26 protein-coding genes and 1 pseudogene (1 of these 27 running past the window's edge) are annotated in these 57,671 nt (G+C 43.9%); 21 read left to right on the forward strand and 6 right to left on the reverse strand.

The genetic code is table 11. The features are described 5' to 3' along the window. The 4 genes and pseudogenes from AAG747_RS27265 to AAG747_RS27280 all read left to right on the forward strand — a co-directional run. Positions 1 to 142 (forward strand): annotated as a pseudogene (locus AAG747_RS27265) (IS630 family transposase); the annotation flags it as partial. 184 nt (positions 143 to 326) lie between these two features. Further along, positions 327 to 1,118 (forward strand): AraC family transcriptional regulator, encoded by a 792-nt coding sequence (locus tag AAG747_RS27270; protein ID WP_346824428.1) that lies wholly within the window; start codon positions 327 to 329, stop codon positions 1,116 to 1,118. Positions 1,119 to 1,185: 67 nt separating this feature from the next. After that, the gene (locus tag AAG747_RS27275; RefSeq protein WP_346824429.1) at positions 1,186 to 1,587 is read left to right on the forward strand and encodes a DoxX family protein; all 402 of its coding nucleotides are present in this window, start codon (positions 1,186 to 1,188) and stop codon (positions 1,585 to 1,587) included. Then, complete coding sequence (locus AAG747_RS27280) at positions 1,584 to 2,117, forward strand: dihydrofolate reductase family protein (protein ID WP_346824430.1); 534 nt, start codon at positions 1,584 to 1,586, stop codon at positions 2,115 to 2,117. The genes AAG747_RS27275 and AAG747_RS27280 overlap by 4 nt, the downstream gene beginning before the upstream one ends. A gap of 117 nt (positions 2,118 to 2,234) precedes the next feature. On the opposite strand, the gene AAG747_RS27285 is transcribed toward AAG747_RS27280, so the two are convergent. Further along, positions 2,235 to 2,474 (reverse strand): metallophosphoesterase, encoded by a 240-nt coding sequence (locus tag AAG747_RS27285; protein WP_346824431.1) that lies wholly within the window; start codon positions 2,472 to 2,474, stop codon positions 2,235 to 2,237. A gap of 255 nt (positions 2,475 to 2,729) precedes the next feature. Continuing rightward, positions 2,730 to 3,233 (reverse strand): DUF2938 domain-containing protein, encoded by a 504-nt coding sequence (locus tag AAG747_RS27290; RefSeq protein WP_346824432.1) that lies wholly within the window; start codon positions 3,231 to 3,233, stop codon positions 2,730 to 2,732. 95 nt (positions 3,234 to 3,328) lie between these two features. On the opposite strand from AAG747_RS27290, the gene AAG747_RS27295 reads away from it, so the two are divergent. Further along, complete coding sequence (locus AAG747_RS27295; RefSeq protein ID WP_346824433.1) at positions 3,329 to 3,709, forward strand: Fur family transcriptional regulator; 381 nt, start codon at positions 3,329 to 3,331, stop codon at positions 3,707 to 3,709. An 80-nt stretch (positions 3,710 to 3,789) separates the two neighbouring features. On the opposite strand, the gene AAG747_RS27300 is transcribed toward AAG747_RS27295, so the two are convergent. From AAG747_RS27300 to AAG747_RS27310, 3 genes are all read right to left on the reverse strand, one after another. Beyond that, positions 3,790 to 4,236 carry a DUF1569 domain-containing protein gene (locus AAG747_RS27300; RefSeq protein ID WP_346824434.1) on the reverse strand — a complete coding sequence of 149 codons (447 nt, stop codon included), beginning with the start codon at positions 4,234 to 4,236 and terminating at the stop codon, positions 3,790 to 3,792. Between the two features lies 1 nt (position 4,237). After that, a complete protein-coding gene (locus AAG747_RS27305) occupies positions 4,238 to 4,648 on the reverse strand; it encodes a VOC family protein (protein WP_346824435.1) in 411 nt (136 codons plus the stop codon). 72 nt (positions 4,649 to 4,720) lie between these two features. Beyond that, entirely contained in the window at positions 4,721 to 5,152 is a 432-nt protein-coding gene (locus tag AAG747_RS27310) for a helix-turn-helix domain-containing protein (protein ID WP_346824436.1), read from the reverse strand. Positions 5,153 to 6,462: 1,310 nt separating this feature from the next. Between AAG747_RS27310 and AAG747_RS27315 the strand changes: the two genes are divergently transcribed. The 16 genes from AAG747_RS27315 (at position 6,463) to AAG747_RS27390 (ending at position 57,151) form a co-directional block, all read left to right on the forward strand. Then, on the forward strand, positions 6,463 to 8,748 hold the full coding sequence (locus tag AAG747_RS27315; RefSeq protein ID WP_346824437.1) for a TonB-dependent receptor: 2,286 nt from the start codon (positions 6,463 to 6,465) through the stop codon (positions 8,746 to 8,748). A 52-nt stretch (positions 8,749 to 8,800) separates the two neighbouring features. Beyond that, the gene (locus tag AAG747_RS27320; protein ID WP_346824438.1) at positions 8,801 to 15,061 is read left to right on the forward strand and encodes an amino acid adenylation domain-containing protein; all 6,261 of its coding nucleotides are present in this window, start codon (positions 8,801 to 8,803) and stop codon (positions 15,059 to 15,061) included. Positions 15,062 to 15,067: 6 nt separating this feature from the next. Further along, positions 15,068 to 17,416 carry a penicillin acylase family protein gene (locus AAG747_RS27325; RefSeq protein ID WP_346824439.1) on the forward strand — a complete coding sequence of 783 codons (2,349 nt, stop codon included), beginning with the start codon at positions 15,068 to 15,070 and terminating at the stop codon, positions 17,414 to 17,416. Positions 17,417 to 17,419: 3 nt separating this feature from the next. After that, positions 17,420 to 17,833 carry a hypothetical protein gene (locus AAG747_RS27330; protein ID WP_346824440.1) on the forward strand — a complete coding sequence of 138 codons (414 nt, stop codon included), beginning with the start codon at positions 17,420 to 17,422 and terminating at the stop codon, positions 17,831 to 17,833. A gap of 19 nt (positions 17,834 to 17,852) precedes the next feature. Next, positions 17,853 to 25,661 carry an amino acid adenylation domain-containing protein gene (locus tag AAG747_RS27335; RefSeq protein ID WP_346824441.1) on the forward strand — a complete coding sequence of 2,603 codons (7,809 nt, stop codon included), beginning with the start codon at positions 17,853 to 17,855 and terminating at the stop codon, positions 25,659 to 25,661. A 72-nt stretch (positions 25,662 to 25,733) separates the two neighbouring features. Continuing rightward, a complete protein-coding gene (locus tag AAG747_RS27340) occupies positions 25,734 to 29,021 on the forward strand; it encodes a condensation domain-containing protein (RefSeq protein WP_346824442.1) in 3,288 nt (1,095 codons plus the stop codon). A 37-nt stretch (positions 29,022 to 29,058) separates the two neighbouring features. Continuing rightward, positions 29,059 to 36,645 (forward strand): amino acid adenylation domain-containing protein, encoded by a 7,587-nt coding sequence (locus AAG747_RS27345; protein WP_346824443.1) that lies wholly within the window; start codon positions 29,059 to 29,061, stop codon positions 36,643 to 36,645. 34 nt (positions 36,646 to 36,679) lie between these two features. Further along, a complete protein-coding gene (locus AAG747_RS27350; protein WP_346824444.1) occupies positions 36,680 to 37,744 on the forward strand; it encodes a TauD/TfdA family dioxygenase in 1,065 nt (354 codons plus the stop codon). Between the two features lie 45 nt (positions 37,745 to 37,789). Beyond that, complete coding sequence (locus AAG747_RS27355; RefSeq protein ID WP_346824445.1) at positions 37,790 to 42,271, forward strand: amino acid adenylation domain-containing protein; 4,482 nt, start codon at positions 37,790 to 37,792, stop codon at positions 42,269 to 42,271. A 98-nt stretch (positions 42,272 to 42,369) separates the two neighbouring features. Further along, on the forward strand, positions 42,370 to 44,286 hold the full coding sequence (gene asnB / locus AAG747_RS27360) for an asparagine synthase (glutamine-hydrolyzing) (RefSeq protein ID WP_346824446.1): 1,917 nt from the start codon (positions 42,370 to 42,372) through the stop codon (positions 44,284 to 44,286). After that, positions 44,283 to 45,008, forward strand: coding sequence for an aspartate/glutamate racemase family protein (locus AAG747_RS27365; protein WP_346824447.1), 726 nt, complete (start codon positions 44,283 to 44,285; stop codon positions 45,006 to 45,008). Before asnB ends, AAG747_RS27365 begins: the two co-directional genes overlap by 4 nt. 108 nt (positions 45,009 to 45,116) lie before the next feature. Continuing rightward, positions 45,117 to 52,670 (forward strand): amino acid adenylation domain-containing protein, encoded by a 7,554-nt coding sequence (locus tag AAG747_RS27370; RefSeq protein ID WP_346824448.1) that lies wholly within the window; start codon positions 45,117 to 45,119, stop codon positions 52,668 to 52,670. A 47-nt stretch (positions 52,671 to 52,717) separates the two neighbouring features. Next, entirely contained in the window at positions 52,718 to 54,364 is a 1,647-nt protein-coding gene (locus tag AAG747_RS27375) for a cyclic peptide export ABC transporter (RefSeq protein WP_346824449.1), read from the forward strand. A gap of 156 nt (positions 54,365 to 54,520) precedes the next feature. Beyond that, a complete protein-coding gene (locus AAG747_RS27380) occupies positions 54,521 to 55,600 on the forward strand; it encodes a serine hydrolase domain-containing protein (RefSeq protein WP_346824450.1) in 1,080 nt (359 codons plus the stop codon). 163 nt (positions 55,601 to 55,763) lie between these two features. Further along, a complete protein-coding gene (locus tag AAG747_RS27385) occupies positions 55,764 to 56,480 on the forward strand; it encodes a thioesterase II family protein (protein WP_346824451.1) in 717 nt (238 codons plus the stop codon). A gap of 14 nt (positions 56,481 to 56,494) precedes the next feature. Continuing rightward, entirely contained in the window at positions 56,495 to 57,151 is a 657-nt protein-coding gene (locus AAG747_RS27390; protein WP_346824452.1) for a 4'-phosphopantetheinyl transferase family protein, read from the forward strand. A 70-nt stretch (positions 57,152 to 57,221) separates the two neighbouring features. Here AAG747_RS27390 and AAG747_RS27395 read toward each other — a convergent pair whose 3' ends face one another. Next, positions 57,222 to 57,671 carry the 3' portion of a hypothetical protein gene (locus tag AAG747_RS27395; RefSeq protein ID WP_346824453.1) on the reverse strand. 1,059 nt of this gene lie beyond the right edge of the window, so the window shows 450 of its 1,509 coding nt (coding positions 1,060-1,509); its start codon lies off the right edge, out of view; it ends in the stop codon at positions 57,222 to 57,224.

Genomic DNA, 57,671 nt, shown 5'->3' on the forward strand with positions numbered 1-57,671 from the left:
GGGAGACCAAGAGACTGTCGCCAGAGAGGTGAATGCTTGGCAAAATGACCGCAACAACAAAGAAAGTCGGATAAACTGGCAGTTTACCACCAAGGAATCTAGAGTGAAACTAAAAAGACTTTATCCGTCATTTAATGATTAACATAACACTAGTGGAACAGGTATTCTCATGAATGATTTACCGTAGCATTATTTAATTCTTTGGATACTTATCTGGCTTATTACTCATAGAAAAGCTCCGTAACTTTGCTAGGAAAGTTACCTATAGATGATCAGAAAATATACCATCTCCAGTTCAAAAAAGTCGAAACACCTTATCCCCCAACATGCGTTTTCATTTCCATATCCCTCAATCCACTTTGCGGCATGCAGTAGATTATCTGTATTTCAATCAGGCAAAAAGCTTTGAAATGAAGCGTACTGCCTTGCCTGTTTTTCATCAGGAATTGGTTTTCAATTTGGGAGAGGGGTTTGAAGTTTGCGACTTCCATGAAACTTACAACACCGGAAACTATCACTCATGGTTGATGGGCTTACATACACGCCCTGTGAAAACCTCCGTCAAAGGCAAACATTTATCCATCGGGATTCTATTCAAACCTTGGGGCTTGTATCAACTTTTTGGCATCCATCCCAGTGAACTCTCCAACAATGTTTTGGACAGTCGTTTACTGTTAAACAGTTCGTTGGAAACCTTTGTAAAGGAACAATACGATAATTCCTCCCCCGGTCAATTCTTGCATTTGTTAGAAGAATTTCTGGTGAAAAATTTTCCTCAACAAGCCCTCAGAACGGAAGTCATCCGGTCCATTGATGCCATTGAAGGTAGCCATCTGCAAAGAGGAAGTATCCAAAAGCTCTCCCGGGAATTGAATCTCAGCCCAAAATCGTTTATTCAAATCTTTAACAAAACCATCGGTTTAAGCCCTTTGCAATACTTACATTTGAAAAGGGTCCATACCGCCATTGGGCACCTCACCCAATGCCCGGAGAAGTCCCTGACATCATTGGCCTACGAACTCGGCTTTTACGACCAGGCTCACTTTACCAAAATGTTCAAAAATTTCTGCGGAGAAACACCCAAAGCCTTTCGTAAACGCCAATTTCAACAAGGGTAAATTTTATACAATTTTAAATTTCAACACTTTCAAATCTTTGCAGCCGGAAACTAATCATTCCCTGCAAATGAAAAACGTATTGAGAAAACTTGTCCCCGATACCACCGCATTGCTGTTAAGACTTCTTTTAGGTGGAATATTTGTATATCATGGAAGCAACAAATTAGTAACTTTCCAAGAACAGCTCCCCTATTTCCCCGACCTAATAGGCATTGGCGCAAAAACTTCGTTCGTGTTGGTCATCTTTGCCGAGTTGGTTTGCGGGGCACTTGTAGCTCTTGGACTTTTCACCCGTTTGTCAGTCATTCCTATTGTTTTCACCATGGCAATTGCCTTTTTTATCGCGCATGCCAACGATCCGTTTGCCCAAAAAGAACTGGCTTTCATCTTTCTGCTACTCTCTATAGTAGTTTTCGCATCGGGTAGCGGTAAATATTCTATAGATCAATTCATCTTCAAAAAATCATGAGAAAAACCACTTTATACATCGCCATGAGCCTGGATGGTTATATTGCACAGCCCAATGATGATTTACGTTTTTTGTCCATCGTACAAAAGGAAGGAGAAGACTATGGTTATGCCAAGTTTAACAGTACTGTGGACACAGTCATTATGGGGCGCAAAACGTACGATTGGGTCATGAAAAATGCTACTGAATTCCCGCACACGGATAAACAAGCCTTCATCATTACCCGTACCCCCAAAGCTGCTATCGGCAATACAAGCTTTTACTCCGGAAGTTTAAAAACGTTAGTTCTCAAACTAAAGCAAGAAAAAGGAAAAACAATTTTCATTGATGGCGGAGCGGAAGTTGCCAATTCTTTGATGAAAGAACAACTTATTGACGAACTGATCATTTCCATCATTCCGGTTTGCATAGGAGAAGGCATACGCCTCTTCAAAGACGGTCGCCCATGGACCCACTTACAACTACTGGAAAGTAGAACATTTGAAAGTGGCCTGGTGCAATTGCATTACCAATGTATGAAAAAGGATTGAAGGACTGAAGGATAGAGGGACTGGGGGATTGAAGGGTTGCAGAATGGGTGGTATGATTTTACCTGTTTTGTAACTTTGGCCATTTAAAGCATTCAAGCTTGTAAACTTGAATGCTTTTTATAATTTAGCTTTTCTAGTAACTGATAAAGTTGTTCTACGTTCATGGTTGCCCATTAAAACAATGGCATTTTTTCTTTCCCTGAAATAACGGTATAGCTCCAATGATTTATTCCCTCTATCCACAATATCCCCCAGAGAGATGATTAAATCTTCATCCCTTACCCCGATTTGTTCAAGGAGTTGTCTGAATTCATCATAACAACCGTGAATGTCTCCGATGACAATTGTTCGTCTCATCTCAGTGTTCTTTTGGCTTACCATTTATCCAGAAGTATCTATAAGAAACGGCTTGGAAAAACTTCCAAACCGTTCTTAAAGGTATACAATAGAAATTGATTTGTCTATGAAGTGATTTAAACTTATAGTTTTTGACCGAATCGGCTCATCAAGGCACTTTTTGGAGAGAATAGCCAAAGCTATTGTTGAAAAAAGTAACACAGAGGAGGCGTTTTTGAAACATTTTTTAGCAAAAAGAAAAAGGTTAATTCACTTCTATATTCCTTTCACTGCTTTCCAAGCTGAGTTTAACAGAATGGCTGATAAAAACAGCCCCAAGCCAAAAATAGTATGTGTGATCAGACTCTTTAACCGTGCAATGTTCGGATCGGGCAGATTGGAAGCGGCCACACCGACCCCTAAGCCCGGTTGCATAATGAAAAAGGGAGCTGCAACGGTAAGAATCCCAATGAGTAAAGCCGGTACAAGTGTAGGCTTTTGTAACCAACTCTCTCCAAAAACCCCCACCAACAACAAGGCAAAAGAAATTCCGATGAAGTAATGAGCCATCCAACCGATGGTTAATTCATACATCACCGGCTCAGCCTTGGCTATACTTTCATGAAAAAACTTGCCTTTGGGGAAATGCCCGATCCAACGTCCTACAAAACGGTAATCAAGCGATTTGATATTAAAGAGGAATTTCAGGATAATTGCCCAAAGATCCATGGTGAGGGTGGCACCAATTCCGATAGTTATTGTTTTAATTAGTGTTTCCATATGCTGATTGATTTATAGATTTGTTCATATTGCTTAATGATGAGGCAAAACTATCAATAATTCTTATTAATGCAATCAAGTCGCAATAATAAATTATGAAAAGAAGAAACACGCAATCAAAACAGGAGATATTAAACGTACTAAAAGAATCGGGAAAAGCCTTAAGCCATGATATGATCCAGTCGGAAATTCCTTCCAAAACGGACAGGGCCACCATCTACCGCGTTCTCAACCGCTTTTGTGACGATGGAATTACTCACCGGATTGTGGGAGATGACGGAAAACAGTACTTTGCCCTTTGCTTGGATTGTTCCCAAAAAAAACACAAACACAATCACTTTCATTTCCGCTGTATAGAATGTGGGAAAGTGGAATGTTTGGAAAATGAGATTACCGTTCCTTTGCCGGAAGGATATGTTTCTCAAAGCTTCAACGGGTTAATTTCCGGTCTTTGCAAGGATTGTTCAAAGCTATAGAACTAAAAAAGGCTCGTACCAATGACGTTGCGGGCCCCTATCTCCTCTTTTTCTCTTACTTCCTGAGCTTACCCCGTTCCCTAATTATTGAATTGACGAAGATGGTGATCGGCATGTTTATACGCTAAATACCCGACTTGTTCCGGGGTCAACTTCCCGAAAAAGGGATGTACAATACTTGGGATAGAATAGTTTTCGTATTCTCCGATCAATTCCAGCCATTTTTGTTTTGTACCGACAATGTCTCCTTCCGGCTCTTTGACGATAAAACCCCGGCTGGTCGGAACATTCTTCTTAATGGGTTGGTCGTCCCGGATAAAATCTTTCAAAGCCACTTTCCCAAACAGACGACCCAGCAATGATCGTCTGAAAGTTTTCTTTGCCAAGGCCATTTCGTCCCAAAGGATACAATGCTTCATCATCTGGTAAAGATTCATTTTGCCCCATTGCGCCTTGTCCGTTTCGTCAAGTGCGTGAATTCTTCGAATCAAATCCTCCCGAAGTGCTGTGTCAAATATCGTTTTCATCTTATTGTTTTTGTTGTAATGAAAACCAGTTTCCCGAGTCATCTTTGAAAAAAGCTTCCGTGCCGTAAAACTCTTCTTTGGGGGCTTTGATAAATTCCACACCCTTGGCTTTTAGCTCCTCGTACGTTGCATAAATATCGTGACATTGAAATACCCCGGTACCAAACGTTCCCTTCTTGATCAGTTCCTTCATCGTTTTCACCGTTTCCTCTGAAAACATGTTTCCTGCAGAAATCGGAAATAATACGATTTCAAAATCCGGCTGCTCGGGAGGGGCTACCGTAAGCCAACGGGCATCTTTCCCCATCGGAACATCGGAAATTACTTTAAAACCAAGTTTATTGGTATAAAAGTCATAGGCACTGTTTTGGTCAAGCACATAGACGGTGACATGATTCATTCTTGCTATCATGAAATTCTATTTTTAGGTTGAACGATAAGGCAAAGGTCTGAAACGGGGAAAAAAATCACTTCTCCAAAATTGCTATTCTTCCAGCCAACCATTTTGATAGGCAAAGCAACCGGGTACAAATTTCAAAGGCGTTTGTGAAATTTGTTTTTTGCGTTGCTGCTGTTCCCTTAAATAAGCGGAAGGAGCTTTGCCCACGATCCGTTTAAAAAGTCCGCTAAAGGAACTCAAGCTTTCAAACCCTACCAAATAACAAACTTCCGACACCGGTTTATTGGCCTGTAGCAATTCCATGGCTTTTTCAATTCGCACGGAAGTTAAATATTGGTGCGGGGTCTTTCCATAAATTTTTTTGAAAAGCCGGATGAAATGAAATTTTGAAAAATAGGCTTCGTCTGCAATATTATCCACCTCTATACTGCCCGCATAGTGCTTGTCAATAAAAAGTTTTGCCTGCACGATTCTCCGGTATAAATATACATTTTGATATTCTTCTTCTTCGGGCATTTTTCTTTGTTGAGTATTAAAATTACGTTAGGTAAAAAAATCACTGATTATAAGGAAAAATACAAGACATTCAGGAGTTTTAAAAGTTATTTTGCGCTAAAAGTTTTACGATAGTTTATTCCGGAATAGCACATGTTTAATATTCGTTGTGGGGCCGCTCCGCAGGAGGTGCTCCTTTTAGGGTAAAATTAAGACTTGACCTAAGTGAGATTGAATACAAAATGCATAAAAAATATTGATTGAAAATATAAACATATCTATAATACAAATCGTCAGAAGGCCTTCAGGCATCGGCTCTACGTTCTGATTTGCCACTCTTTTCAAAGATATTTGCCTGTTTTTTCAAGAAAAAACTCCCTAAAAGAAAACGTTTATACAACTAATAATCAATCACTTACCCGCAAAAAATACAGCATATTGCAAATAGCATTTATTCATTACCATCAAAAAGGTATTTTTATTTTTTGCATTTTAAAAAGTAAGTATGTAATATTGGGTACAAACAAATTAAAAACGACCAGAAAGAACCACCTATGAATATACTTTTCCCAATCAGGGAAAGTGAATGATCGGCACCTATTTCTTAAAATCCAATGTGGTAATAAGCAAAATTTGCCTTGGGGTAAAATAAAGGCTTGAAGTGCCTATGCTGTCATTTGGCAGGAAAACAAATTGCTGATGCCAGTTATAGTCATTTGAATTTCAAATATCTATAAGTAAAAAACCCTTCAACATTACCTAACTTACCAAGTTCAAATATGTATTCTGATACTAACAGAATAACAAAGTGGCCGGAGCTGAATAACTACAGACGAATTTCATGATGCAAAAAAGCCTTAGATAAGGTTGGTTTTTAGGTGTATTGAATCCTTGGGTTGAGAGGCCCGGATGCCAACATCCTTTCACCTTCATACCTTAGAAGTGCTCAGAAATTACCTGTGATGCATAAAGCTCGATGGGCTGGAACCCGTATAGGTAGCGTAGCAATTCACAAAAGTCATATAGACTTTACCGTTATTTGATAACATCGTGCATCAGCACATCGGTATAGTGTAATGACGCTTTTGACTATAACACAATTTACAACTTACTTGAAAGCAATACTCATTTATCGTTTAATGCATAATTAACCACAACTAAACACTAACAGAATACCTTACCAAATCACAGTACTGATTACAAGACATACCAGCAGTATTTCTTAATCTGCCAACAATAGGCAGCAACACAATAAAGAAAGGGTTTAAAGATGCTAACGCTTTAAATTGCTTTGACCAATAAAATAAACAACTTAAAATTACCTAAAAAGTATGCTCCACCGATTTCTGATGTCTATTCTAGGGACATTTACTTACTATGCATTTTTTACCTTAGCATCTTATGCGCAAAGTCCACTCGCAAAACTAGAAGGGAAGGTTCTTTATTTCAAAGAGCCCATAGAGTTTGCACATGTGGCTCTTTATGCACTTGATAATGACAGTTTGCCGCTAACTTTGACGACCACCGATCCTTCGGGATTTTATACCTTATCGGTCAATGAAGGAGGGGAATACCTGTTAAAGGTAAGCTTTATTGGCTATCAACCGCACACCAAAAATGTTCAGTTACAAGCAGGTACAACAACCACTGAAAACATCGCATTGGAAACCGATTCCGAGTTTCTGGAATCGGTAGAAGTAGTGGGGGAAAAAGCAAGTGTCACCTATTTGCTGGACAAAAAAGTCGTTACGTTCGATGAAAAAATACTTGCCGGCACCTCTTCAGCCGCAGATGCCTTAGTCAAGGTCCCGGAAATCAATATTGATGCAAAAGGTAATGTCAAGATACGGGGCAATAGTGGCGTCACGGTTCTGATCAACGGAAAACCCAGTATGCTCTCTCCTGCCGACCTGATTGGCAACATGTCATCGGCCAGTATTTCTCAAGTCGAAATCATCACAACTCCCTCGGCCAAATACGACCCTGACGGTGCTGGGGGCATTATCAATATTATAACCCAACAACAACAGGATGTAAACATTAGTGGAAAGGCTACCGTGGGAGCCGGCTTGGATGAAAAGTACAATGCCAGCTTGAAGCTGGACTTAACCAAGGGGCGTTGGCATCACTTCTTTACAGCAAGTTTACGGCATGAAGATAATCCTGCGACCAAACAACGTGACTTTCTCAAAAAGGGAGAAACAGACTACACTACGTTCTCGGAGGAAGAAGAGCTGGCAAAGTTTGGAATGGTCCAACTGGGCACCGAATTTAAGATGGACAGTAGCAATTTGGTCTACTTAAGTTATCAGCATTCCAATTTGGACGAAAATACACCGGTCCGGTTCAGGAATATCGATGCGGAGGCAGCCTTGTCCGAAACGGGTAAGGGAGACCTTGATTTTGGTATGCTTGAAAATAAATTCCAGGCAGGGTATGTTTTTTCAGGTAAGAACAGTCACCTGAGTGCCGATGTCCTCTATTCGCTGGGGAAACTCCGGGTAAACTCTGAAAGTGAAAGCCGTAAAGAGGGGAACCATAACAATGCCTATTACACTTCCTCTCTAAAAAACGAGTCGGACTTTTATTTCTTTGATTATACGATTGATTACAGTTTAACTTTGGGAAAGTCCCTAAAAATGGAATTGGGACATGCCGGTGAGTATGTCAACACAGAGAACAACTATTCGGCAATTTTTCAAGAAACTCATTCCGGTATAAAGTATGATTACAAAGAAAGCATTCAAGCTCTTTTCACATTATTCACTTTCAAAAAAGGGAACTACACCTTTCAAGGAGGGCTTCGTTTTGAAAATGTGCTTCAGGAAGTTTCCACCATGCCGGCCGACCCCTATCAAAATTTATACCCCAGCTTGGGCATAGAGTATAAGCTCAGCGGCCAAAAATCCCTTTCGTTTAACTATAGCCGGAGAATTTCCCGGCCTGATCCTTTCCAATTTATCCCGCTTGAACGCCAAGTCAATAGCCGAGAAACAGAGTACGGGAACCCGGAACTGCAACCGGCCTATTCCAATAATTTGGAATTGGGCTACAAGCTATTCAATGATAAGATCGGGGTTAAAAGTACGGTCTATTTTATACTCATCAATGATTTAATCAACCGGGTTCTCCTTCAAGAAGAAAACCTGTCCAAAGTGACCTTCGAGAACATCGACCAAGCTGCTACCTTTGGAGTCAGCCTTTCGGCAGAAACCGAGCTGAACCAATGGTATAGCTTAGACGGAAGTATAGAAGTGCTCAATTACCGCTTGAAAGACGATACGTTTACAGAGTTGAATGATGATTACACATATGCCATTCTCAAGCTCAACCAGGTAGTTAGCTTTGGCCATGGCTTGAATTTACAGTTGAACGGAAGCTATACAAGCAATCATTATGAAGCACTTCGAGAGCTACGCTCCAGCTATCAACTGGGTGCTACGGTCGAAAAATCATTGTTTAACAAACATGCCAACCTTTCATTCAGTGTCAGACGGTTTGTGTATAGTGGGGAAAGAAGTACCCGCTATTCCGGACTCTACCAAATCAAAGAAGAGTATATTCCTCAAAATCCCATTTTCAGATTATCCTTTACCTATTCGTTTTCAAAAAATTAAATAGAATAACGTTCTTCTGAAATATACAGAATACCGTACACTTCTCTTAGTTATGCAGACCTATCACCCGACGATTTCACAGAATCTTATTCTGATGGACCAGATGGTTTCGCCCTCCTCTGCTAAATACAACATCGGTGGGTACGCCATTCTAAAAGGTTCTTTGAATATTCCGCTTTTTAAAAAAGCATTACATCACTACATCGAACATCAGGAAGGCTTCTCCACAATTTTTAACAATCCCTCTTTGAAAGGGCATACCGCTATGGTCAGAGGGCAAATCAGCCAGGGCTTTGTACTTGAGGAGCTCGATTTTACGCCCTCGAAACATCCTGAAACAGACGCGGAATGCTTCATGAAGGAGGCATTTTCCCAACCCTTCGATCTTAATGAAAAGCCCTTATTCCGGTTTTGCTTACTCAAGCTGAGAAAAGACCTTCACTATTGGTTTGCCTGTGTACATCACCTGATTGCTGACGGTTGGTCTTTTATGCTTTTACTAAACGGGGTTGCCGAAAATTACAGTAGTCTAAGCTCGGGCAAAAAACTACAAGAGGAACATTTGTACTATAGCCACTATGCCGAAGAGGATAAACTTTACTATGCCTCACCAAGCAGTCAAGATGACCGGGCATACTGGATGAAAGAGTTTAACCAAGCGTCTCAATCTCTTTTTACGCCTCAATCTGAATCCAAAAAAACGCATAAGGCCCAATCCGAGGTAGTATACCTCAACGAAGAGCAAGTTAAACACCTGCAAAATATCGCTCATCACCACAAGGTATCCTTGTACCAATTGGTATTATCTGTCTTGTTACTCTATTTTGGGAGATGTTCAGGGCATGAGGATCTCACCATCGGAATGCCTGTATTGAACCGTTCCCGCAAAGTGTACCGCAAGGTTTTCGGGGTATTCATGAATTTGCTAGCCGTCAAGTTTCCCTTAGCACCGGAGATGCGATTTGATCATTTCCTACAAAAGGTGAAAGGCAAAATGCGGGAAGTGCTCAGGCATCAGCGGTACCAGTATGGTAACCTGATCAAAGACCTTCAAGCAGCACAAGGCAGAAAACGGCTGTACGATATTCGCTTCAGCTATGAGAATTTTGAGTTTACTTCCGAAATGGCGGGTTTGGAAACTACAGCTTGCGCCATGTCAAACCTCTCCGAAGAAGACCCGCTATCCATCTATATGAGAGAATACCATGGCAATGGGTTCGATATCCGGCTGGTCTATAATACCCGCTATTTGAGCCAACAACATTTACAAGCTATTAAAAAACATCTTTACTACGTATTGACCCACCTTTCGGCTAATTGCTCTCAAAGTATCGGATCTTTCCCCATCATGCCCGAACAAGAAGTACAAGCGATTTTGGCGAAAGGGACCGGACAATCCCGGGTACGGACCGCTGGCACGTTCTTCCAACATTGGCAACAAGTATTACGGCAATTTGGTGATCATGTGGCAGTAGTCACCCCTCAACGAGTCATTGCTTATAAAACTCTTCATCAAAAAGCCTTGCAATTAGCCGGGGCTTTACAGCAAAAAGGCTTGCAACCCGGTGACAGGGTTGGAATCATGCCTTCCAGAAACGAGGATATTGTCATCGGTATGTGGGCTTGTCTCTTTGCCGGATATCCGTACGTACCTCTGGATCCTGAGTACCCTGCCAAGCGGCTTGCCTATATGTGGGAAGACAGCGCTTGCCAACTTTTACTGCATTCAGGCAATTGCAGATGGGAACAAGCGGCAAACCTTCCTTCAATGAGCATTCAACAACCCGAAACCTCCGCTAGTCATTTTACTATACCAAATATCCGTACAGACCATCCGGCCTATGTCATCTATACCTCCGGTACCACCGGTAAACCCAAAGGGGTACTGATCTCCTATGCATCTTTATTGGATTATACTTGGACCTTCGGAGAGTATTTCCATTTAACAGAGCAAGATAAGGTAGTTCAACAAGCGGCCATAAGTTTTGATACTTCGGTGGAAGAAATTTACCCGATTCTCTTTCATGGCGGTGAACTCCATATACTACCCGACCGTCATAATCTGGATGCACTCAACGACATGTTAAAAACGGCCGGTATTACCTTGTTAAGCACCAACCCTCAGACGGTTAATTATCTCAATGGAAAGGATATGGGGGTAAGTTTGCGTGTTTTGATCAGTGGTGGGGATGTATTAAAACCCGAATACATAAATCATTACCCCTCTTCGCTAAAGATCTACAACACATATGGCCCTACGGAAAGTACGGTATGTGCCAGCTTTCAACAAGTAAGCCCTGGACAAACGTCCATTCCTATTGGCAAAGCAATTACCAACCGGGAATTACTTATCCTCGACAAACAGAAACAAGCCTTGCCTTTCAATACTCCCGGTGAGCTGTATATCGGAGGAAAAGGCTTGGCTCTCAACTATCTCAACCAACCGGATAGTGCTCAAGAAAAATTGATAGAGCACCCCTGGAAACCCGGACAAAGGCTCTACCGCACAGGAGACAGGGCTCTTATGCATAGCGATGGAACCGTTGAGTTTCTTGGACGCATTGATGCACAAATCAGCCTGAGGGGTTACCGGATTGAGGCCAAAGAAGTAGAATTGGCCATAATGAGTACCGGTTTGGTAGAGGATGTAGTAGTCGATGTCAGAGAGCAGGCAGGCTATCCGGTGCTCACTTGTTGGTATTTGAATAAAGAAAATGCACCTTCCCACCCCAAAGCCTGGAAAGAAGTGCTGGCAGATACATTACCTGAGTACATGATTCCTAAAGAATATGTGGAAGTAACAGAGTTTCCTACACTTCCTAACGGAAAAGTAAACCGCAAGGCACTTTGCATTCCAAAAGGTATTCAACGTAAACCAGCTCCTCATACCCAAACACCTTTCACCCCGGGAGAAAAAAGAATAGCACTTTTGTGGGAAGAAGTTCTTCAAAAACCCTTTACGGATACGAATATTTCCTTCTTTGATCTGGGGGGACATAGCCTGACAGCTCTTCAGTTGTTGAGTAAACTGAGAAATCAATTCGAAGTCAACATAGAATTTAAAGACCTTTTTGAGCATCCCACCATCCGGGAACAAGCATTATTTATTGACCATGCGGCAAAAGGGAGTGCGGTCAATATTCCCACGGCACCGGATAACGTTGACTACCCTCTTAGTAGTCCTCAACACCGTTTATGGGTGTTGAGCCAGCTTGGAGAAGCTTCGGAAGCTTATCATATCTCCGGGGCACTCAGGCTGCAAGGGAAGTTACAGGAATCTCAAATGAGCCGGGCAGTCGAGCAACTCCTTGTTCGTCATGAATCCCTTCGCACCGTATTTATAGAACAAGAAGAGGGTACTCCCCGGCAGTTGGTCAAAAATGCACAGACATTCATTTCAAAAGTTTTCTTTACAGAAGATTTTACCAAGGCAGTAAATCAGGAAGAAGCACTAACGCTTTTCATCAAACAACTCCTTTCCCAACCCTTTGATTTAGAAAACGGACCTTTGTTACGGGTGTGGCTCCTCCGCAAGTCCCCTCAAGAGCATTTGTTAGTATATGTGATGCACCATATCATTAGTGACGGTTGGTCACTTGAAGTCCTTCTCAGAGAGTTTACACAAATTTATTTGTCTCTGGTACAAAAGGAGAATATTCCACTTCCCGTCCTACCGGTGCAATTCAAGGACTATGTTGTCTGGCAGGAAGGAAACGCAACACATACGCTCAAAAAAGCCGGAGAGTTTTGGAAAAACAGGTTTGCCGATAAGATCCCCGTATTGGAATTACCTTTACAAAAACCCCGGCCCTCTGTGAAAGGGTATCAAGGAAAAGAACTTAAACACTTTCTGCCTAATGCTTCCGTCACTCAGTTAAAAACTATTTGCCAGGAAGAAGGTGCTACCTTATTTATGGGTCTCTTTGCCTGTCTCAATGCCCTGCTGTTCAGATACACCGGCCAAGAAAGTACCGTCATAGGCACACCCGTAGCAAACCGGGACCAGACTGAGCTACAAGGGTTGGTAGGACTTTTCCTCAACATCTTACCTATAAGGACGGATATCCCTGAAAACACCAACTTTCGCCAACTGTTACAGACTCAGAAATCAGAGTTATTAGCTTCCTTTCAAAACGGCCACTACCCCTTGGAACAGTTGGTAACAGCATTGGACTACAAGGTAGATCCCAGCCGTTCTCCGTTATTTGATGTAATGATCGTTCTGCACAACCAAGCCGAAATGGCCCCAGAAAGTTGGACAAACCACACCAAAGAGCTAAAAATCACTCCTTATACACAATTGCCTAAGGAAACCAGCCAATTTGATTTGGTATTTTCTTTTCTTCAGGAACACAACGGAATGAGCCTTAGTGTGGAATACTCCACGGACATTTTTGAAGAGTGGTTTGTAGAACAACTGATGCATCACTTTGTGCAAATCACGGATGCCCTGACACACAAACCGGAAGAACCGATCCGTCAGATAAACTTCTTCCTCTCTCAAGAATATCAGTCAATGTCTACGGGAGGGTATTGTGAATTAGCAACTGACTCACAAAAAACGGCCCTTGACTTTATGTTGGAAACGGCCCGGAATTCCCCTCAGCAAACCGCTGTCGAATACGGGCAATACCGTTTAAACTATCAAGAACTTCACAATCGTGCAGCGCAAGCTTGTACTTATCTGCAATCTATTGGCATACAACCGGGAGACACGGTAGGTATTCGTATCACGGCAAGTCATCATTTGCCGGCGCTGATCTACGGGTTATGGATGGCAGGAGCGATCTATGTTCCCATAAATCCCAAGTACCCTGAGTTACGCCAACAAACTATTGCGGAGGATGCTACTTGCAAACGAGTCATAACGGATGAGCATCTTCCTACCATGCTTAACTATAAGCAAAAGGCGTTTGGCCCCGGCACTACTCCGGAAGCAACTGCTTATATTCTATATACAAGTGGTACTAGCGGAAAACCAAAAGGTGTATCGATTAGCCATGCAGCGCTAAGTGATAAGCTGCAAGTAGAATTAGACTTGCTCAAACTCCAAAAACCTTGCAATACCTGCCTTCTGACCAACTACTGTTTTGATGTAAGTTTGTTAGAACTGTTTCTTCCGGCTTACACAGGAGGCACCTTACTGATTCCCGATACTGAGATGCTGCTACAATATGATGACTTGGTATTAGCACTGGCGAATGGCAAAGTCAATCTTTTGCAAGGAACCCCCACCTTTTTGGAATCATTTTTTCGTTACCTGACTCCAGACACATTACAGCCATTGGCAAAGTATCTTGAAGTTATCTGCTCCGGTGGAGAATCGCTTCATCAAACCTTGGTCACGTGGATCGAAGAAAAATTACCGGATGTACGATTGAACAATCATTATGGTCCTACGGAAAGTACCATTGATGCACTGGTATATCAAGATGTTCAAGATATGCAACAAAACCGCATCGGTAAACCCTTGGCCAATACTTCAGCTTATATATTGGATAAAACCGGGCAACTTGTACCCTATGGAGTAAACGGAGAATTGTATATAGGAGGTAAAAGTTTGGCAAAGGGCTATCTGAACAAACCCCAACAAACTACACAACAATTTATTCCGCACCCTTTCAAGCAAGAGGAAAAACTGTACAAAACCGGGGATCTGGCTTCACAATTGCCTGATGGTACTATTCTTTTTAGGGGCAGGGTTGATGAGCAAATGAAAGTCAGAGGCATGCGCATAGAGCCGGAAGAAATTTGCAGGCAGATTGAAAAATTAAAAGGCGTGGAACAAGCCGTGGTGGTGTATCATGCTCCTCTCCTATTGAGCTTTATCAGTACAGATCTCAGTGAGAAGGAGGACCTATCAGTAAAAGTCAAAAAACAACTACAGGACACTCTGCCAGACTATATGGTTCCGAATCAAGTAATCGCTCTTGAGGAAATACCTTTGAATGCCAATGGAAAAGTAAACAAAGCAAGATTGATTGAGTGGCTAAATGACAATCCGGCACCAAAGGAAGTTCAGCAAGCGAGTACAGAGACAGAACACAAACTCATGCATATTTGGGAAAAACTATTACCCACGCATAGCATCAGTGCCAGCGACCATTTCTTCGACTTGGGAGGCAACAGCCTATTGTTGGTACGCTTGCGGGCAGAAATTAAAAAGAATTTTGGGCTAAACCTGGAGATCAAAGAGCTTTTTCGCACAACGATTCTCCGGGAACAGGCAGAAATGCTTGACGAACTACTCTGGTTGCAACAGCCGGAAGAACAAGCACCTGATCATCCGATGACAGACGAAATAATACTCTGAAAACTTATGAAACGAATTGCCAAATCCATTGTGCTAATTTCCATTTTAGCCGGCTGGTTATATTGCATCACTGCATCCCACAGTGGTTTGAATGCCCTTGTCAATATTGCCAGTTACCATAACGGCTTACTCTCGTTGAAACCCTTAACCACTGAAGGTATAAAAGATTTCAACGATACCCCGGCTAAGGCTTCCGTCTACATCGACAGTCTGGGAATCCCTCATATTTTTGCAGAGGATAACCATTCCTTAGGGTATTCACTGGGATATATGCATGCCCGGGAACGTTATTTCCAGATGGAATTAATTGCTCACACCGCTATGGGGCGGTTAGCAGAAATAATCGGAGATCCGGGCCTGGGTTCCGATACGGAGTGGAGGCCTTTTCTCTTTGAAGAAAAAGCTCGAAAAACGTATGAAGAACTGGCTCAAAATGCCCCCGAATTACATAGTTACCTCAGTGCTTATGCTCAAGGAGTCAATGCCTACCTCAGTACAGAACGTACGGCATATCGCGATCCATTATATCTTATTTGGGGGTATGAACCCCAACCCTGGAAGCCTTCCTATACGTTTTTGATTCAATGGTACCTGAGTGCCCAACTCTCATATTATACGGATTATCTTGACCGGCAAGAAATTCTTGAAAAAGTCCCAAAACACATTCGACAGTACCTTTACCCTACCTACCCCAAAGACCAACGTTTTATCATTCCTCCACAAAATGAAATTTTTGCCAAGGAGTCTGAAACGGAGAAGAACATCGTCAGCATTTTTGGAACGGATCAACCCCACCGGTATACCACACGTCCGGCTCAAAAAAGTCTGGGTAGTAACAATTGGGCAATTGCACCACCCAAAACGATGAGTGGCAAGACCCTGCTCTGTAACGACCCGCACCTTGCTCTCACGGCTCCTCAAGTATTTTATGAAGTACAACTTCATACTCCAGAGTTAAAAAGTTACGGTTATACCATCCCGGGGAGTCCTGTTATTGTGAGTGGACATAATACGGAAATCGCCTGGGGGATTACCAATGGAGGCTGGGATGTCACCGAAATGTATGTGTTGAAAACAGATGAAAAAGCCCCTCAAAAATACTTTTATGAGGGACATTGGCTAACAACGGAAAGCAAGAAATTCACACTGAACAGTAAGGGGCAGTCGCCTTATGAGTTCACAGCCGAATTTTCCGAATTGGGGAAAGTCATAAGAGAAGAGAACTTGACGTATGCCATCTATTGGCATCCTCAACAAGGGAGTAAAGCCGTGCAAGCTTTTTGGAATATTATGAAAGCCACCAACTGGAATGGTTTTACCGGAGCCTTGCGTCAATATGACCATCCTGCCCAAAATTTTGCCTATGCCGACAGAAAGGGCAATATCGGTATGGTCAGTGCCGGAAAGATGCCTCTAAAACCGCAAGGATATGCCGGAGGCCTTTTGGATGGCACTCGTAAGCCCATTGGAAAGTACCTGTCTTTTGACTCACTTCCTCAGGTATACAACCCTTCCCGGCATTATGTATTCTCAGCCAACCAAGAACCTATGCGAGGCCCTCATTATTTTGCTTCCCATTGGTTTGATGACCTGTACCGCCCCAGAAGAATTGATAACCTGTTGGCAGCAGGTAAACACTTTGACATAGAAGATATGATCCGTTTACAATCGGATGTAAAAGATCTTATGGTGGAGGATATTCAACAATTGCTGATGAAATACCTGCCTGAAAAACAAAAATCGAACGGTTGGAACGCTTTTATCCGATGGAATGGGGAACTTACCCCCGGCTCTGAGATGAATACAAGATACCAAGCTCTTAGGAAAAGTATTGATCAAAGCCGGAATGATATTGCTTCCAAACTTCATGTAAAGGCCCCTCCTACGCCGGATCAATTTCTTCATTTTTTAAAAACCCGGGATGAAATCATCATTGGTGAACAGCGTTTGATTTCTCAAGAACTAATCAATGAGATAGCTAAACGGGCTGAAACAATACTCAAACAAAACGAAAAGCAAACAAGCGGAGCTGCCAACCCATTTGCTTTTGAGATTCCACAGATGACCATGCTACCGGGCTTCAGTATCCCGGTGACTGAAGTAGGCGGTAGTGAAAACACCATTAATGTCAACTACGGAGCCTTTCCGGTAATTCGTACCATTATAGCCTTGGATAGTTCAGGTGTACAATCCTGGATGGTGACCGCCGGAGGACAAAGTGGCCGGGTAAATTCCAAAACGTATCTCCAACAGCTACCCAATTGGATAGAACATCAACCCCACCGCACCCAAACACCGGAGCATCCGGGTGAGCTCCGTCAAATTTCTTGCATTCTTCATTTCAAAAAAAAGTAAACCATGAAGTGGATTCAATACCTTATTCTTACCCTGATCATTGTAAGCAGCCATTTGTTTTTGAGCGGCATTTTTCAAATCACTATGCTATGCCTGGCGGGATTAAGTTTGCCGTTTTGGTGGCAAAACAATCCTCTTTCACTACTGCCTTCTATCCTTATTTTGGAAATACTCATCCTCACAGCGCTATCTCTGCAACTGACTTTTGACAGTGAACACTTGAGATTACTCGCACAAAATACAAGTATTAGTAGCCCCCTTTGGTTGCTTATGATTGGAGGATTGAATCTGATAAACACCACACTCTGTCTGTTCTTACCATATTTAATTATCAAAATATGGATACGGCCCCAAATGCAAGAGACCCGGAAAATAAACTCAAGCAACGCTTTGAACCTGAAACCTTCGAACGCATAAACGTAAGACAAACAGCGTCATGGAAATACTACAATTGGTAAAAAAACTAAAAAATGCAGGAGTACGCCTGCAAGTGGTTGGAGACAATTTAAAAGTACAAGCGACCAAGGGAGTGATTTCCCCTGAGCTTATCCAAGAGGTTCGAAAACATAAAGCGGGTTTACTATCCATTCTTTCCGCTGAAAGCCCAAAGGATACGATTCCTAAAGCAAGCAAACAGCAGGATTATCCCCTTTCTGTAGCCCAGGAGGGTATTTGGGCCTTGAGTCAAGATATGGCCGGATCCCAAGCATATCATATGCCCATTGTCTTGCGGTTGCATAGGAAAATTCACTCCCATATACTGGAAGAGGCTTTACAGCATATGGTCGAACGCCATGAAATACTTCGTACTTCCTTTCCGGAACTTGCATCGGGAGAGCCCAGGCAAAAAATCGAAGATATTAACATTCACCTGAGTGTAGAAAATTTGGGAGCTCTCCGGCAAGACAGGTTAAAAGAAATTATCCAGAAGGAAAGTATGCGGCCCTTCCACTTGGATAAAGCCCCGCTTTTTAGAGGTACCCTTCTCCAATTGGATCGTCAAGAATCAGTACTTTTAATCACCTTTCATCACCTGATCACCGATGGTCTTTCTATAGATATTTTCAAAAAAGAACTACTTCTGACTTATCAATTTCTACAACACCGGGAAAAGCCCAAACTTCCGGAACTTCACTATCAATATACAGATTTTGCCGTATGGCAAAAGAAATGTGAGCGTAGCAGATCCTATGAAAATGCATTGGCCTACTGGAAAGATAAACTAAGCGGAGACTTACCGGTCATTGACCTCAAACCGGAAGTAAAAAGACCACCCTTAAAAACGTATCAGGGTAGCAAAATACAATGGACCTTAAGTACAAACCTTTGGCGTTCTCTCAAGTCTTGGGCCCAAGGTCAGGGCATCACTCCGTTTCCAGTGCTTTTGGCGGCTCTCAACTCCCTGATCTACCGCTATACGGGCAACAAAGATATCCTCCTGGGTACAGTAGTAGGTGGCCGCGAAAATGAGGCATGGCAACAGCTCATCGGACTATTTTTGAATACTCTGCCTCTACGTTCTCATATAGAGGAAGAAGACAACTTTGAAGCTCTAACCAGACGACAAAATACAATCCTTCAAGAAGCACTTAGCCATCAGGAAGTACCCTTTGCCCGGATCGTAGAAGCTCTTCCCTATAAACCCAACCCTAGCCGTTCCGCTCTCTTTGATATCATGGTCATTTACAATGAGTATGAACCCTCAGAGGAAGACTACTCACAAACCTTACAATACGAGGTATTGAAAGACGACTTGCGTACCACGGCACAATTTGACCTGACCTTTTCTTTTCATGCACATGAACGTTTGGACCTGACTATTGAATTTGCAACGGATATATATGATAAGAAATTTATTAAGCAATTTGGTGAACACCTTCATACTTTTCTTGAAAAGGGAATCCGGCAACCCGCTACAAAGCTTACGGAGATTGTCTACCTTCCGGATCATGAAATCAAGCAATTACTGTATGATTTCAATTCCACCTACCGGCCGTATAACCTGAACCAATCACTGGTTACGCTCATCCGTGAAACGGTCACGAAATCATCGGAAAAAACCGCCCTTATCAGCGAGCAACGACAACTTACTTACCGGGAATTTTGGCAGGAAGCAGAAATACTCTCCACCTACCTTCGCCAACAGCACGGTATTGGCCATGGCAAGACGGTCGCTGTTCAAGTGTCCCGTACCGAAATGCTTCCGGTATCGCTATTTGCCGTATGGCACAGTGGGGCGGCTTACTTACCCCTGGACCTGGCCTATCCGGAAGAAAGAACCCGCTACATCCTTGAAGATAGTGACTGTGACCTTCTCGTCACTGACGAGTGGTTACAACATTTCCGGGAAAACCGGCACAAAGTATCCCGGCTTCTCCCACCGGAAACCCGGGTCGATGATTTGGCCTATGTCATTTACACGTCAGGCTCTACCGGAAAACCTAAGGGAGTAATGCTTTCTCATAAAAACGTTTCGGCATTTGTACAATGGGCTTTAGAGGAATTTGAGAGCAGTTCTTTCGAAATACTCTATGCCAGTACGTCTCATTGTTTTGACCTCAGCATCTTTGAATTTTTCTATACTTTAGCAAGTGGAAAAACAATCCGGATGCTTCCATCCGGGCTCCATATTCAAGACGCTATTGCCAAGGATAAAAAGGTACTGATCAACACCGTGCCTTCCGTGGTACAACACCTGCTCAAAGAACCGGATTTTCCTTGGGAACACGTCAGTACACTTAACATGGCCGGCGAGCCGGTGCCCACTCAGTTCAAAGAGTTGTTGGACTACAAACACATAGAAGTACGTAACCTGTACGGCCCTTCAGAAACCACTACGTACAGTACCTGCTATCGCTTTTCGGAACAAGAAAACAATATACCCATAGGCAAACCCATCGCAAATACCCGGATATATATACTTGACGAACAGAAAGCTTTAGTGCCGGCTGGGGTCAATGGAGAAATTTTTATTGCCGGTTCCGGGCTTACAACGGGGTATTGCAATCAACCCGGATTAACGGCTCAACGTTACTTGCCCGATCCGTTTTATCCGGGTGAGAAAATGTACATGACCGGAGACATTGGTCGATGGGATACCTCAGGTCTACTTCATTATGTAGGTAGAAAAGATCATCAAATAAAGCTCAGGGGATTCCGGATTGAACTCGGAGAAATAGAGCAGGTACTGGAAAGGCACAAACAAGTGGAAAAAGCCATTGTAATGCTTAAACAGTCCCGGAAAAAAGGCCCACAACTGATCGCTTGGATCAAGGCATCCCCAAAACCAGAAATAAATGAATTCAAGCAATTTATCTGGAAGTTTCTCCCCTCTTACATGACACCCGGTGTCTTCCAGTTTATAGATACATTCCCTTTGACTCCAAACGGAAAAACGGACCGGGCGGCTCTCACCTGGAAGGAAGACCAAACGGAAACCCCTTCTGCTCTTGAAGAGTGCATCCCTCCCCGCAATGATTTGGAAAAGAAAATTCATCAACTCTGGCAAGAGGTATTGGGACAACAAGTGGCTATTGGCATTACCCATAATTTTTTTGAGCAAGGAGGGAACAGTTTGCATGCAGCCCGGTTGGCTTCACTACTGAAAAGGCATATGGGCTTTCAACAAGGTATCCGGTTTGTTTTTAAGTACAACACCATAGCCGAGCAGGCTGCCTTCCTTGCTAAGGCTGTTACCTCTCAGGAAGAGGTCATTCCCAGAGTTCCAAAGCAAACTCACTACCGGCTAAGCGCCTTTCAGGAACGTATCTATGTATTATGCAAAGAAGGAGGGGAAGCTTACCACATCCCGGGCGGACTGGAATTGAAAGGTCCGCTAGACAAAGAAGCGCTACAAGGAAGTTTTCGATACTTAATCGACAAACATGAATTATTCCGGTCTGTTTTTGAGAAAAATAAATATGGCGAACCGGTAAGAAGAACTCTGGATAGTGAAAGTACTCATTTTAAGCTTTCGGAACTTACCATGAATTCTTCCGCAGAAATCACTCACTATCTTCATCAAATTGCCACTCAACCCTTTGACCTGGCAAATGACCTTCCGTTACGGTTCACATTGGTATCGGTAAGTGAGAAACACCATTACCTACTTTACTGTTTACATCATATTGTGGCAGATGGTTGGTCCCTCCACATCATGGTACGGGACCTAATGGATACTTATACGCAATTACTCCAAGGGAAAAACCCCGATCACACCCCTTTGCCCTTTCAGTTTCAAGATTTCCTGGCTTGGCATGAGCAACAGACTTTGGAAGAAGCCGAGCAATATTGGAAGCAGCAATTGGCAGCCCCTCTACCCGTACTGGATATTCCTATAGACCATCGCAGGCCTCAAGAGAAAACCTTTCACGGGGATTCAAAACACTTGAGCATTCCTTCCAAGGTGGTGACAGCATTAAACAGTCTTTGTCTCTTACATAATACTACGCTTTTTACAGCATTGCTCACCAGTATACGAACCCTCCTCTACCGTTACACCCACCAACAGGACAGCATCCTCGGCACCGTAATGGGAGGAAGAGAGCACCCTGACATGGAAAACCAGATCGGGCCCTATCTGAATACATTGCCTTTGAGAAACCGCTTAACAGAAGAACTAAGTTTTGAAGAACAATTGAAAGCGGAACATCAGGTGATCCTTGATGCAATGAGTCATCAAGGGTTTCCACTGGCAAAGATGCTAGACTTCCCATGGGTGGAATACGACCCCGCCCGTTCCCCTCTTTTCGATATAATGGTGGTGTATCAAAATCAAGAGCAGCTAGGCCTTAGCGGAAACCTCAATCACTTCACTTCGGCATCAGGATTGGAAATCGCAACCCTGGAGGATCATGAAAACCGGACGAGCCAAATGGATATGTCGTTTATATTCACCGACCAACCGGAAGGGCTTTCACTCTCCTTGGTTTACAACACAGATATCTATCCGGAAAACTTTATCAAGCGAATGCTCGCAAATTATGAGGTTTTGATAGAAAGTATACTGCAAAACCCTCAGGTTCCTATCCGGCACTTGAACATGCTCAACGGGCAAGAAATTCGTCAACAACTGATTGACTTCAATGCTGTCGAAACGGAATTTCCGAAAACATCCCTTGTGGCTTTATTTGAAAAGCAAGTGGTTAAATCAGCTGACCGGATAGCCATTTCTGACCATCAAAGAACTTTGCGTTATTCGGAGCTCAATGCAGAAATTAACCAACTGGCTCATTTTCTTCAAAGCCATCATATAAAACCCAACCATAAGGTCTGCATCCAGATGAAGCGCAGTGCGGATATGGTCATTGCTGCCCTGGCGGTGATCAAGTGTGGGGCAGCTTATGTGCCTATTGCCATTGACTATCCTGAAGACCGCAAAAAGTTAATACTACAAGACTGCGATTGTCAAATGGTACTGGACGATGCTACCTATGCACAATTCCGAAAAAGCCAAACGCATTATAATATAACAAACCCCACACCTGTATCGACACCAGCATCTACAGCCTACATTATCTACACTTCAGGTTCCACCGGAACCCCTAAAGGAGTCGCAGTGGCTCATCGAAATGTAGTTCCCCTGATAAAAAACACCAATTTTGTCAATATTCAACCGGAGGACACACTGCTGCAATGGTCCAGTTTCGCCTTTGACGGGGCCGTCTGGGACCTCTTCGGCACCCTTCTCAATGGGGCCCATTTGGTGATGATCACGGAAGAAGAAGTTGCTTCCGTGGAGCGGCTCAAAGCAAAAATAGAAACTCATCAGGTAAGCCTTCTCTTTATTACCACAGCCCTTTTCAATGTCATTGTCGATACGGACCTCAGCACTTTTAAGTCCTTACGGAAATTACTCTTTGGAGGAGAATTGGTTTCGGTTGACCATGTACAAAGAGCATTGGACTATCTGGGAAGCGGGATAATGCATCATATGTACGGACCGACTGAAACCACCGTCTATACCACCGCTCATGCGATCGATTCGCTCCCTTCGGATGGATTGACAATCCCTATTGGCGGACCACTCAGCAATACGACCGCCTATATACTTGATACGAATCAACAACTTCTTCCTCAGGGGGCAATCGGTGAAATATGTATCGGAGGTGACGGGCTCAGCTTGGGGTACTTAAATGATTTGGCCAAGACACGTGATAAATTTGTACCTCACCCTTTCATACCCGGAGAGAAACTGTACCGCTCCGGTGACTTGGGTCGCTGGCAGGAACAGGGTGGTATTGCATTTATAGGAAGAATAGACCACCAGGTCAAAATCCGGGGCCACCGCATTGAACTTGCGGAAATTGAGTTTTACTTAAGCCAGGTACCCGAAATAGAAAAACAGATAGTTGATGTTAAAATCGATGCGATGGGGGATAAGTTTCTCTGCGCTTTTCTGGTTAGCCCTCAAAACCCACCCACTGAAGAAAGCCTTCGCAAACACTTACATCAATTTTTACCTGATTATATGATCCCCGATTGTTTTATTGTTTTAAATGCGCTACCACTCACTTCTAACGGCAAAGTAGACCGGAAGCAATTACCTTTACCCAAACGAACTCCGGCACAAAACCTGGTTGCTCCTGCTACTGAAACAGAAGAACAAGTACTTCAACTATGGAAGGATTTACTAGGGGACAAACCCATCAGCGTAACCCGCAGGTTTGCCGAACTTGGCGGCCATAGTCTCAAAGCAACCCGCCTCGCAGCAGAAATCCGAAAAAAATTGAATGTGGAAATTCCACTTGTACAGCTTCTGTACAGCAATATCCGCGAACAGGCAAAGTTGATTGAAACAACAGAAAAATCATCTCACATCGAAATCCCATCCTACCCGGCACAGGAACATTATCCATTGAGCCTGGAGCAAACGGGAATTGTCCTTGCCGACATCTTACAAAAAAAGGGCAAAGAATACTCCATCAACGGAGGGATACGCTTGCGTGGAAAACTGGACCATGCACTTTTCAAAAAAGCATTTTTGGAATTGTTTGAACAGCATCATGCCTTAAAAACGGTTTTCCGGACAAATGAAGCCGGTGAAATCATGCAATTCCCGCTCAAAAACATCGACCCTTCAGAAGCCTATACATATGCGAATGTAAGTGACCGGAAAGACATGCATGAGCGCCTTACGGAAACCGCTACTAACGAATTTCTTAAGCAGCCTCTTGACCTGGAAAAAGGCCCTCTCTTCCGGTTGGTTTTAATTCAAATAGCCGAAGAGGAATATGTAATGATTTATTTTCTACACCATGCCATTGCCGATGGCTGGAGCCTTCAGGTGCTACGAGAGCACCTTCTCCAAAATTATGTCAATCTGAAAAATGGCAGTATGGATAAACCGGAACGGCCTATCCAATACACCGACTATGCCCTGTGGCAAAAAGAACAAATCGCCCAAGGACTTTATCAAGTTCATAAAACCTATTGGGAAAATCAATTTAAAATGGAACCTCAGTTTGTGAAAATCAGCGATAAAACAGAGAACCCACTTGGTGCTTCGGGTTCCGGCTGGGTCACTGTTGAAACGGATGAAGCCTTGTATAAGAAACTCAGAGCAAAAGCGCTAGCGATGCAAACCAGTATGTTCAGCCTGGTGTATGGGGCCATCAACCTTCTTATATATTCCTATACCGGGCAAACTGATATTACCCTCCCCAGCCCCTTTGCCGGCCGTGCTCATGCAAGTTTGAGTAAGGTAATCGGGTGCTTTGCGGATCATGTATTACTGAGAGCTCATTTACAAGCAAACAATACTTTACATGAAACGCTGGCCCAGATAAACCGCATGATTTCCCAAGCCTATCACTATCAGGCCTACCCGGTGGCCTTGCTTCATCATTATCTACAAGAAACCCATCAAACCGATTTATCTCAACTAAACAATATTGCCGTAAACTTTCACAACCTCGATGTTACCGACCAGGAAAAAGATACTTACCTTTTAGAACAGACAGGCTTGCGCGTTGAAGATTATCAGGCAGGTGCGTTTTATGCAAAATATGACCTCAACCTTGTCTTTCGAGAAGAGGCAAACCAGCTCATTATTCGCGCGGAATACAAGCGAGAACTTTATAGCCGGCAATTTGTAGAGGAAATGACGGAACGGTTAAAGGATATTCTCAGGCATATTCTTCAGACTCCTCAAATTACTCTCAGAACGTTGAAAGCTAATTATCAGCCTAAAGAGCTTCAAGGAATCATACAGCAGGCCACTCAAGCAATGGACGATACTTTTTGAAAGTAGAGAAAGTCAGATGATTCAACCTTCAAGTACCTAAAGAGTCAAACAACACTACGAAAAAATATATACATGAAAAAAATCATTCATCAACGTATCGAGTATAGTTGCAAGCAATTTGGCCCACAGACCGCGGTTGAAGAAGCTTCCGGCTCATATACGTACCAACAACTTTCCGAAGCAGTCAATCGCCTAAGCACTCATATTTTGCGTAAGTACCCAAGGAAGGGAGGTGTTGTTATGGTATTATTGCCTAGAGGTTTTGCGTTAGTCGCTTCGCTGTTGGCAAGTCTCAAAACTGGCAAGGTATTCCTCCCCGTGAGTCCGCATTTGGGACAAACTTCTTGGAATCGCATATACGATGAAGTGAAGCCCGAATTAGTGATCACTAACCCGGCTCAACTGCCTTTCTTTAACGAGGTAATACAATCCAACCGCCAACCGGTAAACCATTTGTTATTGACAGATGTGGGCGTACATTCCCCGGAAATATATCAGTGGTGCGAAACGGCATATAAAAAATGCCAGCCCAAGGAAATAACAACGCCCCTTCGTTTTCCTCCAGCTGATCCCCAAGACAGTTGTTATCTCTATTTTACTTCAGGCTCTACCGGCCAGCCTAAAATCGTAGAAGGAAAGCTCATTAGTCTCAGTCACTTTATCGATTGGCAGGTCACGGAACTCAACTATTCCGAAAAAAGCAGGGTAAGCCAGTTGGCTGCCCCGACCTTCGATGCCTCTCTCAAGGATATGTTGCCCCCTTTGGTTACCGGAGGAACGCTTTGTATTCCCTCAGAAGATACGATGGCTAATATTAAGCATTTGCACCAATGGTTACAAGAAAAACAAATTAGCACGCTGGCCACTGTTCCTTCGGTATTCCGTGCGCTCATGCAAGAAATAGAAAGTGCGAATGAGAAAAAACACAGTTTGCCTTCCCTTCGCCAAATCCTGTTGGCAGGGGAAGTCCTCTTCGGGAAAGACCTGTTTCGCTGGCAAAAGCTGGAAGGGAGTCAGGCCACCCTTATCAATCTTTATGGCACAACGGAAAGTACCATACTCAAATCTTTCCACAGAATAAACCTGAAAGAAGACATCCGGCCGGAAGAGCCTGTGAGTATAGGAAAACCCATTGGCAACACAGCCCTTCTGCTACTCAACGAACACCTTGAAATATGCGGAGTGAACGAACCGGGCGAAGTATATATCAAAACGCCTTTTCTCAGTAAGGGGTACTTTCATGACCCCAAGGCGACTGAAGAGATTTTTGTTACAAACCCTCTGACCGGAAATGCATCCGATATACTCTATAAAACAGGTGACACAGCCAGCTATCTACCGGATGGCTCGGTCAAGCTGTTGGGTAGAAAAGACAGACAAGTAAAACGAAGGGGAATACGTATCAACTTATCAGGAATTTCTGCTTCTATACTATCACATGATGCCGTATCTGAGGTTTATTGTATGCTCCGGCAAGACGCGAATAAAGACCCCTATTTAGTCGGCTACTTTGTCGGAAAAGAAGGGGTAACGAAAGAAGAAATAAGACAATATGCGCAACAAAAACTGAATCGATACGAAGTCCCTGATTTCTTTGTACAACTAAATGCTTTTCCCTTAAACCCACATGGAAAACTGGCCATCGATCAACTTCCGGACCCCTTGGCAAGCAACTCAACAAATATTAGCCACTCCGGTAAAGCGTTGACACAAACGGAAAAAGAATTGACCTCTATCTGGCAAGCGTTTTTTAAGATTGAAAAGATCAGCCCGGACGACAGCTTTCTGCAAATCGGAGGCAATAGTCTGAAGGCCATTCAAATGGGTGCGCTTATTACCCGAAACATGAACCTGAACCTGGGAATTGCAGGCATACAACAACTCTTCAAAACCCCTGTGCTGCGTGATTTTGCCGCCTATCTGGACATACAAAAGGCGAAAACTGAACCTGTTGCGCCCGGTATAAGCCCGGCCCCTCCGGCCCCTCGCTACCCGGTATCTTTTGCACAACAACAAATCTATATGGCATGCCAGACTCCTGAATCGAATCAGGCGTATAATATGCCCAATGTCTATCAGATCAAAGGCTTGTTGCAACCTGCTTTTTTGCTGGAAGCCTTTACTCAATTAATCAAGCGCTTTGAAATACTACGCACTTCCTTCCAGGAAGAAAATGGTGAGATTTATCAGGAAATACACGAGGCCAGTGCTATAGTCAACAACATCGTTTTTATTGACTTACAAAATGACCCCACTCAAGAGCAAACTATTGCCAGGCATGTATCTGACTGTACTACTACGGTGTTTGAGTTGAATCAGCCCGGACAATTACAAATCACCCTACTGCAAACGGCCCCGGAGCATTTTGTACTTGCTATCAATATTCACCATATCATAGGGGACAGCTGGTCAGCCATGTTGATGGCAAAAGAGCTGTTCACGATGTACCGGTCTTTCGTAAGCAATCTCAAAAGTGATGAAGTACAACCTCTGCCCTATCAATTCAAAGATTATGCAGTATGGGAACGCAAGCAATTACAAGGCAAAGTGCTTGAGGATTTAAAAAACTATTGGACCAAGCACCTTGGCGCATGTCTGCCCAAATTAAACCTGCACACCGACCACACTCGACCGGAGTCGCGAACAATGAAAGGGCAGCGTTATGAATTTGCTTTACCTACGGAATTAACGGAAAGTATTCATCAGGAAGCCTCCGGATTGAACGTCAGTAGTTTCGCTTATTTGATGAGTGCTTTCTATTTGCTCTTATTCAAGTATTCGGCCGATGAGGAAATTATTATCGGATTACCCATTGCTACCCGGAACCAACCGGGCCTGGAAGATCAACTGGGTGTATTTGTAAACACACTGGCGATCAAAACAAAGGTTGACACGGCACAAGCTCTTGAGAATTTCATACAGTTGGTACATCAAAACCTTCAAAATGGATTCAAACACCAAATGTATCCCTTTCAAGAACTGGTCAACCACTACAGCCAACAACGCGAACGTCATCGAACGCCTATTTTTGATGTAGCCATGAATATGCTTAGCAGCACCTCAAGCGAAATACCGCTTGCTGCTTCAGGCATTGAAATTACGAACGGGCAAAACAACCACCAAACCAGCAAATTTGATTTAACCTTATATGTATATGACGATTTGCAAACTGAAGACCGGCCTTTTATCGAGTACAATACAGACCTGTTCGGCCCGGGTACCATTCAACGGTTTGTCAACCGATACATCAGCCTTCTCAAAAAAATGAAAGAGGCCGGTACACAATCTTTGAATGAATTGCTTCAAGAAAGAGTGGAAATGCCCAAACTAAAAAGTCGCAAAGCCAACGTTTCCCTTTAATCTAAATCCAATAATTTTTACATAAGCGAACGAACCTATGACCATGAATACGCTCCCGGAACAAACTCCCCTCTCTTATGTACAAGAACGTTTTTGGTTCATTAATACCTTTGAGAAGAATAACCTTTATGAAGGCGAACCGGTGTATCATAATTTACCGTTGATCGTTGCGATTGAAGGGCCACTTTCGAAATCTTCCCTATGCCAATCCCTTAACACATTGATACAGAGGCATGAGATCTTACGCTGTACGCTTAGCGCTCAAGAAGATCAACCACCCCAACTACAGATTCATAATACCTTATCCATTCCGGTGGAAGAACAAACCTTGTGTATGGACCTCTCAGAGGAGGAGCGGATGAAAACCCTCCGGCAACAGGTGAATGAACCCTTTACACTGGAAAGCGAGAACCTGCATCGTATAACACTTTATACACTCAATGATCATAAACATTATCTCGTGTGGACGTTCCATCATATGGTATCGGACCGGGAATCGTTAAAAATCCTCTATAAGGAATTGCTTCAACTATATCAAGCCGGGCTAGAGGGAACCTCCCCTCAACTTCCGGAACTGGAATTACACTATATTGACTATGCCCTATGGCAAAAAGAAATGCCGGATGAAGTGCAAGAAGGCCATTTGCTTTATTGGAAACACCGCCTCAAACCTCCTGTACAAGCTTTGGAAATCCCTATGGATCGCATAAGGGAACATGTGCATATTTACCAAGGAGAAACTGTGGCGTTTACAATACCACCGGAGGATTACCAACGCTTAAAGAGGTTGGCACATACACTAAACGTTAGCACCAAAGAACTGTTCTACACAGCTTATCAAACCTTGCTTCACCGCTATTCGGGTTTAGATGAAATTGTGACCGGTACCCTGGGACAAAACCATCGTTCCCACCTTTGTGATGCTGTTGGCCCTGTAGATAACTTATTGGTCATTCGAAACATCATAGACTCCCGGGAAACGTTTGCCTCTTTTGCCCAAAAAACAGCCAAGGCACTCCACGAAGCCCTACAGCATCAGGATATGCCTTTTGAGCAATTGAGTACCTTACTCAATCCTGCAAAGGATATGAGCCGAACCGCTTTTTTTGATATTCTTTTTCACTATGATGAAGCACCTGATACACAAACAATTAATACTACAAAATGGCAATATATAGAAACCAACCTCGGACTTGGTAAATACGATCATAATTTACTTATCCAAAAAGAAGACGGGCGGATTGCCGTTTACCTGACCTATAACAAACTCTACTATAGGCGAACAAGCATTGAGCAGTTTTGTGAAAACTTGCAGTATTTATTAAAAGCAATCCCGGACCATCCGGACGATGCCTTATCCCAACTACCCATACTACCCGGCCCGGAGAGGCAGGCACTCGTCAGCCAATTAAACCATACCAAAGTTGCATTTCCCCAAACGGCTACGATTCATCACCTGTTTGATCAAAAAGTACAGGAATATCCCGACAACATCGCATTAGTATGTAAAAACACTACATATACCTATCAACAATTACATCAATATGCTAATCGCTTTGCCAATTATTTAAAAGATGAGAAAGCCGTCAAGCCCGGAGACAGGGTGGCGGTGATACTGGATCGTTCTGCGGAGATGATGGGGGTTCTATTGGGAATTCTTAAAGCCGGAGCCTGTTATATTCCGGTAGATCCAAACTATCCGGAAGAACGGATCCGGTTCATTTTGGAAGATTCAAAAAGTAGCATAAAAGTAAACGATTGGCTGTTAGCAGACTTTCAGAAGAAAGCAACCCATATCTCCACAACAGCTCCTACCGTAGTCGTTGATCCGGAATCTTTGGCTTATGTCATTTATACCTCCGGTACCACCGGAAAACCCAAGGGAGTAAAAGTCTGTCACCGGAATGTGGTACGGCTCTTTTTTAACGAAGCCAACCTGTTTGATTTTACCCAACAAGATGTCTGGACCTTGTTCCATTCCTATTGTTTTGACTTCTCCGTTTGGGAAATGTATGGTGCCTTGCTTTTCGGAGGCAAGTTGGTGGTAGTACCTGTAATGGTCGCCAAGGATACGGAGTTGTTTTGGGGCCTTCTCAACGAGCAAAGGGTTAGTATTCTGAACCAAACGCCTTCTGCCTTCTACCGGCTTATAGAAATCGATGCCGGAAAAGATCAATTAGCTAGCCTACGCAAAATCATCTTTGGAGGAGAGGCTTTGGCGCCTGTAAAATTGAAGACATGGTACCAAAAATACCCGGACGCCCTCTTGATTAATATGTATGGTATTACTGAAACTACGGTCCATGTAACCTATAAGGAAATCACTGCCTACGAAATCGAAAACAACATCAACAGTATTGGCCATCCTATTCCCACACTGGGTTGTATCCTATTGGATCAGCGCCAAAACCTGGTACCCCGTGGTGTGGCCGGAGAACTGTATGTCTACGGGGAAGGAGTAAGTTACGGATACCTCAACCGGCCGGAATTGACCAAAGAACGCTTTGTAGACCTGCCTCAATTACCGGGGCAAAAACTGTATCGTTCGGGTGACCTGGCCCGCTTGCTTGGAAACGGCGAGTTGGAATATCTCGGAAGAATTGACAAGCAAGTAAAAATCAGGGGACACCGTATTGAGTTGGGAGAGCTGGAAACCAATCTATTGAAACACCCGCAGGTGGCCCATACGGTGGTCACCACGCGCAAAGACGAATGGGGAGAAGCGTACCTGGTTGCTTACTATACCAGTTCTTCTGCCTTATCCCCCAAAGAGCTGAGAAGGCATATTCAGGAAATGGTGCCCGCTTATATGGTGCCTTCTTATTTTGTCCCCATAAAAGAAATTCCGTTAACATCCAATGGCAAGGCGGATCTACAAAAATTACCCGAACCAACCAATGTGGCGCAAGAAGAAAGTCTTTACCTGGCGCCTCAAACTTCTATAGAACAACAACTGGCAGAAATTTGGAGCCAAGTGTTGGGAATTAACAGAATCAGCCGGAACGATAATTTCTTTGAAATTGGCGGGCATAGCTTAAAGGCTACCCAAGTAGTATCCCGAATCAATGAACAATTAGGAAAAAAGCTCAAACTCAGCGATATTTTTGCGCATCCCGTACTGGAAGAGTTGGCCGGAAATATCTCCGACCTCCAAGAAAGTCAAGCTCCTCAGCTACCTGTTGCCCCTAAACAAAAGGAGTATCCGCTTTCTCCCGCTCAAAAGAGGCTCTGGGTATTGCAACAAATGGAAGAAAATTCCACTACGTATAATATTTCCAATGCCTATCTCCTGTATCAACCTATAGACCCTGAAATCATGTACCGGGCACTTAGCCAACTCATCAAGCGGCATGATATTCTGCGAACGGTTTTTCATCAAAAAGGAGATGAAGATGCCATTCAGCAAGTTGTAAAACCGGAAGACCTCAACGGTTACTTTACCTACGAAGAGCTGAGCCAACATCAACTTTCGGAAACTCAATTGGCAGCACATATGCAACAAGCTGCCAAACGGCCTTTTGATTTAACTACTCCTCCCTTATTGAGAATCATGTTAATCAAGTGGAAAGAAGGAGCCTATCTACTGGGTTATGTGATGCATCATATCATCAGCGATGGCTGGTCTATGAAGGTGTTCTTTACAGAACTGACCCTATGTTATCAAGAGATTGCAACAGAGAAAAAAATCACACTTGACCCTTTGCCTTTTCAGTATACGGATTATGCGGTCTGGTTTCAGGAACAGGTCAAACAAGGGCAATTACAGAAACAAGGTCTTTATTGGCAAGAACAATTCAGAAAGGCCTGGTACCGCAGTGATCTCGGTATCCAAAAACCAAGGCCCGAGGTGAAAACTTATGATGGAGCTAAAAAAGATTTTCAACTTGGCCGGGAAGTCCTCAATTTATTGAGACAGAACTGCCAGGCAAAAAACGCCACCCTTTTTATGGGGCTTCATACTACCCTGAATGCCTTGATGGCTTTGTATACAAAAATACCGGACACGATCCTTGGCATTCCGGTAGCAGGCCGCGAGGGTCTGGGTTTAGAAAAGCAGATTGGCTTTTATGTCAATACTCTGGCCATCCGTACTACCTTTAGCCTTCAGGATTCTTTTAATAGCCTTTTAAAGGTTACCAAAGAACAAGATAAAAACGCCTTTGAAAACCAACTTTACCCCTTCGACCAGCTTGTAGAAGACCTCCGGCTCAAAAGAGATGTCAGTCGCAGTCCGCTCTTTGATATAATGCTCGTCTTGCAAAATACCACGGATATCCAATTAGAAACCACTGTTAAAAATATTCCGGTAAAACCGCTGGTCTATACCAATGAAAGCAGCAAGTTTGACCTAACTTGGTTTTTTGTAGAAACAGAACAGGGCCTTTTGTTGCGCATGGAGTACAATACGGATCTTTACGAAGAGGCCACCATTGAACAATTGAAAAATCACTTTCTTTTGCTTTTACAAGCAATGCTCCGTCAGCCTGAAACTCCCATAGATGAATTAGCAATACTTCAACCCCAGGAAGAGAAGCAACTCAGCACCTACCGGCAAAAGATACTAAGTCAGCAAATGGAAACAGCCGGATTATTTCAAAGCGACACCAGCAAAGTACAAAGTTATGTACCTCCTCAAACTTCCGAAGAAACAATGCTGGCAACGGTCTGGAGTCAACTATTAAATGTTTCACAACCGGGACGAAACGATGACTTCTTTGCATTGGGTGGGGATTCGATCAAGGCCATCCAGTTGGTTTCTCAGCTCAAAAAATATGACTATCATCTTACCGTGCCTCTTGTCATGCGTTATCCTTCTCTTAAAGAGATGGCTGCACAACTTTCTAAAAACCACACGCTAACCGAGGAAAAAGCCATTACCGGAAATGTACCGCTCAGCCCTATTCAACATTACTTTTTTGAAGAAATACAGATCGATAACCACTATTATAATCAGTCTGTGGTATTGACAAATGCCTCAGGTTTTCACCCGGAAAACGTACAACAAACCCTACAGTGGCTAAGTGTTGCCCATGATATGTTGCGGGCAGTGTTTCGTTTTCAGGAGGGAAATTGGCAACAGGTTGTTTTGCCTCAACAAATCATTCCCCTTGAAAAATATCAGCTTCAGGATCATCCGTTCGAGCATTATAAACACTTTATCGACCAAAAATCCAGTGAACATCAAGGTAATCTTTCACTGGAAAAAGGCCCTCTTTTCCAAGCTGTATTATTCCGGTTGAAAGACCAGGACCGTTTATTACTTATAGCCCATCATCTCATCATCGATGGTGTTTCCTGGAGAATCCTTCTGGAAGACTTCATGGAAATCTATAAAGCAATTGGCAATAGTACCCCCTTACCCTCCCCTGTGAGGACCCATAGTTATAAGCGTTGGTCTGATACCTTACAAGCAGTCAGTCAGGGTCAACTATTGCAAGACAAACTATCCATTTGGCAAACCCAGGCCTCTTGTTTAAAATCCCTTCCGGGAAAAAAAACAATTGTCCACAATCTGGCAGCGGAAACAGAACAAATACACCGTAAGCTTTCAGCCGGAAATATTCGAGAAGCACAACAAACTGTCCGTAAGATAGGAGCCAACTTACAGGACCTGTTGCTTGCTGCACTTAACTGCTCCATACAGCAAAACGTTGGCAATACTCAAGTGGGTATAATGATAGAAAGCCATGGCCGGGATAGTATCAAGCACCTCGACCTGAGTCATACAGTTGGCTGGTTTACAACATTATACCCTGTAATCTTACCATCACTTGATAAAAAAGAACTGCTCACCTATCTGATGGAAACCAAAGAAGCGATTCGGAAATACAGTCGTAACGGCAGTTATTACGGTATAGGAAAATACCTGACCCAAGCCGCTTTGCCGGAAGAACCGGACATGTGTTTTAACTACCTGGGACAGTTCCAGTCCGGTACAGAAGAAGTCAAAGACATCCAGTTCTCTACCGAAGCCCGAGGCACGGAACGCGCCAACAAACAAGAACGGCTTTTTGCCCTGGAATTCACGGCTTCCCTGATAGACCAACAAATCGTCATCAGTATCAAATACAATCCCGCACAATATACACCGGCAAGCATTCAAGCATTGATCCGCCATTGGGAAAATTCTATAGACCAACTGAAAGAGGCTGTAAACACTGTAGGAAAAGCCTCGCTGACTCCCAGCGATGTAAGTGCAAAAGGCCTCTCTTTGCCCGCCATGTTAGCCTTGCAGCAACAGTACAAAGTAGAAGCAATCTATGCACTCAGCCCATTACAACTCAGCTTTTTCTTCCATCAACTGCGCTACCCGGATACCGGTTCCTATTTCGAACAAATGCGGTACAGGCTCCGGGGAAACATTTCTGCGGAAACCTTCAAAGAAGCCTTACAAGTCCTCACCCGCAAGCATGCGGTTATGCGTAGCCTCTTCCGGGATGACTTGGCTCCCCAACCCGTTCAGGTGGTGCTGGCCGATGAGCAGATCATGTATCTTTTTGAGGATCTTCGTTCCCTTTCCACAAATGCACAAAACCAACTTCTGGAACAATACGCAACAGATGACCGGCAAAAGGGCTTTCAGCTCACTGAAGAAGTACCCCTCCGTTTCCAACTGTTCCGTTTGGCTGACGAGGAGTTTGAGTTTGTCCTTAGTTATCACCATATCCTCATGGACGGTTGGTGCATACCCATTATTCTCAATGATTTTCAAACGGTTTATACGGCACTTCGGGCAGGAGTCCAACCACAATTAGCGCCATCAGCGCCTTACGAATCCTATATCCGTTGGCTTGAAGATTATCCACAGGAACAAGGCAAACACTATTGGCGGCAATTGCTCCAAGGGTATCACTCAGATACGACCCTTGGCATAAACCGTACGGCTCCGGAATTATACAAAGCTTCGCGCAATTTGCTCTACGAAGAATTCATCTTAAAAGGAGCAGACTACCATCTGTTAAGCAACTTGATTCAAGCCCAAAAACTTACCCTCAACGAAGTCATTCAAGCACTATGGGGAATCTATCTCGCCCAAGTAAATGCGCGGGAGGATGTCGTGTTCGGCACGGTGGTTTCAGGGCGCCCTCCCGAACTGAAAGGAGTCGAGCGGATGGTCGGACTCTTTATTAACACTTTGCCTGTCCGGGTTCGTTTTCAACAGGAAGAAACGCTACTTCAATTAATTCAAACGCTACGGAAACAGGCCATAGAGGGCTTGCCTTACCATTATACCCAACTTGCCGACTTACAAACCCTCCATCCTAAGGGACAGCTCTTCAACCATATCCTTGTTTTCCGGAATTACCCCATAGGAAAACAAACGGAAACGGCACCCTGGAGCTTAATGGACCTAAAAGCATATGAGCCAAATAGTTTCGACTTTACCATTCATGTATTGCCGGAGCCGGATTGCCTCAAAATACGCTTTGTATATCACCCCGACTGCTACGCGGCTAAAGATATTCAACATCTCAGGGAAATATTCGGACAGATGCTCATTGCTTTTCTAAACAAAACCCATCAAACCATCGGAGAACAACTCGACAGGATAGAAAACCTTCGGAAAGACTTCCGTAAATCCGGCAAAAGAAACCGACTCAACAGGTTAAAAACAGAATCCTAAACCCTATTCGCCAAAGCAAAAAGAGAGACAACCTATGAAATCCAGAAAAATCAGAAAGGGACTCGTTCAGCACAAAGCCACACCAGCCGTAATGCAGCAAAAGTTGGTGGAGAAAACTCCTTTACAGGAAGACGCTGGCCCTTTACTCATCCGGGCTACCATGAGTGGTATTTTATTACAAGCATGGCTCCACGAAAATAAGAATGAAGTCAGAGACTTATTGAATCAATACGGAGGAATACTGTTCAGAGGATTCGCCATTGACACAAAAGAAAAATTCAAGTCCTTGGTTGACCATTTGGAACTTCACGCCTTGGAGTACACCATGCGGTCCTCTCCCCGTTACGAAGTCGGGGATAAGGTGTATCATTCTACCACATACCCTGCCGACCGGATGATTCAAATGCATACGGAATCCTCCTATGCAATGACCTGGCCGATGAAAGCTCTTTTTTGTTGCATCACACCCGCTGAGGTACAAGGTGAAACACCGGTCGCAGATACCCGCCAAGTCTTAAAGCGGTTAAGCCCTGAACTTAAAGGGAAATTCTCCCGGCTGGGGGTGAAATATGTGCGGAACCTCTCCCGGAAACTCGGCCTCTCTTGGCAAGAAGTTTTTCAGACAGAAGATAAGAATCTCGTTGAAGCTGAATGCATCCGCAATCATATGTGCTATACCTGGAAAAGTCAAGAGGAGCTGAGAATCGAATGGAACAAACAGGCCATTTACACCCACCCCTATAGCGGTGAGCTTGTTTGGTTTAACCATGCCTTTTTCTTTAACCAATATACACTTTCAGAGCATCTCCGGGAGGTTCTTGATGCAGATTCACTGCCTTTCAATACCTCTTTCGGAGACGGCTCTCCTATTTCCCGGCAGGAGTTTGAGGAATTGAAAAACGCCTGGGAGCAAAGCATGTTTGTATTTCCCTGGCAAAAAGGAGATGTCCTCTTTCTGGATAATATGCTGATGGCTCATGGCCGGATGCCCTTCCAAGGAAAACGGCAAATACTGGTATCGTTGCTGGAACCCATGAGCGAAAAGGATTTCCATAAAGAAAATCAAAACATTCCCTTGAACGACTCTCCGGCCTTTTAATACTTCCGGAATAAGCTTTTAATAAACACATCACTTACTTAACTCATGAACAAAAATTCAGACACTTCTATTCAACAATATACGCTCTCTCCGGTACAGCAGCGAATCTGGAGCATTTTGCCACAAATCAGCAACCCTGTTATCGCAATAAAAACTTCCGTAAAAGGAAGGTTAAACATTCCGTGCATCCAGCAAGCAATAGAACAACTGGGAGAAAAATACAATGTTCTACGGTTCAACTTTGTTAAAACCGGTGCCTTCGAATTTCCTTTACAAGCAGCAAATACACAAATCCCTTACTCTCTTGAAGTATTGGACCTAAGCGAAAACGCTGTCAACTTACCACAAGAAGATATTCACAAAAAGACAAATACTTGGCTGGAATCCCCGGTGACAAAAGCGGAGAATACTTTGGAGCTTTTATGGATCAAAACGGCCGAAGAGGAATCTCAACTGTGGATCAAATCCCATCCTTTGATAATGGACCTTAAAAGTATGCACCTTTTCTTGTCGGACTTTTCAAAAGTATGCGAAGGTACATTCTCCTCCACATCCGAAACTACCCTCCCTTATGAAAACTACGCTCAATGGCAGAATGAACTTTTAAGTGAGCCGGAAACCGAGGGCCTTCATTTTTTTAAAGAAATGGAACAGCAGGATTTCTCCAAACATATCCTTCCGTTTGAAAAAAACACCGAGAAAAAAGCCTGCAACCTGAACAAACACCGTGTGGAATTTCCCCTTGAGGTAAACAAGGCTCTACAAAAACAGGCGGAACAACTCGATGTAGAAATCTATCAACTATTGGCCGGCCTCTTTGCTCAATTTCTCTCTGCGTATGACAAACAGGAAAATATGCTTTTGGGCATCAGCCACTATGAACGGGTTTATGAAGAATTGGAATACGCTTTGGGAGCCATGACCAAGACGCTTCCTCTGAGATTAAGCCCCGGAATAGAAAACACCCTGTTTTTCGAGAAGCTGAAAGAAGAAGACGAAGCAATCACCGATTGGGAAGATTTTTTCAGTTTCGAAAATGCCGGACAAACCCGGGACACTCCTTTTGCCTATGGCATCAGCATGCTCCCGGCAACCTTTTTTCACCCAATAGGCAATACAATCACATTCCAAGTCAGTGATTTGACAGATATCAGCGAACCCTTCGGACTACGGCTGTTGGCATTGGAGAAAGAGGAGGGTTTACAGACCGACCTCTATTATCAGCAAGGCCGTTTTACACCTGCCATCATCCACTGGCTTGGCAAACAATGGCAGCATTTTTTGAGGAGAAAACTTTCACTCATAAGCAATGAACCTCAATTCATCCCCACAGAAAATGCTTCGGATAAGTCGATTGAAAAGAAGACCGTACTCGAACTCCTGGAAAAACAAGTCGAGCGCAAAGCGCAACAAGAAGCAATCCGTTATCAAGGACAAAGCCTTAGCTATCGGGATCTTGACGAAAAAAGCAATGCAGTAGCCCGGCTGTTACAAAACACCTATGGAGTCAAAGCCGGTAAGCGTGTAGCGCTTTTACTGAATAGAAGTGAATGGCTACCAGTCGCCATTTGGGGCGTATTAAAAGCCGGAGGAGCTTATGTACCGATTGATACGGCTTACCCAGTGAAGCGAATCAAACAAACCTTGGAATCTGCCCAATGTTCAGCCATTCTCACCACACCCGGTCTCCTTGAAGACATGGGCATTGCTCCTGATGAACCCGTTGTAGTGTTGAACCATGACTTGCTTGCTAATATTTCACCACACCCTGTTCATACAGCGCTCTCCGAAGAAGACCTGGCGTATCTTATTTTCACTTCCGGCTCTACGGGAAAACCCAAAGGGGTGATGATCAGCCATGGCAGTTTATCCAATTATGTGCAGTGGGCAGGCCACTACTACTTCGATGAAGGGGAAAGGGCCACTTGGGGAATGTTCACCTCCCTTGCTTTTGACCTTACCGTCACCTCCCTGTTTGTATCCTTATGTTATGGCCAGCGGCTCTTCATCGCCGACCAGGAAAAGAGTATAGCCCGGATATTACAAGAGTTTTTAAGCCCTGAAATTGACAATGAAGTTGATACTCTCAAACTTACTCCTTCTCATATCACTATGCTGAAAAACCTGGGCCACACTTCCACATCACTAAAGAAGATAATCCTGGGAGGCGAAGCATTGGAAAAAGAACATATAAGCGCCCTGTACTCCTGGAACCCGGATGTAGAAATTTACAATGAATACGGCCCTACGGAAGCCACAGTAGGTTGTATCGTAAAACGGGTTTCCATCGAGGACGAACGTATCTTGATTGGCCGGGGCATTGCACAAACTTACCTTTGTATCGTAGACGATACCCTGCAACCGGTAGAGGAAGGGATGGCAGGCGAATTGTATATCAGTGGCAAATGTTTGGCAAAGGGCTATCTTGGAATGGAAAACCTGACGGCCAAGGTTTTCACTCAATTCGATTGGGACCCTACCCATACCGTATGGTATAAAAGCGGGGATCTGGTACGCCAAACCCTTGAAGGGGAATTTGAGTACCTCGGAAGGGTGGATAAACAAATTAAAATCAGAGGATTCCGGATTGAACCTGCGGAAATACAAGCGGTATTACAGCAGCTGAAAGGCGTTCGGCAATCCTATATCAGTGTCATGGAGCTAGAGGGACAAAAAATACTGATCGCTTTCTTGATGACAGAAGGAGAACTGGTAGAAGAAACTCTCTTCGCTGAGTTGCACAACAGGTTGCCCGATTATATGATCCCCGGCATGTTAGTAAAAGTAGACGCATTTCCACTGACTACAAATGGCAAAACCGATGAAAAAGCACTTCTTACATTCGCCAGGCAGCAGAAAACAAGTCGTGAAAGAGCGTATGTAGCCCCTAGAAATCCTTTGGAAACGCAATTGCAGGAAATCTGGCAAGAAGTATTGCAACAAAAGCCTGTCAGCATTACCGATGATTTCTTTGCGTGTGGAGGCAATAGCCTGAGCTTTTCACAACTCTTGCTCAACATCAGCCAACGGATAGGGATCAGGCTTTCCTTTACGGAGCTTTTCGAATTCACGGTTCTGGAAAAGCAGGCGGAATATTTGGCCGGTAAGGAAACAGGGCACAGCGAAACCAGTATTCCTCTAGCGCCCAAGCAAAAGAATTATCCTTTGTCTCCGGCACAAGAGGGGATTTGGAAAGCTTCTCAATCCGAAGCCAGCAATATTGCTTACAATATGCCTATTCTCTTTAAGATTAAAGGGCACGTTGATCTCCCAGCACTTGAACGGTCCATAAGCCTTCTGATCGATACTTATGAAAGCCTCCGGACAATCTTTGTACAAACCGAAGCCTCGGTGGTAAGGCAGCAAATCCTGGGCTCTCCACAAATCAACGAGGTTTTTCAATGTATTTCCGTTGATCCTGAAAGCAATGAAGAAACTTTAGACAATCTGTTTAAACACCATATCCGGCAGCCTTTCAACCTCGTCCAAGGACCTCTTATCCGTTTTCACTGGTTCAAACTTCACCATACCTCTTCTTATCTCCTTTTCAACATGCACCATATCATCGGTGACAATTGGACGATGAAATTGTTTTTTCATCAATTGTTCAAAACCTATCTCAACCTGACTGCCGGCCAAGAAGCTGAGCTACTCAAACCTGCGCTTCAATACAAAGATTATACGGTTTGGCTGCAAAACAAGCTGAACAGTCCGGAAGGTGTAGAATTGGAAAAATACTGGCTGCAATTGTTTAGCGAAGAGCTCGAACCGCTCAATATGCCTACAGATACACCCCGCCCGGATAAGAAAACCTACGAGGGAAACACCCTTCATGCAACCCTTGATGCAGAGGAAACGAACATCCTCCGTCAATTTACCCAACAACACGAAGGCACCTTGTTTATGAGTTTGATGGTAGTGCTTAATGCATTATTTCATAAGTATACCGGGCAGGAGGACATTGTAATCGGAGCCCCGGTTGCCGGACGGGAGCATAGCGGTTTACAAGAGCAAATCGGTTTGTTTGTAAATACCCTGGCACTTAGAAACGCTTTTTCAACGGATGATACAATAAACGAGCTTTATAAAACTATCCGGCAAAATACGCTGGAGGCTTATACTCACCAATGGTACCCATTTGATACGTTGTTAAAAAAACTGGATTATCCCGCACAACCGGGGAGATCGCCTCTCTTCGATGTGATGATCGTACTCCAAAATATACCCTACAATCCAATGGATGAAATTCCGGAATCGCTCTCGGTTCAGGAGCTTACCTTTGATTGGGGAAGCAGTAAATACGACTTCTGTTTCTTTTTTATTGAAGAGGAAGATCATATCCACATCCATCTGGAATACGACAAGGTCCTGTACAGTACCTCCGCTGTTCACCATCTCCTGAGAAATATAAAGCACATCATCAGCCAGCTACCGGAAGTCACATGCCTTCCGGATATAACCCTTCAAACTTTAGCTTCAGAAGCTAAAGAAGAAGATGCGTTTCTTTCGCAAATGATGAAAATATAACCTTTCACCTGTCATTGGCCGCAAACTCTCTAACGGTTTACACGGCCTAAAGGAGTTAAAATTGATAACCAAATTGATTTACATAGTTCAAGAAAATCATGTGTGGAATAGCAGGAATATTTAATATCAGAAAAGACCAACCTGTGCCCCGGGTGGTACTGGAAAACATGGTAGAAGTTCTTCATCACCGTGGGCCTGACGATACCTCTATTTATACAGATCAACACATAGGTATGGGGTTTAAGCGACTCAGCATCGTGGATATTTCCGGAGGAAGGCAACCTTTCTTCAGCCCTGACAAGGGTATTGTATCGGTTTGCAACGGAGAAATTTTCAATCATAAAGAACTACGGTCCGAACTTAGGTCCAAAGGGTATACCTTCACGTCACACTGCGATGTGGAAGTGCTCATTCCTCTGTATCAGGAATACGGCATTGAGCGTATGTTTGATAAAATAGTGGGGCAATTCAGTTTCGCGATCTTTGATAAAAACCAAGAAGCCCTCTACCTGGCCCGGGACCATTTTGGCGTATGCCCTCTTTTCTACACCGAACAACAAGGGCACCTTTTATTTGGCTCGGAGATCAAAGCCCTCTTACAGGTTCCCTTTGTCCCTCGCAAAGTCAACCTCACCGGACTGGACCAAGTATTCTCCTTTCCGGGAACGGTCAGCCCACATACGCTTTTCCAGGGCATTCACAGCCTCAAACCGGGGCATTATGTCAAACACCGCAACAATGCTACTTCTATCCACTGCTACTGGGATGCTGACTACCCCTTACAGGGCGACTACGACTACGGAAAAAACGAGCGCTATTATGCAGAAAAACTGGAAGAAAAGCTCCTCGAATCGGTTAACTACCGTCTGAATGCCGATGTCCCGGTAGGCTTTTACCTCAGTGGAGGGCTGGATTCTTCTTTGATCGGAAGCCTTATGCGCACCCTCCGGCCTCAAGCAGCATTCAAATCCTTTTCAGTGACATTTCCCCACCGGGAAAACAGCCAAATAGATGAAAGTATCCACCAACAACGTATGGCGACTTACCTGCATAGCAATCATCATGAAATTGCCTTTGATTGGAAGAACATTTCCAATCGCCTACGCGACATCGTTTATTACGGAGAAACGGCAGTCAAGGAAAGTTATAATACCTGTTCCCTGGCCTTATCTGCACATGTACGTAGTCAGGGGATCAAAGTCGTCTTGTCCGGGGAGGGGGCCGATGAATTGTGTGGCGGCTATATCGGTTACCGCCTCGATGCTTTGGGCAACCGTAATCTGAATGATCAGATGGACGAGCTCGATCTGATGCTGGAAGCGCAAATGCGCCAACAACTGTGGGGAGATCCTTCTTTCTTTTATGAAAAACATCAGGTAGATTTCCGGTCTGTCAAGCAAAATCTCTATTCCAATGCCGTCAATGATATTTTCTACGAGTTTGATTGTTTGCATAAATCACCTGTTGACCTGCAAAGGCTTATGGGCAGACATCCCTTTCACAAACGCTCCTACCTGGACTTGAAGCTACGTTTGGCAGACCATCTTATTTCCGATCACTGTGACCGGGTTTGTTTTGCCAACTCTGTGGAGGGTCGGTATCCCTTTCTGGATGTAGGACTCTTTGAATTTCTTAAAACAGTGCCGCCCGAAATCCAATTAAAAAAACTGGTGGAGAAATACCTGCTCAAACAGGTCGCCGGCAAATACGTGCCGGAGGAAATCGTCAACCGTCAGAAGTTCGGGTTTGTGGCCCCGGGGAGTTGTCAACTATTGCAAAACAAGGATGAGTTGACACTGGATATGCTCAGCTATGAGCGAATTAAGCGACAGGGATTTTTTAATCCGGATGTCATCGAAAAGCTGAAGGAGATATACAGCCAACCCGGATTCAAGATCAATGCTCCCTACGACAGCGACCTTTTGATAGTGGTCATCACTTTTAACCTGTTGCTGGATGTCTTTGAAATGGAAAACTTCACTTCAGCACCCATCACTAAATCTACTTTGGCATGAAAAAAAAGAAAATAGGAATCATTGGCGGGATGGGTTCCCGGGCCGGAATGCTGCTTTTTCAATACATCATCGACAAGTCTCCCGTTCTGTGCGATCAAGATTTTCTGGAGGTGTTACTGCATAGCAATACCTGTATCCCGGACCGGACTCGCGCGATCTTGTATCAAGAAGCCTCTCCGGTACCCGAACTTCAGCGCTCCGTAAAACTCCTCAGTGAGCAATCGGTAGATTACCTGATTTCGGCTTGTGTGACTTCGTACCATTTTTATTCGGAAATGCAAAAAGTGACACAAACTCAAATCCTGAACATCGTCCAAATGACGGTCAACCATATTCTCAACCTGTATGGGCCCCACTGTACCGCAGGAATCCTGGCGACTTCCGGCACCATTGCCACCGGCCTTTTTCAGCAAGCCTTGTCAAAAGCCAATATAAACTATCTCACCCTCCCTCCTGACATGCAGGAAAATGATTTTATGAAATCGGTTTATATGAACCATGGTCTTAAATCCGCCACGATTTCCCATAAAGCCAGGGAACATTTCAAAGCCTGCCTGGACTATATGCAAGAAAGAGGTACCGAGATTATTATCGGAGGTTGTACGGATGTAAGCGCCATCGTGCCCGAGTACCGGGAAACGTACCCGGTCATAGATGTACTGGATACCGCAGCTACTGAAATTGTGCGGCTTGGTTACCGGTCCGAAGTGATGACATTATAATTTTTTTAACGATCCCGATTTACCCTATAATCAATATTCATCAACAAGCTTATACAAGAATTCACCATTTCTAAAACTCTTATGGCTTGTGGTACAACCTGAAACAACATGAAAAAATTAATTTACCGGCAGTTTGAACAAATTGTAAAGAAATACCCCGATGCTATCGCCCTCAACGATGCAGGAAAAAACTACACCTATCGCGAGTTAAATGAAAAAGCCAATCAAATTGCGGATTATCTGAGTACCTTGGAGATAAAAGACCAAACGATCATGGTTGCCATCCCCTCCGGCATTCAAATGGTCTCCTCCCTTTTAGGTATATTCAAGGCAGGAGCCGTCTACTTGCCGGTGGACTTGTCTTTTGCCAAAAAACAATTGGCTTTTATCCTCGAAGAAACGCCCGGTGCCCCCCTACTGATTTCCGAATCGCAAACCGCTCAATGGCAGTCGCTAGCGGAGCACCTTCCCTTACAACAAAGAGCAGTACATCTGATCAGTGAAAGTAATGGTCTCAGATCCTTCCAAAATACCGGTTGGACGTCTTGGAAGGACTTGAAGGACCTTAACCCGGAAACCGGGCAAAGGCCGGACGCAAACAGTTACATTTTTTATACCTCTGGTTCTACCGGAAACCCCAAAGCGATTCTGGGGGTCCATCAAAGCCTTTCTCAATTCATCGAATGGGAAGCTAAAGAGTTTCAGGTCGCTCCGGGAATGCGGATCAGTCAATTAACGCAATTCACATTCGATGCCTCATTGCGCGATATTTTCTTACCCTTGGCGACTGGGGCAACCCTGTGCATCCCTCCCCAAGCAGTTCGTTTCAATGCCCATGAATTAGTACAGTGGATCTCCCGGCAAAAGGTTCACCTTATTCATACCGTACCTTCACTTTTCCGGCAATTGACCAAAAGTGTAGATCAACTTTCCTTACAAAAGCCCCTTCCGGACCTTAAACATATTTTACTCTCCGGGGAGCCGCTGTATGCCAAACATCTTCATCACTGGAAAAATACCGGTGCAGAGCATGTGGAAATCGTGAACTTATACGGCACTACGGAAACTACCATGATCAAGACCTTTCACCGTATCCGTGAAGTACCGGAACCCTCCGGACAAATCCTGCATGTAGGCCAGCCTATTGATCAAGCGTTTATCTTGATATTGAATCAAGGCAGGTTGTGCCGAATTGGAGAAATCGGTGAGGTCTATATCAAAACCCCTTACATGACCCGTGGTTATTTGCACAAACCGGAATTGACCGAGAGCGTCTTTGTACAAAACCCACTCATTCAGGACCGGGAAGACATCATTTATAAAACAGGCGATCTGGGCCGCTATTTACCCGACCGCTCACTGGAGATCCTCGGCCGGAAAGACCGTCAAGTGAAAATCAATGGCGTACGGATAGAACTGAATGAGATTGACCAAGCGGTGATGGAAATCAGTGGTGTGGAAGAAACCATCGTCAAAACCCTCAAAGATGTCGAAGGCAACCCACAGATCATTTGTTATTACAAAGGCAAAAAGGAGATCTCTGAAATCAGGGAAATATTACAAGAAAAGCTAAACAGCCATACCCTGCCTTCTTATTTTGTTTTCATGAAAACATTTCCGCTCAATGCCAATGGAAAAATTGACAAACGTTCGCTCCCGACTCCCGAAGAAGCGCTGTTAGGAAAAGATTTCGACCCTCCCAAGGCAGGTATTGAAACGCAAATTGCCAACACCTGGAAGCGTGAATTACATTTAAAAAAAGTAGGGCGAAACCACTCCTTCTATCAGTTGGGAGGGAATTCGCTTAAAGCCATGAAAATAGCCGGGGACCTCCAACTGGAGCTGGGCATAGAGTTGAAACTTACCGATATTTTGGTTTATCCGACAATCGCCCGCTTGGCTGATTTCTTGGAACGGACAAAGCCCTCCAAAAGACCTACTGCGATTTCCCGGGCTCCCCAAATGTCCGGTTACCCGGTGAGTCATACACAAAAACGACTCTGGGTACTCAGTAAACTGGAAGAAGCTTCCGTGGCTTATCATATTCCGATCGAGTATGAATTAACGGGTAAGGTAAATGCCTCTGTGCTACGGCAAGCCCTTCAATGGATCGTCAAACGCCACGAAAGCCTTCGCACAGTATTCCGGGAAGAGGGCGACAGCATCCGGCAAATCATTCTCTCTGATACGGAAGCGGCATTTACATTCCTCCAAAAAGACCTTAGTCAGTTAGCCGATCAAGAAGTCAAAAATCAAGTAAACAGCTTCAGAGATAAACCCTTTGCCATGGAAAAAGAGCCTCTTTTCCGGGTAGGCCTCTTTTATCAGGGAAATAACACAACCACTCTTCTGATGGTCATGCACCATATTATTTCCGATGGCTGGTCGGTACGGCTGATGTTACAGGAAACCTTGCAAGTGTATGAAGCATTGACCAAAGGTTTGGTTCCCGAACTTCCTGAGTTGCCCCTTCAATATAAAGACTATGCCGTATGGCAACAAGCCCGGATAAATGACCCGGATACCCGCAGAAGCGGGGAGTTTTGGCACCAGCAATTTGATGGTGAATTGCCCGTGCTTGAACTAGCCACCGACTACCCTCGCCCTGCCCTCAAAACCTTTAAAGGAGCCCTGACGGAACAGTTGATTCCGCCGGAAAACGTTGCGCTCTTCAAAAAGCTGTGTCAGCAAAATCACAGTACATTGTTTCAGGGAATCTATGCCCTCCTACACACCTTGCTCTCCCGGTATACCGGGCAAAAGGATTTGGTTATCGGAACCCCTGTAGCCAACCGGACTGAAGCTGAGTTACAAAACATCGTTGGTTTTTTTGCCAACACCGTTCCACTCCGTATGCAATTCGACTTACAGGGAGGTTTTACAAAGTTGTTAACAGAGAGCCAAAAAACCACACAGGCAGCTTTTGAGCATTCTACCTATCCTTTTGACCAACTGATCGAGGAACTAGGGCTTCAAAGAGAGCTTAGCAGATCACCCTTATTTGATGTAATGCTGGTACTTCATAAGGAAAGCCAAGAGCAAGCACATGAGGATGCCATATGGGTTGAAGCCCGAGAAACAGCCCAGTATAGTAAATTCGACTTGACGTTCTCTTTTAAAGAAACCGCAAAGGGATTGATCCTAAAACTTGAATACAATACGGATTTATTCTGCAAAAACCGTATCCGAAGAATGGGGCAACACATTGCCTTGTTGATGGAAGGCATTACAAAACAGCCGGAAACCTCTTTAACAGAGATCAACTTTCTGACAGAAGAAGAAGAAATTTTGTTACGGCAATTTTCCAATCAAGATTCGGATCTTCCTAAATCACAAAGTACCTCCCTTGTGGAGATGTTCCGTGAGCAAGCCCGCAAATACCCTGATAAAGTAGCGGTTTACTCTTCCTGCGATCATTCATCCCTTACTTACCGGCAACTTGATGAGCAAAGTGACGGGTTAGCAGCCCAGCTTCTCCACTCCCAAAAGACATCTTCTTCCGAGTTGGTGGGAATTTCCGGAAGGCGTCATCACCGGAGTATCGTGGCCATGTGGGCCGCACTCAAAGCAGGGATGGCTTATATTTTTTTAGACCCGCAATTACCCGAATCCCGAAGAAATTATATCCTGCGAAACGCTGAGGTCACCACCGTACTGACCGATGACAAACTGGATTTCAATAATTGGCAGGTTCCGAATCTTATCCCTATCCGACAAGGCATAATAAAAGGAAAAGGGCAAGCCATGCCCGCAGTCGCGGCAAATGAACTGGCCTATATCTGCTACACCTCCGGATCAACCGGAAAGCCCAAAGGGGTAATGATCAGCCAACAAAATGTCATTGCATTAGCCGAAGGGATGCAAAGAATACCCCAGGTAAAAGTGACCCCGGAAGACCGGCTCGTTTCGGTTGCCTCTTTCTCCTTCGATATGATCGTGCACGATATTTTCGGTTGTCTGCTCAACGGAGCCTCTCTCCTTCTTCTTGATCAAGAAAAAGACTTGGACCTTGAAGGACTTGAGCAAGTTTATGAAAGGTACGATGTCAACCGGGCAAGCCTACCCACAGCTCTATTCAACACCCTTGTAGATTTGGATTTCCAGGGCTTCCACAAGCTACGGTTGGTCATTACCGGTGGAGAAGCGGCCTCGGTTATACACTTCCGGCAATTTGCAAAAAAATACAAGGCAGCACTTTACAACGGTTACGGCCCTGCTGAAAATACCGTTTACAGTTCCTTCTTCCATTTTAATTCCCGACAGGTAAACAGAAACGTGCCTATCGGCAAACCCCTTGACACCGTTGTTGCTTCCATCAGGGATGAAAACGGCAAGTCAGTTCCTTTAGGAAATATAGGTGAACTATGGCTAAGTGGAGAGCAACTGTCACAAGGGTATTGTAATAACGAACAGTTAAATACCCAAAAATACCTCACCGATAAGACGACAAACCAACGTCATTACCTTAGCGGAGACCTGTGCAAATGGACCGAAGAAGGGCATATCCAATATATAGGCCGGAAAGATGACATGCTTAAAATCCGTGGATTTTTGGTGGAGGTACAGGAAATTATCAATGTCTTGCTAAACCATGAAGCCATCCGTGAGGCAATGGTACTGCCCCGCAAAGAAGAAGCCGACACCTTCCTGGTGGCCTACTTAGTAGCCGATACCTCGGATCTGATAGCCTTGAAGAGCTATTTGCGTCAATTTTTACCTGCTTATATGCTTCCGCGTTATTTTGTAATGCTTGACGACATGCCTATCAACAAAAGTAATAAAATAGACCGGCAAGCGCTTCAAAACATGGGATTACCTTCCGTTGAAGCGGAAAGTAGCCAAAGGCCTTTGACAAAAAAAGAAACCCTGATCGTAGCACTTTGGCGTGAACTTCTCAAAAAAGAACAACTGGCTACTAGTTCCAATTTTTATGAATTAGGCGGGGATTCTATCAAAGCCATTCAATTTATCTCCCGGTTGAAAGCGAAGGACTATAAATTAACGATCAAACAATTTATGAGTGGCCCCACCGTGGAAGAGGTAGCCCACAAAATTGTTCGAATTCCTCAACAAGAGAATAGAACTGCACCAGCTACCGCAACAGGTCATGTAGCATTATCTCCCGTCATCCGTCATTTTTTTGAAAAGGTGGATGAGCCTTACCTGCATCATTTCAACCAATCCGTAAAGATCTTTCATCCCAAAGGATTTGATAAAGAAGTCATTGGCAAAGTGCTCAACTCCTTGTTACAACATCATGATATTTTACGATCCTGCTTTCGCAAAAATGATAAGGGACAATGGGAACACTTCATACGGGAAAATATTCCGCCTTTGGAAATTCAAGAAATTAACCTAATTGCCTCCCCAAAGAAGGAAGAAGTCTTTATCCGAGAAGCAAATGCCCTACAGGCATCGCTGAACCTGGAACAAGGGCCGTTACTAAAAGCCGGATTGTTCCGGGATACCAATGGTGATACCCTCTTGTTAGCCATTCATCATCTGGTGATCGATGGCGTTTCCTGGCGCATCCTCTTTGAAGACCTCGGCATACTTTACCAACAAATTACCCATGGCAACCTCCCTCAGTTGCCCACAAAAACAGAACCTTTCCGGCAATTCGTTAGGGAGCAGTTTGAATATATCAAGAGTGAAGCCGGTCAAAACGATCTGCATTTTTGGAAAAGAAACACCGCTCAATCCCTACGTACCCTTCCGGTCGAATACCCTGATCAGAAAAATACGGTTTCGGAAGCGCATTCTATCTCTTTCAGCCTTTCTCATAAAAAAACACAACAATTGCAGGAGGTCGCTTCCTGTATGGATTTTCTGGAAGTAAATCATGTAATGGTAGCCGCCTTAGGCCTGGCACTGAAAGCAAGTTTCGGAGAGGGTTCTTACCCAGTGACCATGGAAGGTCATGGACGCGAGGAACTCTCCGATGTAACAGACCTCAGCCGGACAAGCGGTTGGTTTACCAGTATTTTCCCACTTATTTTGCCTTCCCGGAATGAGAATGCCATCATTCCATACCTCAGCCAGGTACGCGACTTGTTACGGCAAATACCTTTAAGGGGAGCCTGTTACGGTATGTTCAAATACTTAACCCAAGAGGAGTTACCTAGCCCAACATCTCAAATAAGCTTCAATTTTTTAGGACACTTTGATGACTCTATCGAAACGGATTCCGAAGGGCAAATGAAAATAATGATGGGAGAAAAGGGAAGCGAAGTACATCCTCTAATAGAGCGCTTTCACGAACTGGAGCTTTCGGGATTAATCTCGCAAGGGCAACTACACTTCTCCGTTAGATACGCTCAAAAGAGGTGGAATAAAACAAGCATTCAAACATTTGCCAAACAATACCAAACACATCTGGAAACCCTTTTAGACATATTAGAAGAGTGGAAAGCTGAAAAATTACATGAGCTGTCCTTCAACCAATTGAATTTTTATAGCGGACGGAGAATAGTCGGGGATTTTTCCGAAATCGGCCCGTACCGTTTCGATACCTTTGATAAAAATACCTTTATGCAAGCCCTTCGTTGGCTACAAGAGCGGCATGAGAGCTTACGCAGTACCGTAGCAACTTACAAAGGCCTTCCTTACTTGAAGATCCAACCCTATGAGGTGCCTCTAAAATGGGATACCTATACCGGAAGTGTCCCAATAGAAGATCTAATCGAACAACAGCGTGCAGAAATGCAGGTGTTTGTCTCACCATCCCGGCCATGGGAAGTCAGCGTGATCGAATCAGAAGAGGGGTATATACTGACCATGCTACTGTCTCACCTTTTCTTTGACGGTTATTCCCAAGGGATCCTTCAGGCTGAGTTGAACGATTTCTACCAAGCTGCATTGCAAAACCAAAAACCTACCCTTGCCCCACCTTCCAGCCAGTACAGTGACTTTGTCAATGCACAACGACATTACCTGGAAAGCCGAAAAGGCCGGGGTGGCTTTAATTTTTGGCAGCAACATTTGTCGGACTACTCCTTCCGGAGCCTGCCTCCTGTTAACTTTTGTATCAGGGCTACTACAATATTGGATCAGGACCTCACTGATGAAATCAACCGGTATTTAAAGATAGAAGGAACCAGCCCTGCAGTCTATTTCTTGTCGGCTCTTAAGCAAAATCTATCGGATCAGGATGGCAATACCTTAATTGCCCTGCCGGTAAGTCTGCGTAGTCATGAGCTGTACGATGCCATTGATAATGAACAAAGTATTGGCTTTTATACCAATATCCTTCTACACCCCTATCAAGCCGGTGAAACCTCCCTGCCATTCGAACAACTCCTTGGCCATACCCAACAACAATTTGCCCGGGAATTGGTCCATGGAATGTATCCTTATGAACACCTTTTGGACCAACTTCAAGCGCCCAACGATTTTCATCCGGTAGCCGGGCTCAATTATCACAATTATCAGTACCTGTCCGAATCCAAAGTCAGTGGAGTGCGAAATCAGATTCAAACAAAAGAAGTTACCATACAGACCCGGGCAAAGTATTGGGTAGATATTTTCCATTTTGCCGACGGCATACAGATCAATGCCACTTTCCACCCCAAAGAGGTCACTATCAAAGAAGCGGAGAGGTGGGTTCGAGGATTTTCTGATATACTTATGTCCGTATCGGACCGGAGTCCACAAAGCATCTAAAACCCTCTTTTTCAAGCTATTTAACATTTTTTTTTAATCACAATCGTATGAATTTACTAAAAGGACATACCGGCAAATACATCTCTTTTGTACTACTGGGGATCGTGGCAGCCGTAGCCAATACCGCCATCATTTACCTCATTAATGAAGTCATAGCGAAATATGTAGAGGATACCCGGTCCGATACCGGGGTCTACCTCTCCTATTTTGCCGGAGCGGTTGCGCTCTTCTTTATCAGCCGCTGGTTGGTCTCTTATGGCATGGTCGGATTTATGCAAGACTTGCTTTTCAAAATCCGCTTGCGAGTAGTAGAAATGGTACTCAAATCTCCTTTTCATCCGCTTGTAAAACATAAGGAAAAGGTTTACACGGCCCTGACGCGCGATACCAATAATATTGTGAATGCCAGTATTAATATGGTAGACTTGCTTACCAACTCCATATTGGTCGTCTTATGTTTGGTCTATATGGGTATCCTCTCCTGGAAATTACTTTTGTGCTTTAGCCTTATGCTGTGTTTTGCCTTGGTGGTGTACGCCATCAGCGAAAAAAAAGCGGTAGGCTTGTTCAACCAAGCAATGTCTAAGGATGATCAATTCGTCAGAAACCTCAATGAATTGTTGAGTGGATTTAAAGAAGTGATTATTGCCAGAAAAAAGGGTGCTGACATTCGCGATCAACATATGAAACCCGCTTTGCAAGAAGCTGTTGTACTAAACAAAAAAGCCCTTGTTTTTCATCTCAACAACCGGATTACCGGGCAAATGGCTTTTTATATTTTCATTGGTTCCCTGTTAATGTTTATCGGTAATCAAGTAAGTGTGGAACGTGCCCAAGTCATTAGTTTTGTTTTCGTACTTCTATACATCTGGAGCCCTATTGAAACGATTGTACTGATGATGCCCAGCCTTTCCCAAGCCAAGATAAGCCTGAACCGCCTGGGTTCTTTACAAGAAACCTTAAAAGACAAAGACCTGGGATATAACGAAGCACCGCAACAGATGGATTTCCAATCCCTGGAAGTAGAAAGCATGGTTTATCAATATCAAGCCGAACCCGGAGACCTGCCTTTTACAGTTGGTCCCAATCAATTCGAACTCCGCCAAGGGGATGTGGTATTTATTTTTGGAGGGAACGGGAGTGGAAAAACGACCTTTATCAACCTTCTAATCGGTTTGTTTATGGCTGACCAAGGGCAAATCAAAGTCAATGAGCAAGCCATCGTTCCCGAGCAATTTGCCGAATACAGAGCACTCTTTTCCCCGGTATTCAGCGACTTTCACTTATTTGAAAGGGCTTATGGAATGAATGGTTTTGACCGGAATAAAGCCTTGGAATACCTCCGGCTCTTTGAGCTGGACCATAAAGTGCTGATCCAGGAAAACGGGTTTAACACTACCCAACTTTCAACCGGACAACGCAAAAGATTAGCCTTGGTTACGGCCATGTTGGAAAAGAAACCCATACTGATTCTGGATGAATTTGCCGCCGATCAAGACCCCTATTTCCGCAGGAAATTCTACCAGGAAATCTTACCGTATCTAAAGCAAGAGGGATTTACTGTCGCAGCCATCACCCACGATGACAATTACTACCACCTGGCGGATAAGGTCTACAAAATGTACGAAGGGAAGCTTGAAAAGGTAACCTTGAGCGCTTCCTTAAATAAATCCGGGATAGTCGAATACTTATAAGCATGTACAAGGGGTCATTTTTCCTATTGCTTCCACCCTAAAATCAATCCGATGAAAGTTGTAAAAAGCCGCTTTAGAAAGACAAAAGTCATAACCTTCTGCTTAAGCCTTTTTTTAGTGCTGTATATTTCCTTAGCCTTTAAAGATTCTTTGAAAATGCCGAGAAAAATTGATTTTGATAAAAATGCCGTGAATGCGCTTATTCAACCATTTGTCGCCAACCGGGAGCCCGGAATGTTAATCAGGATCTATTCTTCCGGTCAAATCCTCTTTGACAAAGCTTTTGGATTGGCAGATATGGAGGAAAACCGGCCACTTACCCGGCAAACTGCGTTCCCAGTTGGCTCTGTAAGTAAGGAGTTTACCATGGTTAGCATCTTGCAATTTGTTGAGCAAGATAAATTGCACTTACACGACACCATTGGCCGGTTTGTGGAAGGTCTCCCTTTTGGTAGTCAAGTCACGATCAAACACTTATTAAGTCATACCAGTGGAATTAAAAATTATTTTGAGAAAGCCAATCATATTCCCGGCAAATTAGACCGTATATTTTCGCCCGATGAACTTATCCGGTATTTTAAAAATGATCCGCTGGAATTCCCTCCTGGCACACGGTACCAATACAGTAATTCAAACTATGCATTACTGGCAAAGGTGATAGAGCAGTTTTCGAAGGGCAGTTACTCAGAGCATCTTCAAAAAACTTTTTTTCAACCTTTGGAGCTTGAGCATTCCTACAGCTTGCTAAATACCGCTCCGGATAAAAATACTGCATCAGGTTATGATAAAAGGAAAGACTCAATCACCCCCACAGTAAAAATCCACCCGAGCCAGACGTATGGTTCGGGCAGTGTGGTCAGTACCTTGGAGGATCTTTATACCTGGCATCAAGCGCTGTATCAAGGGAAGCTATTAAGCCCGAAAAGTTTTACGATGGCCTGTGAAGTAGCCCGGTTAACCGATGGAAGCCTGAGCCCTGAGCACCGGGGGTTTAGCCTTATGTCCGGACAGATGGGTACCCATCGTTTTTTTTGGAACGGAGGAGACATCAGCGGTGTACATACCCGCTATCTCTATTTTCCGGAAAAAGAACTGTATATCCAAGTCATGGCAAATGTAACCATTGAGGATAACCATGACCATGCCGGAAATTTACTCTTTAAGATTGCCGGGGAGCTGTTAGGTGAGGATGCCGTCTTTGTCATTGGTAAAGAATACCAATTGGAAAAGCTGTAGGAACATTCTACTCCGTATTCGCTCAAATCGGGTGTATCATCACTTAAATAAACCTTATACAAAAACCTGTATTTCATCTATTTAAATAAAACATACTAAACCATTACAACAAGCCTATTTGATAGAATCAAAATTGTCTAATCCTTTAAAAAGTCATTTGCTTATGAATTTACTATATTTCCCTTTTTCAGGAGCCAGTAAATACTCTTATCACTCTTTCAAACCTTATTTACAAGGCGATTTTACCAGTTTACCTTTGGAACTCCCCGGCCGGGGTGGTAGAATCAAGGAAGGTTTAATTTACAGCATGCATGAGGCCGTTGAAGATTTATACTATCAAGTGCTACGCTATATCCATCAACCTTTTGTATTTTATGGCCATAGTTTGGGTTGTCACCTTGCGTACCTGGTGGCCAGGAAATTAATGGAAAATCAAAAGCCATTGCCTTTGTATCTCTTTCTGTCTGGCTCTACAGCCCCTTCTGTAGATAGGGCAACGGAAAGCCTTCGTTATCAACTGCCTCAGGAAGAGTTTTACAAAGAGCTGAAATCCTATGGAGGAACCCAGGATGAAATATTGCTCAATGCAGAGCTAATGGCCTTTATGGAGCCTATTTTACGAGCGGATTTCCAAATCCTTGAAACCTATCAATATCCCAAAGACAGGGCTCCCTTACCGGTTCCTTTCTACGCCTTTAAAGGGCAAGAAGAGGATATTACGGAGGAAGAAGCAATGGCCTGGCAAAAGGAAACAAGCACTAGATTTTCTTACCGGGCTTTCTCCGGCAAACATTTTTTCATTTATGAACATGAAAAGGAAATCGTTTCTATCATAAAAGCCGCACTTGAAAAAGTTATGGTTGAACAGCCCCTCCTATAAAAAACCATTTAAAAATGTTTCGGATATATTATAGTTTTTATGTGAAAGAATGGCCAACTTCTTTGTTTGAGGCTTCTTTGAAGCCATTGCCTTTCGATGAGGCAGTAAAAGCAAGAAAATTTGTTCGCTGGCAAGACAGGCAAGCCTGCATACTGGGAAAATTACTCTTGCACTATGGTCTGCGCAAAAATGCATTCGACCCGGATCTTTCTACCTTGAAGTATACCCCCTACCATAAGCCCTATTTCACCTCGGGGCCTTACTTCAATATAAGCCATTCGGAGGGATGTGTCGTCTGTGCCATTTCAAGTGATTACAATGTTGGAATTGATTTAGAAGTGTGTAAGGAAACCAGGGTCGATGACTTTCGTGAAGTATATACCACCAAGGAGTGGGCATATATTTGTCAACAACCGGCATTCAAAACAAGCCGGTTTTATGAAATCTGGACCCGCAAGGAAGCAATCGTGAAAGCCGATGGAAAAGGCTTAATGAACCCACTTGAAGAAATTGACACCTTGAGAACTAAAGTTTGTTTGAATAAGGTACTATATGAACTCAAACCATTATCCATAGCCAAAGGATATGCCTGCCATTTGGCTTGTGAAAATACTCAAAAAGCACAACTAAAGAAAATCAGTACTGTGGAAGAGTTGTTATTTGATACTTAATGTCCGGAGGATTTGTCTTGCCGGAAGAATCCATTTACGAGTCATTTTTTTTATCTTCGTACACAGCGAATTACCATTGCTTTATAAGCTTTAAGGTATGTTTATGGACGGCTTTAAATTGTTTATAAAAGTTCGATTTTTGGATATGCAAAGGTAAATCCATCCATTTTTTTGCCGATTTGCTTCCGGTAACAACGGCATTGAGGGTAACCGTACGGTATAAAAAAGGAAGGGAGTTCGAATAGGCATCAATTGCCCCGGAGGAAAGCCCAACAACAAAATATTCACCGGATTTCATTTCCGCCAAAACCGGAATTCGCTCGGGAGCATAAATAAAAAAGTCCAGTAAGCCTCCTCCTTTTGCCCGCTCGAAAGCCGTAAACTCTTGAAATAACCAGTTAACGCCGGGCGAATAATTACTGTACAGATGGCATTCGTAATAACGCAGGCAAGTAGCCAGTTTATCAAGCATTTCCGGATGTTGCTTGCCAAAATTTGCCAGGCGTTGCACTTCTTTGGG

This window comes from Rapidithrix thailandica (genome assembly GCF_039710355.1).
Taxonomy (GTDB): domain Bacteria; phylum Bacteroidota; class Bacteroidia; order Cytophagales; family Flammeovirgaceae; genus Rapidithrix; species Rapidithrix thailandica.

Coding starts and splice junctions, on each gene's coding strand:
- AAG747_RS27320 (WP_346824438.1), top strand. CDS start 8,801: ATGCAGACCTATCACCCGACGATTTCACAGAATCTTATTCTGATGGAC.
- AAG747_RS27285 (WP_346824431.1), bottom strand. CDS start 2,474: ATGAGACGAACAATTGTCATCGGAGACATTCACGGTTGTTATGATGAA.
- AAG747_RS27375 (WP_346824449.1), top strand. CDS start 52,718: ATGAATTTACTAAAAGGACATACCGGCAAATACATCTCTTTTGTACTA.
- AAG747_RS27370 (WP_346824448.1), top strand. CDS start 45,117: ATGAAAAAATTAATTTACCGGCAGTTTGAACAAATTGTAAAGAAATAC.
- AAG747_RS27340 (WP_346824442.1), top strand. CDS start 25,734: ATGAAAAAAATCATTCATCAACGTATCGAGTATAGTTGCAAGCAATTT.
- AAG747_RS27365 (WP_346824447.1), top strand. CDS start 44,283: ATGAAAAAAAAGAAAATAGGAATCATTGGCGGGATGGGTTCCCGGGCC.
- AAG747_RS27385 (WP_346824451.1), top strand. CDS start 55,764: ATGAATTTACTATATTTCCCTTTTTCAGGAGCCAGTAAATACTCTTAT.
- AAG747_RS27345 (WP_346824443.1), top strand. CDS start 29,059: ATGACCATGAATACGCTCCCGGAACAAACTCCCCTCTCTTATGTACAA.
- AAG747_RS27295 (WP_346824433.1), top strand. CDS start 3,329: ATGAAAAGAAGAAACACGCAATCAAAACAGGAGATATTAAACGTACTA.
- AAG747_RS27325 (WP_346824439.1), top strand. CDS start 15,068: ATGAAACGAATTGCCAAATCCATTGTGCTAATTTCCATTTTAGCCGGC.
- AAG747_RS27390 (WP_346824452.1), top strand. CDS start 56,495: ATGTTTCGGATATATTATAGTTTTTATGTGAAAGAATGGCCAACTTCT.
- asnB (WP_346824446.1), top strand. CDS start 42,370: ATGTGTGGAATAGCAGGAATATTTAATATCAGAAAAGACCAACCTGTG.
- AAG747_RS27350 (WP_346824444.1), top strand. CDS start 36,680: ATGAAATCCAGAAAAATCAGAAAGGGACTCGTTCAGCACAAAGCCACA.
- AAG747_RS27305 (WP_346824435.1), bottom strand. CDS start 4,648: ATGATAGCAAGAATGAATCATGTCACCGTCTATGTGCTTGACCAAAAC.
- AAG747_RS27280 (WP_346824430.1), top strand. CDS start 1,584: ATGAGAAAAACCACTTTATACATCGCCATGAGCCTGGATGGTTATATT.
- AAG747_RS27290 (WP_346824432.1), bottom strand. CDS start 3,233: ATGGAAACACTAATTAAAACAATAACTATCGGAATTGGTGCCACCCTC.
- AAG747_RS27380 (WP_346824450.1), top strand. CDS start 54,521: ATGCCGAGAAAAATTGATTTTGATAAAAATGCCGTGAATGCGCTTATT.
- AAG747_RS27310 (WP_346824436.1), bottom strand. CDS start 5,152: ATGCCCGAAGAAGAAGAATATCAAAATGTATATTTATACCGGAGAATC.
- AAG747_RS27300 (WP_346824434.1), bottom strand. CDS start 4,236: ATGAAAACGATATTTGACACAGCACTTCGGGAGGATTTGATTCGAAGA.
- AAG747_RS27275 (WP_346824429.1), top strand. CDS start 1,186: ATGAAAAACGTATTGAGAAAACTTGTCCCCGATACCACCGCATTGCTG.
- AAG747_RS27330 (WP_346824440.1), top strand. CDS start 17,420: ATGAAGTGGATTCAATACCTTATTCTTACCCTGATCATTGTAAGCAGC.
- AAG747_RS27315 (WP_346824437.1), top strand. CDS start 6,463: ATGCTCCACCGATTTCTGATGTCTATTCTAGGGACATTTACTTACTAT.
- AAG747_RS27335 (WP_346824441.1), top strand. CDS start 17,853: ATGGAAATACTACAATTGGTAAAAAAACTAAAAAATGCAGGAGTACGC.
- AAG747_RS27270 (WP_346824428.1), top strand. CDS start 327: ATGCGTTTTCATTTCCATATCCCTCAATCCACTTTGCGGCATGCAGTA.
- AAG747_RS27355 (WP_346824445.1), top strand. CDS start 37,790: ATGAACAAAAATTCAGACACTTCTATTCAACAATATACGCTCTCTCCG.